General features: G+C 72.0%; 46 protein-coding genes and 2 tRNA genes (1 of these 48 running past the window's edge). 17 read left to right on the top strand and 31 right to left on the bottom strand.

Annotation, left to right across the window (positions count from 1 at the left end):
* From ACFC1F_RS02470 to pknB, 4 genes are all read left to right on the top strand, one after another.
* Positions 1-918 carry the 3' portion of a PP2C family protein-serine/threonine phosphatase gene (locus ACFC1F_RS02470; RefSeq protein ID WP_376155088.1) on the top strand. It extends 723 nt beyond the left edge of the window, so the window shows 918 of its 1,641 coding nt (coding positions 724-1,641); its start codon lies beyond the left edge, outside the window; its stop codon occupies positions 916-918.
* A gap of 141 nt (positions 919-1,059) precedes the next feature.
* On the top strand, positions 1,060-2,544 hold the full coding sequence (locus ACFC1F_RS02465; protein ID WP_148643807.1) for an FtsW/RodA/SpoVE family cell cycle protein: 1,485 nt from the start codon (positions 1,060-1,062) through the stop codon (positions 2,542-2,544).
* On the top strand, positions 2,541-3,998 hold the full coding sequence (locus ACFC1F_RS02460) for a penicillin-binding protein 2 (RefSeq protein ID WP_209415494.1): 1,458 nt from the start codon (positions 2,541-2,543) through the stop codon (positions 3,996-3,998). The genes ACFC1F_RS02465 and ACFC1F_RS02460 overlap by 4 nt, the downstream gene beginning before the upstream one ends.
* A gap of 259 nt (positions 3,999-4,257) precedes the next feature.
* On the top strand, positions 4,258-6,396 hold the full coding sequence (gene pknB, locus ACFC1F_RS02455) for a Stk1 family PASTA domain-containing Ser/Thr kinase (RefSeq protein WP_376155085.1): 2,139 nt from the start codon (positions 4,258-4,260) through the stop codon (positions 6,394-6,396).
* Between the two features lie 139 nt (positions 6,397-6,535).
* Here pknB and ACFC1F_RS02450 read toward each other — a convergent pair whose 3' ends face one another.
* From ACFC1F_RS02450 to ACFC1F_RS02430, 5 genes are all read right to left on the bottom strand, one after another.
* Positions 6,536-7,369 (bottom strand): class E sortase, encoded by an 834-nt coding sequence (locus tag ACFC1F_RS02450; RefSeq protein WP_376155083.1) that lies wholly within the window; start codon positions 7,367-7,369, stop codon positions 6,536-6,538.
* Positions 7,370-7,431: 62 nt separating this feature from the next.
* A complete protein-coding gene (locus ACFC1F_RS02445) occupies positions 7,432-8,721 on the bottom strand; it encodes a class E sortase (RefSeq protein ID WP_376155081.1) in 1,290 nt (429 codons plus the stop codon).
* 5 nt (positions 8,722-8,726) lie between these two features.
* On the bottom strand, positions 8,727-9,389 hold the full coding sequence (locus tag ACFC1F_RS02440; RefSeq protein WP_148643810.1) for an aminodeoxychorismate/anthranilate synthase component II: 663 nt from the start codon (positions 9,387-9,389) through the stop codon (positions 8,727-8,729).
* A gap of 55 nt (positions 9,390-9,444) precedes the next feature.
* Complete coding sequence (locus tag ACFC1F_RS02435) at positions 9,445-9,621, bottom strand: hypothetical protein (protein WP_174315663.1); 177 nt, start codon at positions 9,619-9,621, stop codon at positions 9,445-9,447.
* A 99-nt stretch (positions 9,622-9,720) separates the two neighbouring features.
* Positions 9,721-10,482 carry a DUF881 domain-containing protein gene (locus ACFC1F_RS02430; RefSeq protein WP_374106134.1) on the bottom strand — a complete coding sequence of 254 codons (762 nt, stop codon included), beginning with the start codon at positions 10,480-10,482 and terminating at the stop codon, positions 9,721-9,723.
* A gap of 173 nt (positions 10,483-10,655) precedes the next feature.
* Between ACFC1F_RS02430 and crgA the strand changes: the two genes are divergently transcribed.
* Positions 10,656-10,907: a cell division protein CrgA gene (gene crgA / locus ACFC1F_RS02425; protein WP_209415492.1), complete on the top strand. Its 252-nt coding sequence runs from the start codon at positions 10,656-10,658 to the stop codon at positions 10,905-10,907.
* A gap of 330 nt (positions 10,908-11,237) precedes the next feature.
* On the opposite strand, the gene ACFC1F_RS02420 is transcribed toward crgA, so the two are convergent.
* Entirely contained in the window at positions 11,238-12,137 is a 900-nt protein-coding gene (locus ACFC1F_RS02420) for a rhomboid family intramembrane serine protease (protein WP_376155078.1), read from the bottom strand.
* Positions 12,138-12,413: 276 nt separating this feature from the next.
* Between ACFC1F_RS02420 and ACFC1F_RS02415 the strand changes: the two genes are divergently transcribed.
* Entirely contained in the window at positions 12,414-13,274 is an 861-nt protein-coding gene (locus ACFC1F_RS02415) for a DUF5324 family protein (protein ID WP_376155077.1), read from the top strand.
* An 89-nt stretch (positions 13,275-13,363) separates the two neighbouring features.
* On the opposite strand, the gene ACFC1F_RS02410 is transcribed toward ACFC1F_RS02415, so the two are convergent.
* The 13 genes from ACFC1F_RS02410 to dnaA form a co-directional block, all read right to left on the bottom strand.
* Positions 13,364-13,436, bottom strand: a tRNA-Ala gene (locus ACFC1F_RS02410).
* 191 nt (positions 13,437-13,627) lie between these two features.
* Entirely contained in the window at positions 13,628-13,756 is a 129-nt protein-coding gene (locus ACFC1F_RS02405) for a DLW-39 family protein (RefSeq protein ID WP_014137031.1), read from the bottom strand.
* 316 nt (positions 13,757-14,072) lie between these two features.
* On the bottom strand, positions 14,073-14,387 hold the full coding sequence (locus ACFC1F_RS02400; RefSeq protein WP_376155075.1) for a DUF6191 domain-containing protein: 315 nt from the start codon (positions 14,385-14,387) through the stop codon (positions 14,073-14,075).
* A 126-nt stretch (positions 14,388-14,513) separates the two neighbouring features.
* Positions 14,514-14,590: transfer RNA gene (locus tag ACFC1F_RS02395), tRNA-Ile, on the bottom strand.
* Between the two features lie 16 nt (positions 14,591-14,606).
* On the bottom strand, positions 14,607-15,992 hold the full coding sequence (locus ACFC1F_RS02390; RefSeq protein ID WP_376155074.1) for a class I SAM-dependent methyltransferase: 1,386 nt from the start codon (positions 15,990-15,992) through the stop codon (positions 14,607-14,609).
* Between the two features lie 289 nt (positions 15,993-16,281).
* Complete coding sequence (locus ACFC1F_RS02385) at positions 16,282-17,016, bottom strand: DUF3566 domain-containing protein (protein ID WP_307853369.1); 735 nt, start codon at positions 17,014-17,016, stop codon at positions 16,282-16,284.
* A 150-nt stretch (positions 17,017-17,166) separates the two neighbouring features.
* Positions 17,167-19,773 carry a DNA gyrase subunit A gene (gene gyrA, locus ACFC1F_RS02380; RefSeq protein ID WP_209415487.1) on the bottom strand — a complete coding sequence of 869 codons (2,607 nt, stop codon included), beginning with the start codon at positions 19,771-19,773 and terminating at the stop codon, positions 17,167-17,169.
* Positions 19,774-19,829: 56 nt separating this feature from the next.
* On the bottom strand, positions 19,830-21,851 hold the full coding sequence (gene gyrB, locus ACFC1F_RS02375; protein WP_376155073.1) for a DNA topoisomerase (ATP-hydrolyzing) subunit B: 2,022 nt from the start codon (positions 21,849-21,851) through the stop codon (positions 19,830-19,832).
* Positions 21,852-22,108: 257 nt separating this feature from the next.
* Positions 22,109-22,663: a DciA family protein gene (locus ACFC1F_RS02370; protein WP_209415485.1), complete on the bottom strand. Its 555-nt coding sequence runs from the start codon at positions 22,661-22,663 to the stop codon at positions 22,109-22,111.
* 229 nt (positions 22,664-22,892) lie between these two features.
* Positions 22,893-24,026, bottom strand: coding sequence for a DNA replication/repair protein RecF (recF, locus tag ACFC1F_RS02365; protein ID WP_209415484.1), 1,134 nt, complete (start codon positions 24,024-24,026; stop codon positions 22,893-22,895).
* A 68-nt stretch (positions 24,027-24,094) separates the two neighbouring features.
* Entirely contained in the window at positions 24,095-24,970 is an 876-nt protein-coding gene (gene gnd / locus ACFC1F_RS02360) for a phosphogluconate dehydrogenase (NAD(+)-dependent, decarboxylating) (protein ID WP_209415483.1), read from the bottom strand.
* Positions 24,971-25,141: 171 nt separating this feature from the next.
* Positions 25,142-26,272 (bottom strand): DNA polymerase III subunit beta, encoded by a 1,131-nt coding sequence (gene dnaN, locus ACFC1F_RS02355; RefSeq protein ID WP_148643822.1) that lies wholly within the window; start codon positions 26,270-26,272, stop codon positions 25,142-25,144.
* Between the two features lie 929 nt (positions 26,273-27,201).
* Entirely contained in the window at positions 27,202-29,097 is a 1,896-nt protein-coding gene (gene dnaA, locus ACFC1F_RS02350; RefSeq protein WP_376155070.1) for a chromosomal replication initiator protein DnaA, read from the bottom strand.
* A 475-nt stretch (positions 29,098-29,572) separates the two neighbouring features.
* Here dnaA and rpmH point away from each other — a divergent pair, with 475 nt between their 5' ends.
* From rpmH to ACFC1F_RS02305, 9 genes are all read left to right on the top strand, one after another.
* The gene (rpmH, locus tag ACFC1F_RS02345) at positions 29,573-29,710 is read left to right on the top strand and encodes a 50S ribosomal protein L34 (protein WP_148643823.1); all 138 of its coding nucleotides are present in this window, start codon (positions 29,573-29,575) and stop codon (positions 29,708-29,710) included.
* Positions 29,711-29,728: 18 nt separating this feature from the next.
* Entirely contained in the window at positions 29,729-30,157 is a 429-nt protein-coding gene (rnpA, locus tag ACFC1F_RS02340) for a ribonuclease P protein component (RefSeq protein ID WP_209415481.1), read from the top strand.
* A complete protein-coding gene (gene yidD, locus ACFC1F_RS02335) occupies positions 30,154-30,525 on the top strand; it encodes a membrane protein insertion efficiency factor YidD (RefSeq protein ID WP_209415480.1) in 372 nt (123 codons plus the stop codon). The genes rnpA and yidD overlap by 4 nt, the downstream gene beginning before the upstream one ends.
* On the top strand, positions 30,522-31,691 hold the full coding sequence (gene yidC / locus ACFC1F_RS02330) for a membrane protein insertase YidC (RefSeq protein ID WP_209415479.1): 1,170 nt from the start codon (positions 30,522-30,524) through the stop codon (positions 31,689-31,691). The genes yidD and yidC overlap by 4 nt, the downstream gene beginning before the upstream one ends.
* An 82-nt stretch (positions 31,692-31,773) precedes the next feature.
* A complete protein-coding gene (locus ACFC1F_RS02325; protein WP_209415478.1) occupies positions 31,774-32,307 on the top strand; it encodes a R3H domain-containing nucleic acid-binding protein in 534 nt (177 codons plus the stop codon).
* A 180-nt stretch (positions 32,308-32,487) separates the two neighbouring features.
* Entirely contained in the window at positions 32,488-33,339 is an 852-nt protein-coding gene (gene rsmG, locus ACFC1F_RS02320; protein WP_376155066.1) for a 16S rRNA (guanine(527)-N(7))-methyltransferase RsmG, read from the top strand.
* 223 nt (positions 33,340-33,562) lie between these two features.
* Positions 33,563-34,624 (top strand): ParA family protein, encoded by a 1,062-nt coding sequence (locus ACFC1F_RS02315; protein ID WP_376155223.1) that lies wholly within the window; start codon positions 33,563-33,565, stop codon positions 34,622-34,624.
* Positions 34,621-35,712, top strand: a complete 1,092-nt coding sequence (locus ACFC1F_RS02310; protein ID WP_376155065.1) for a ParB/RepB/Spo0J family partition protein — start codon at positions 34,621-34,623, stop codon at positions 35,710-35,712. Before ACFC1F_RS02315 ends, ACFC1F_RS02310 begins: the two co-directional genes overlap by 4 nt.
* A 122-nt stretch (positions 35,713-35,834) precedes the next feature.
* Positions 35,835-36,452 (top strand): GNAT family N-acetyltransferase, encoded by a 618-nt coding sequence (locus tag ACFC1F_RS02305; RefSeq protein WP_148643830.1) that lies wholly within the window; start codon positions 35,835-35,837, stop codon positions 36,450-36,452.
* 193 nt (positions 36,453-36,645) lie between these two features.
* On the opposite strand, the gene trxA is transcribed toward ACFC1F_RS02305, so the two are convergent.
* From trxA to ACFC1F_RS02270, 7 genes are all read right to left on the bottom strand, one after another.
* Entirely contained in the window at positions 36,646-36,972 is a 327-nt protein-coding gene (gene trxA / locus ACFC1F_RS02300) for a thioredoxin (protein WP_148643831.1), read from the bottom strand.
* Positions 36,973-37,109: 137 nt separating this feature from the next.
* A complete protein-coding gene (gene trxB, locus ACFC1F_RS02295; protein ID WP_376155063.1) occupies positions 37,110-38,075 on the bottom strand; it encodes a thioredoxin-disulfide reductase in 966 nt (321 codons plus the stop codon).
* Positions 38,076-38,248: 173 nt separating this feature from the next.
* Positions 38,249-39,271, bottom strand: a complete 1,023-nt coding sequence (locus tag ACFC1F_RS02290) for a hypothetical protein (protein WP_376155062.1) — start codon at positions 39,269-39,271, stop codon at positions 38,249-38,251.
* On the bottom strand, positions 39,268-40,020 hold the full coding sequence (gene sigM / locus ACFC1F_RS02285) for an RNA polymerase sigma factor SigM (protein WP_376155061.1): 753 nt from the start codon (positions 40,018-40,020) through the stop codon (positions 39,268-39,270). Before sigM ends, ACFC1F_RS02290 begins: the two co-directional genes overlap by 4 nt.
* A gap of 51 nt (positions 40,021-40,071) precedes the next feature.
* Positions 40,072-42,060 carry a serine/threonine protein kinase gene (locus ACFC1F_RS02280; protein ID WP_376155059.1) on the bottom strand — a complete coding sequence of 663 codons (1,989 nt, stop codon included), beginning with the start codon at positions 42,058-42,060 and terminating at the stop codon, positions 40,072-40,074.
* A gap of 308 nt (positions 42,061-42,368) precedes the next feature.
* Positions 42,369-44,957 (bottom strand): murein biosynthesis integral membrane protein MurJ, encoded by a 2,589-nt coding sequence (gene murJ, locus ACFC1F_RS02275; protein WP_376155058.1) that lies wholly within the window; start codon positions 44,955-44,957, stop codon positions 42,369-42,371.
* Positions 44,958-45,015: 58 nt separating this feature from the next.
* Positions 45,016-47,508 (bottom strand): DUF6049 family protein, encoded by a 2,493-nt coding sequence (locus tag ACFC1F_RS02270; RefSeq protein ID WP_376155057.1) that lies wholly within the window; start codon positions 47,506-47,508, stop codon positions 45,016-45,018.
* A 378-nt stretch (positions 47,509-47,886) separates the two neighbouring features.
* Between ACFC1F_RS02270 and ACFC1F_RS02265 the strand changes: the two genes are divergently transcribed.
* Positions 47,887-49,311 (top strand): CCA tRNA nucleotidyltransferase, encoded by a 1,425-nt coding sequence (locus ACFC1F_RS02265; protein ID WP_209415698.1) that lies wholly within the window; start codon positions 47,887-47,889, stop codon positions 49,309-49,311.
* Between the two features lie 90 nt (positions 49,312-49,401).
* On the opposite strand, the gene ACFC1F_RS02260 is transcribed toward ACFC1F_RS02265, so the two are convergent.
* The 5 genes from ACFC1F_RS02260 to ACFC1F_RS02240 all read right to left on the bottom strand — a co-directional run bounded on the left by ACFC1F_RS02260 (position 49,402) and on the right by ACFC1F_RS02240 (position 54,595).
* Positions 49,402-50,430, bottom strand: coding sequence for a hypothetical protein (locus ACFC1F_RS02260; RefSeq protein ID WP_376155055.1), 1,029 nt, complete (start codon positions 50,428-50,430; stop codon positions 49,402-49,404).
* Between the two features lie 52 nt (positions 50,431-50,482).
* Entirely contained in the window at positions 50,483-51,127 is a 645-nt protein-coding gene (locus tag ACFC1F_RS02255) for a hypothetical protein (protein WP_376155052.1), read from the bottom strand.
* A 97-nt stretch (positions 51,128-51,224) separates the two neighbouring features.
* Entirely contained in the window at positions 51,225-52,562 is a 1,338-nt protein-coding gene (locus ACFC1F_RS02250; protein ID WP_376155051.1) for an MFS transporter, read from the bottom strand.
* Between the two features lie 122 nt (positions 52,563-52,684).
* Entirely contained in the window at positions 52,685-53,767 is a 1,083-nt protein-coding gene (locus ACFC1F_RS02245) for an inositol-3-phosphate synthase (protein ID WP_209415680.1), read from the bottom strand.
* A gap of 126 nt (positions 53,768-53,893) precedes the next feature.
* Positions 53,894-54,595, bottom strand: a complete 702-nt coding sequence (locus ACFC1F_RS02240) for a PadR family transcriptional regulator (protein WP_148643841.1) — start codon at positions 54,593-54,595, stop codon at positions 53,894-53,896.
* 353 nt (positions 54,596-54,948) lie between these two features.
* On the opposite strand from ACFC1F_RS02240, the gene ACFC1F_RS02235 reads away from it, so the two are divergent.
* Complete coding sequence (locus ACFC1F_RS02235; RefSeq protein ID WP_376155050.1) at positions 54,949-57,603, top strand: transglycosylase domain-containing protein; 2,655 nt, start codon at positions 54,949-54,951, stop codon at positions 57,601-57,603.
* Positions 57,604-57,671: the final 68 nt, after the last annotated feature.

The raw sequence follows: 57,671 nt of genomic DNA, 5'->3' as shown, positions 1-57,671 counted from the left end.
GTCACGGACACCCTGAGCGGCCAGTTCAACGACGTCCCCGTGGTGGTCGGCGCGGTCGCCGAGACCCCGCCGTCCTCGGCCGCCACCGACCGGTCGATCCGCGACACCCCGGCGGGCCGGGCGGCCGGCCTCGGGCGCTCCCCGCAGGGTGCCTTCGGCCCCGCCGAGGGCTACGACGGCTACGGTGCGGCCCCGGCCGGCTTCGGCCCGGCCGAGGGCTACGGCGCGGGCGAGCCCCCGGTGTACGGCACCGAGGAGTTCGACGACGAGGAGCGGCCGAAGCGCAAGGGCAAGGCGCTCAAGCTCTCGATGGTCGCCCTGGTCACCCTGGGCCTGCTCGGCGGCGCCGGGTTCTTCGGCTACCAGTGGACCCAGGACCAGTACTACGTCGGTGTGGACGGCGACCACGTCGCGGTCTACCAGGGCCTCAACCAGAGCCTGGCCGGCCTCAGCCTGTCCTCGGTGCACACGTCGTACAAGGACGTCGAACTCAAGTACCTGCCGCAGGACCAGCGCACCCACGTCACCAACACCATCTCGGCCAGCAGCTTCGGCGACGCCGACGACAAGGCGAAGAAGCTCGGCGAACAGGCCGCGTTCTGCCACAAGGTCGCCGACATCCGGGCCGGCGCGGCCAACCAGGCCCCCGGCACCCCGACCACCGGGCAGCCGGGCGCCACGCCCGCCGCGGCGGTGGCGCACGTCGGGTTCGTGACGGCCAGCACGCCCAGCCCCTCCGCCACCGTCCGGGGACCGGCGGCCGCGCCCAGCGCGACCTCCACCCCCACCCCGACACCGACCCCGAGCGCGGCTGCCCCCAGCCAGAGCGCCGCCGCTCCGGCCACCGGGCCGCAGAGCGACCTGCCCGGTCTCAGCGACGAGGAGCGGCAGAGGGCCGACTCCTGCCCGAAGCCGTGACGGCCGCGACCCGACATAGGCCCGCCCGGAGCGGGCCTGCCGGCCGTCAGGGAGCGGCCACCAAGTGAGCAAGCGAAGCGAGCGAATCAACGATGGGCGCGTGCGGTCACAGACCCCTGCCGAGCGGATCGGGGTGGGCGCATGAGCACCTCCGACGTGAGCAGCGGCTCGGACAACCGGTCCGGTGACCGCCGGGCCGGGAACGTTCCGGCCGACCGCGCGTCCTCCCGGCGCCGGGGCAACACCACCATCTCCCCCCAGGGCACGCCCAACCGGCGCAACACCGAGCTGGCGATGCTGGCCTTCGCGGTGGTGCTGCCGGTCCTGGCGTACGCCAACGTGGGCCTGGCGATGGACGACTCGCTGCCCGCCGGCATGCTCGGCTACGGCCTCGGCATGGGCGCGCTGGCACTGATCGCCCACCTGCTGATGCGCCGCTTCGCGCCGTACGCGGACCCGCTGATGCTGCCCATCGCCACCCTGCTCAACGGGCTCGGCGTGGTGATGATCTGGCGGCTCGACAAGGCCGGGAAGCTGCTGCACAACAACTACCCCGCGGCCGCCAACCAGCTGATGTGGTCGGGCCTCGGGGTGGCGTTCTTCATCTTCGTGATGATCTTCCTGAAGGACCACCGGGTCCTCCAGCGCTACACCTACATCTCGATGGCGGCTGCCCTGGTGCTGCTCGCGGCGCCGGCCTTCTTCCCGGCCCGCAAGGAGGACTTCGGCGCCAAGATCTGGATCCGGATGGGCGCCTTCTCCATCCAGCCCGGCGAGTTCGCCAAGATCATCCTGACCGTCTTCTTCGCCGGCTACCTGATGGTGAAGCGCGACGCCCTGGCCCTGGCCAGCCGCCGCTTCATGGGCCTCTACCTGCCGCGCGGCCGCGACCTCGGGCCGATCATCGTGATCTGGCTGCTCAGCCTGCTGATCCTGATTTTCGAGAACGACCTCGGCTCGTCCTTCCTGTACTTCGGCCTCTTCGTGGTGATGCTCTACGTCGCCACCGAGCGGACCAGCTGGATCATCTTCGGCCTGCTGATGTCCGTCGGCGGCGCCACCCTGGTCGCCTCCACGGCCAGCCACGTGAAGACCCGCATCGACGCCTGGCTCGACCCGATGGCCGCCTTCTCGCCCAAACCGCCACCGGGCTCGACCGAGCAGATCGGCCAGTCGCTGATGGCGCTGGGCTCCGGCGGGGTGACCGGCTCCGGCCTCGGCCAGGGCCGCTCCTGGCTGATCGACTTCGCCGCCAAGAGCGACTTCATCCTCGGCTCCTTCGGCGAGGAGCTGGGGCTCACCGGCCTGATGGCGATCTTCATGCTCTACGGCCTGCTGGTCCAGCGCGGCCTGCGCACCGCGGTCGCCGCCCGCGACCCGTTCGGGAAGCTGTTCGCCGTCGGCCTCTCCTCGGCCATGGCGCTCCAGGTCTTCGTGGTGGCGGGCGGTGTCACCGGCCTGATCCCGCTGACCGGTATGACCATGCCGTTCCTCGCCCAGGGCGGGTCCTCGGTGGTCGCCAACTGGGCCCTCGTCGCGATCCTGCTGAAGATCAGCGACAGCGCCCGCCGACCCGGGGTGGAACCCGCCCCGACGCCCGAGCTCCAGGGGGGACCCGTCTCGTGAACAAGCCGATCCGCCGGGTCTCGATCTTCTGCCTCGTCCTGATCCTGGCCCTCATGGTGCGCACCAACTGGGTGCAGGGCGTCCAGGCCGACGCCTGGGCCACCAACAAGAACAACAAGCGCCAGGTCTACGACCGGTACGCCCACCCGCGTGGCAACATCATCGTCGGCGGGCAGCCGATCACCCAGTCCGACTTCGTCAACGGCCTGCGCTACAAGTACAAGCGCTCCTGGGTCGACGGCCCGATGTACGCGCCGGTGACCGGGTACTCCTCGCAGTCCTTCGGCTCCAGCCAGCTGGAGCAGCTTTCGGACGGCATCCTCTCCGGCACCGACGACCGGCTGTTCTTCCGCAACACCCTGGACATGCTGACCGGGGAGCAGAAGAAGGGCGGCGACGTCGTCACGACGATCAACGCCAAGGCCCAGAAGGCGGCCTTCGACGGCCTCGGCAACAAGAAGGGCGCGGTGGTCGCCCTCGACCCGCGCACCGGGGCGATCCTGGCGCTGGTCTCGACCCCGTCCTACGACCCCGGGGTCTTCGCCGGCAGCGAGTCGGCCGACTCCAAGGCCTGGACGGACCTCAACGCCGACCCGAACAAGCCGATGCTCAACCGCGCGCTGCGCGAGACGTACCCGCCCGGCTCGACGTTCAAGCTGGTCACCGCGGCGGCGGCGTTCGAGAACGGCGTGTTCCAGAACGTCGACGACCAGACGCAGACCCCGAAGTCGTACCTCCTGCCTGGCACCAAGACCGAGCTGAAGAACGAGAGCGACAACGAGCCCTGCGAGAACGCCACGGTCAAGGTCGCCATGGACTGGTCGTGCAACACCGTGTACGGCAAGATCGGCGCCGAGCTCGGCAAGGAGAAGATGCGGGCGCAGGCCGAGAAGTTCGGCTTCAACAGCACGGTGGACACCCCGGTCCGCTCCGAGAAGAGCGTCTTCCCGACCAACTCCACCCCGGACGGGGTCGCGCTGGACTCGATCGGCCAGCACGACACCCGGGCCACCCCGCTGCAGATGGCCATGGTCTCCGCCGCCATCGCCAACAACGGCTCGCTGATGCAGCCGTACCTGGTCGACCAGGAGCGCTCGGCCTCGCTGACCACCATTTCTAAGCACACCGAGAAGCAGTTCTCGCAGCCGATCAGCCCGGCGACCGCGCAGAAGCTCCAGGACATGATGGTCTCGGTCGTGGAGAACGGCACCGGCAAGAACGCCCGGATCCCGGGCCTGACCGTCGGCGGCAAGACCGGAACCGCGCAGCACGGCGAGGACAACTCCGGACTGCCGTTCGCCTGGTTCACCTCGTACGCCAAGACCGCCGACGGCCAGTCCGTCGCGGTGGCGGTCGTGGTCGAGGACGGCTCCAACAACCGTGACGGCATCAGCGGCGGCCGGCTGGCCGCACCGGTCGCCAAGGCGGTGATGCAGGCCGCACTCGGCAAGTAGGGAGCGGCCGCGACTGAGTGGAATGTCACGATCGGCACCCCCGTCCGGATACCGGTCTGGTATCGGCCGACGGCCGACTCCGGTCCGGCGCGGTCCGGGCGGTAGCGTATCCGCAAGCAGCGGGTGTGCCCGTTGCCGCCCGCGAGGCGTCACAGGGTCCTGATCGCAGAACCACCCGGGGCCGGGCCGGCGTCACTCGGAGCGTGCGGGGACACCTACGTCACAACCTCACCGGCGGGTGAGGGAGAGGGTCGGAACTATGGAAGAGCCTCGCCGCCTAGGCGGCAGGTACGAGCTCGGCGGCGTCCTCGGACGCGGCGGCATGGCCGAGGTGTACCTCGCCCATGACACCCGGCTCGGCCGTTCCGTCGCAGTGAAGACGCTCCGGGCCGACATGGCCCGCGATCCGTCCTTCCAGGCCCGCTTCCGTCGTGAGGCACAGTCGGCGGCGTCGCTGAACCACCCCGCGATCGTCGCCGTGTACGACACCGGCGAGGACTACATCGACGGAATCTCCATCCCGTACATCGTGATGGAGTACGTCGAGGGGTCGACCCTGCGCGAGCTGCTGCACTCCGGCCGCCGGCTGCTGCCGGAGCGCGCGCTGGAGATGACCATCGGCATCCTCCAGGCCCTGGAGTACTCGCACCGGGCCGGCATCGTGCACCGCGACATCAAGCCCGCCAACGTCATGCTGACCCGGCAGGGCAACGTCAAGGTCATGGACTTCGGCATCGCGCGGGCGATGGGCGACGCCGGCATGACCATGACGCAGACATCCGCCGTCATCGGCACCGCCCAGTACCTCTCCCCCGAGCAGGCCAAGGGCGAGCAGGTCGACGCCCGCTCGGACCTCTACTCCACCGGCTGCCTGCTGTACGAGCTGCTGACCGTGCGCCCGCCGTTCGTCGGCGACTCGCCGGTCGCGGTGGCGTACCAGCACGTCCGGGAGGAGGCGCAGCCGCCGTCCGCCTTCGACCCCGAGGTCCGCCCCGAGATCGACGCGATCGTGCTGAAGGCGCTCGCCAAGGACCGCGACTACCGGTACCAGAGCGCCGACGAGATGCGCGACGACATCGAGCGCTTCCTCGACGGCCTGCCGGTGGCCGCCGCCCAGCAGGCCGCCGCGTACGGCATGGGCGCCGGGGCCGGGTACGGCTACGACCAGAACGGCTACCCGCAGCAGCACGACCCGTACGGCCAGACCAACGTGCTGCCGCAGCAGCAGCCCGGCGGCCCCACCACGGTGCTGCCGCAGGCCGGCGGCCAGCCCGGCTACGGCCAGCAGCCCGGCTACCCGGACGACGGCTACGGCCAGACCTACGCCGGCGGGCAGGGCGGCGGCAACGACGGCTACGACGACGGCTACGGCCGCGGCGGCCGGCGCGGCGAGGAGCCGCCGAAGAAGAGCAACACCTCCTGGATCGTTCTGGCGGTCGCCGCCGTGCTGGTCCTGGTCGGCACCTTCTTCGTCGCCCAGGCGATGTTCAGCGACAAGAAGGACGAGAAGAAGGACGCGCCCAAGGTCACGGCGCCGAACCTGGTCGGCAAGAGCCTGGCGGACGCCAAGACCGCGGCCCAGCAGGCCGGTCCCAAGCTGGTGGTGACCGAGGGCGAGAAGATCGCCTGCCCGGACGCCGCCGTCAAGAAGGACCAGGTCTGCACCCAGACCCCGACGGCCGGCAACCAGGTCGCCGAGAGCGCCGTGATCACGGTGCAGCTCTCCTCCGGCCCGGCCAAGGCGAACGTGCCGAACGTGGTCGGCAAGACCAAGGACCAGGCCACCAAGGCGCTCGCCGACGCCGGCTTCACCAACGTCACCACCGAGTACAAGGACGACGACACCGCTCCGCAGGAGACGGTCACCGCCCAGGACCCGGCGGCCAGCGCGCCCGGTGACCCGACCGCTCCGGTCAAGCTCACCGTGTCGCAGGGCAAGACCAAGGTCACCGTGCCCAACGTGGTCGGCCAGCAGAAGGAGGCCGCGCAGGCCACGCTGGAGAGCGCCGGCTTCCAGGTCGACGCCTCGAAGACCGCGACGACCAACGACCCGACCAAGGTCAACACCGTCCTCTCGCAGTCGGTCCCGGCCAACAGCAAGGCCCCGGCCAACGCGAAGATCGTCCTGACCGTCCTCAAGGCGCCGGACAAGGCCACCGTTCCGCCGCTGCAGAACCAGAAGCTCCAGGACGCGATCGAGAAGCTGGGGAAGGCCGGCCTCGGCTACAGCGTCGTCGGCCCGCAGGACCCGAACTCGGTGGTTCTGGGCACCAACCCGCCGGCGGGCACCCAGCTGGACCCGAACACGCAGGTGATCCTGATGACCAAGCCGGCGGAGCCTGCCAAAGGGGACACCCCCACCCCATCCACCACCCTCCCCAAAGGGGGAAACAACTAAGCCCTGGTTCCCCTGGCTCTGAGGCAACGCCCGAGGGCCCGTCGCAGCGATTGCGACGGGCCCTCGGGCGTTCCCACAGGTGCTCGGGAGAGCGGCGCGGCTCCGGCGGGTGCTCAAGTGGCGCGGCTCCGGCGGGCGCTCAGGAGTGGCGCAGCTCCGGCGGGGGTGTCCGCTTGGCGTCCATCTCGTCGACCCGCACCAGGCTGCCCCAGACGGCCATCCGGTAGCGCGAGGTGTAGACCGGCGTGCAGGTCGTCAGCGTGATGTACCGGCCCGGGCCCTGGTAGCCCGAGCCCTTGGGGACGGGCGCCACGATGCCGGTGTCGTACTTGGACGTCTCCGGCAGGGTGTTGTCGACCTTGTAGACGTACCACTTGTCCTTGGTCTCGACCACGATCGCGTCGCCCTTGTGGACGGCGTCCAGGTCGTGGAACTTCGCCCCGTGGCCGTCCCGGTGCGCGGCCAGGGCGAAGTTGCCGGTCTCGTCCCACGGCATCGCCGCGCGGTACGGCTGCTCGTACACCCCGGCGACGCCTTCGGCCAGGGTGTCGGTGTCGGTGCCCATCCGGATCAGCACCTGGTAGTCCCGGCCCATCGCCGGGACGTGCAGGAACCCGACGCCCTCACCCGCGGCGTAGGCCGGGCCCGGCGTTCCCGTGGCGCCGGGGGACGCCGTCGCCCCCGGGGAGGCCGGGACAGGAGCGGCGGGAGTGGTGGGAGCGGCGGTGGGGCCGGCCGCCCAGGAGCTGCGCAGCCGGTCGGCGGCCCGGTCCGCGGAGGCGTCGGCCTGCACGTTGGTCCACCAGAGCGAGTACGCGACGAACAGGCCCAGCACCAGGCCGAGGGTGATCAGCAGCTCGCCGAAGACCCCCAGCGCGGCCAGCGCGCGGCCGCGGGCCCGGCCGCGGGGCGGGGGAGGCGGTGGCGGGAAGGCCTCTTCGGCCACCGGTTGCGCCGTCGCGTCCTGGGTCACTGTGCTCCCCCTCGTCCCTGTCCACCGGTGCGGCGGCCGTCCGCCGCCGCACCGCGCTGCCGCTAGCCGGCCGTGAGCCCGGCCGGCTTGCCCTGGCTCCGCGGCCGTTCCTCGATCATCTTGCCAAAGACGATCAGCCGGGCCTTGGAACTGAACTCCGGCGTGCAGGTGGTCAGCGTGATGTACCGGCCGGGCTGGTTGTACCCGGAGCCGTTGGGCACCGGCTTGATCACGCTCACGTTGGACGGCGGGGTCTCCGGGATGCCGCCGGTGACCTCGTACGTGTAGTACGCGGTCGCGGTCTCCACCACGACCTTGTCGCCCTTGGTGAGCTGGTTGATGTGCCGGAACGGCTCGCCGTGGGTGTTGCGGTGCGCGGCGAGCGCGAAGTTGCCGGTCTTGTCGGCCGGCATCCCGGTACCGGTGTAGTGGCCCACCAGGCCCTTGTCGAGCACCGCCGACTTGGAGGTGCCCTCGGCGATCGGGAACTTCAGGCCCAGCTTCGGCAGGTAGACGATCGCGAAGCCCTTGCCGGGCTCGAAGGTCTCGGGCTTGGCCGGGTCCGGCGCCGGCTGCCCGGACGCGCCGGGCGCCGGCTGGGGGGAGCCGAACTGCTGCTCCAGCTGGTTGCGGGCGCCGTCGGCGGCCGCGTCGGCCTGCACGTTGGTCCACCAGAGCTGGTAGGAGACGAACAGCAGCATCACCAGGCCGAGCGTGATGCAGAGCTCGCCGACGAACCGGGCGGCCACCACGGCCACCGACTCCTTGGGGCGTGCCGCTCCCCCGGCGCCGGCCCGGCCGCTCGCGCGGCGTCGACCGCCGCCCGAACGCACCGCCATCCGGCCCTGCGCGGCCCGCCGACGCTCCGCCCGGCCGCCGGTCGGCGGCCCGGCCGCACCGGCGGAGGCCGGCAGGAGCCGCAGCTGGAGCGTCTGGTCGGCCAGCCAGGGGTACTCGGGCTGACCGGGGCCGTCGGGCCCCCCGGCCGCGTCGGGGCCTCCCGAGCCGTCCTGACGGGGCTCCAGGGGCTCCTGGGGCCGCCCGGGCGGCCCGGCCTGCTCGTAGACGCCCCAGCCGTCCTCGGCCCCGCCCTGGGCGGGCTGCTGCGCCTGGTAGGGGTCGTACTGCTCGTACTGGCCGTCCTGCCGGTACTGGCCCCCCTGTTGGCCGCCCTGCCGGCCCCCCTGCTGGAACTGGCCGTCCTGCTGGTGCTGCCGGTCGGCCCCGGGCCCGCCGTACTGCGGGTTCTCCGGCCCGTACGGGCCGCCGTGGCCCTGGGAGTGGCCGTACCGGCCGCCCTCGTGCGGGCCCGCCCCCGACTGGTAACGCCCCTCCGGACGCACCGCGGTCACGCCGCTCAGCCCCGGCCGATCACCGGGGCGAGCCCGGCCGAACGGCCGACGGCCTGCGGATCGCCGCACTCGGCCAGCCAGTTGGCCAGCATCCGGTGCCCGCCCTCGGTGAGCACCGACTCCGGGTGGAACTGCACTCCCTCGACCGGCAGTTCACGGTGCCGCAGGCCCATGATCACGCCGCTCCCGGTCCGGGCGGTGACCACCAGCTCGTCCGGCACGGTGGCCGGCTCGACCGCCAGCGAGTGGTACCGGGTCGCGGTGAGCGGCGAGGGCAGGCCCTCGAAGACCCCGCCGTCCTCGTGGTCCACCAGCGAGGTCTTGCCGTGCAGCAGCTCGGGCGCCCGGCCGACCACCGCGCCGTACGCGACGGCGATCGACTGCAGGCCCAGGCAGACGCCGAAGACCGGCAGCCCGATGCCCGCGCAGTGGTGCACCATCTCGATGCAGACCCCGGCCTCCTCCGGCGCACCGGGCCCGGGGGAGAGCAGCACCCCGTCGAAGCCCGTCCCGCCGTCGCGGCGCACCGCGTGTTCGACCGTCACCTCGTCGTTGCGCACCACCTCGCAGGTGGCGCCGAGCTGGTAGAGGTACTGGACCAGGTTGAAGACGAAGCTGTCGTAGTTGTCGACGACCAGGATGCGGGGCTGGCTCGGCTGGGTGGTCATTCGCGCGCTATCTCCGTGGGATGCGGGGGCTGGGAGGAGGAGCAGTGCCGCCGGGTCAGCCCGCGGCGCCGTCGCCGCCGTCCACTGTGACGTCGCCGAAGGGGAGCAGCGGTTCCGCCCACGGGAAGACGTACGTGAAGAGGAGGTAGACCAGCCCCAGGACGAGGAGCAGCGAGATGAAGGCCCGGACCAGGGTGTTCCCCGGAAGGTGACGCCAGATCCAGCCGTACATGGTGCTCCCTCGACGTAACAGACTGGGGTCAAGAGTAGACCCGTGATCCGGGGCCGCGGGGCGGGCTTCCCGCACTGGCACCCGAGCGCGGGGCGCGCGCTACTGGCCGCCCGCCGAGCGCAGGTCGGCGGTGCCGGAGTAGCCGGGCACGGTGAGGTCGCCGCTCTCCTGGACCTTCCAGCCCAGCCCGTACGCCTGCACGTACTGCAGGTAGTTGCGGATCGTCGGGTCCGCCTCGACCGCCGTCCGCAGCGCGTCCGTCCTCCCGACGGCCTTCACCACGTAGGGCGGCGAGTAGACGCGGCCCTGCAGCAGCAGGGTGTTGCCGACGCAGCGGACGGCACTGGTGGAGATCAGCCGCTGGTCCATCACCTGCACGCCCTCCGCGCCGCCCCGCCAGAGCGCGTTGACGACCGCCTGGATGTCCTGCTGGTGGATGACCAGGTCGTTGACGCCGGGCTCGGGCACCCCGGGGATGCGCGCGGTGGCGTTCGGCGGGGCGTCGTTGAGGGTCACGGTGAGGCCGGGCCCCTGGAGCGGCTCCAGCGCGGCGCCCTGCCGGAGCGCGTCCTGCCGGGAGACGTCGGCGGGGTTGCCGCCCTGCTGCTCGGTGAGCTCCTGCGAGCGGGCCTGGAGATCGGCGAGCTGCGCCTGGGACTGCTGGTTCTGCGCGCTGCGCTGGCGTATCACGTCGCTGAGGCTGAGCAGCGAGTTGTCGGTGCGCAGGTCGGTCCCGCGGGCGGTCTGCGCGCTGATGTAGAAGAGCAGTCCGGCGAGCGCGAAAACGGCGCAGGTCAGGGCACGGCCGACAATTCGGGTGCCGGAGGAGCGACTACCGGCAGGCCGAGGGGGAATCGACAAATTAGTCACCGTACCCTTATCTCCTTCGGACCCGCCGAGCCACTACGCTAACGGACGCCGGTGGCACGTGCGGGGGCGGTCCCCATAGCGTTCTCCACAACCGCCATCGCCGGCCGCCCGACCCCCGCTGAACCCCTGCGCGGTCTCACAGCGCATCGACAGGAGAGCTCCTCGTGCCGAAGTCTCGACTCCGCAAGAAGTCCGATTACACCCCGCCGACCACGGCCGCCGCGGTGAAGATCAGCACGGGCCGCAGTTGGGTTGCCCCCCTGATGCTGGCCCTGTTCCTGGTCGGACTGGTGTGGATCGTCACCTACTACGTGACCAGTGGCAGCTGGCCGGTCGAGAGCTGGCACAACTGGAACATCCTGGTGGGCTTCGGCTTCATCGCGGCGGGGTTCGGCGTCTCCACCCAGTGGAAGTGACGGGGCTCCAGCCCTGAGCGCGCGAGCGCCGCCCCGGGAGGACTTCCGCCCGGGGCGGCGCTGCGGTGTGCCCGGACGCGGCCGTGCGCCCGGAGTTCCACCATCCGGTTATCCCGCTTATCGCGCTTATCCACATGGTTATCCACACTGGGGAAAAGTCCTCCCGGCCTGTGGATAACCTGCGCCGCGCGCCCTTTCCACACCCCCGCGCGCCGTCCCCCGAATGCCGAATAGGCACAGCAGGACACGCGTAGAACAGCAGTCCACAGGGCACTCGCCCAACTGGCTGTGCACGACTTCCCACCCGCTGTGGACAAACGTCCGGGCGCGTCACCCGCCGTAGCGGGCCATCCCGACCAGGACCATCGCCAGCACCAGGCCCGCCATCGCGGCCACCGTCACCGTCTGGACGGGCAGCCTGCGGGCCTGCGGGGCGTACATCAGGCCGATCGCGGTGAGCGTCCCGGCGATCAGCCCGCCGAGGTGCGCGCGCCAGTCGATGCCGCTCACCGAGAAGGTGACGATCAGGTTGAAGACCAGCAGCGCGACCACCGGGCCGAGCGGCATCCTGGTCCGCTTGTACATCACCACGGTGGCGCCGAGCAGGCCGAAGATGGCGCCGGAGGCACCCAGCGAGTTCATGAACCCGCCGGCCAGCAGGAAGGCGAACGCGCTGCCGGCCAGGCCCGAGACCAGGTAGACCGCCAGGAAGCGGACCCGTCCGAGGGCAGCCTCCAGGGGCGGGCCGATCACCCAGAGCATCACCATGTTGGTGGCGATGTGCCAGGGCTCGACGTGCAGGAAGGTCGCGGTCAGCAGCCGGTACCACTGGTCCGGTCCGGCCGCGACGCCGTACGGGAACCCGGTGATCTGCGGGCCCACGCTGAACAGCGAGAGGTCCTCGGACAGCCACGGCTTGAGCACGTAGGCGGCGAGGACGAAGACCACCAGGTTGACCCCGATCAGGGCCTTGGTGACCAGCGCGCCGTCCGCGGTCAGCTGCCCGCCGAACCGGGTGGTGGCCTGCCGGACCTCGCGGTTGGCGCCCTGGACGCACTCCGGGCAGTGGAAGCCCACCGAGGCGCTCACCATGCACTGCGGGCAGATCGGCCGGCCGCAGCGGGAACAGCCGATGCCCGTCTCCTGCCCGGGGTGCCGGTAGCAGTGCGCCAGGCCTCCCCCGGGCCCCGGGGTCCGGTCCGTCGGCGGCCTGGGCTCGTCCGGGAGCATCAGCGGTTTCCCCTTCTCGCACGCCTGCTACGCAATCCCGGCGGCGCCCCGCCGAACGGGGTACACCGGCATCGCCAGCGTACTGCGACGGGATCGGCCCCGGGCGGCCCCGGCCCCCGTCGCCGTACCGGTCTCCTTCGGCGCCGCCCCCGGCCTCCCTCCGCCCGCACCGCCCCGCGTACGGCCCATCCCGGAGTGCTGCGGGACAAATCACCATGCATGATCAGCATTCAGGTGGATATGTGCATATAGGACGCCACCCAGGAGGAGAGACTCGTGACCCGTTTGGACTCAGCTCGTGAGACGGCCGGAAAGACCCGGGACACCCTCGCGCCCTACGCCGTGACCGCCAAGGTGACCGCGGTGCACCTCGCGGACGGCGCGAAGCAGCGGCTGGGCCCCGCCCTGGACGCGGTCGGGCCGAAGGCCGCCCACGCCGCCCACAGCGCCCGCGTCCAGTACGTCAAGCACGTCGCCCCGCAGCTCGGTCACGCCTTCGCCAGCCTGCCGCCCGAGGCCCAGCAGAACGCCCTCAAGGCCCTGCACCGCGCCCAGGAGGCCGCCCTGGCCGCCCGGCTCTCCGCGGCGCGCGCCACCGACCAGGCCCGGACCACGATCGGCCCCAGGGTCGTCCAGGCCGTCGAGGAGGCCCGCGCCACCGTCGTCCCCGTGGCGGTGGAGGCCCAGACCCGCGGCGCCGCCGCGCTGACCGCCCTGCACGGCAACGTCACCTCCGCCGAGATCAGCGAGCTCGCCGCCCGGAACGCCAGGAGGGAGCACCGCAGCGGCTGGGCCACCGGCCTGGCGGTCGCCGGCGCCCTCGCGATCGGCAGCGGCATCGTGGCCTGGCAGTGGTGGCGCCACCACAGCAACCCCGAGTGGCTGGTCGAGCCCCCGGCCCCCGAGCGGCCCGCGGCCACCGGCGCCACGGCCACCACGTCCCGCAACTCCGGCGCCCACGCCTCGGGCAGCGCCGGCCAGACCGACGCCCAGATGAACGGCTCGGGCGCCGGGTCCGACGCCGCCGGCCCCCACGCGGAGGCGGGCACCACCGCCCCCAAGCCCGGCCCGCCGCCCGGCAAGCCCGCCCCCGACGACGACCGCCCCAAGCCGCACGACCCGCGCAAGCCGCACTGACCGGCCCGCCCCGGGCGTCCCGCACACCCGAAAACGCCGATCGGCCGCTGACCCGGATTCAGGTCGGCGGCCGATCGGCTGTTCCACTGTGGAGCTTAGGAGACTCGAACTCCTGACATCTGCCTTGCAAAGGCAGCGCTCTACCAACTGAGCTAAAGCCCCTCGACGGCACTGTGCGCACCGTCGGGCACTAGCGTACCGGGTTCCGGCGGGAATCCCACGCCCTCCCCGGAACCTCACGCCCCGACGGTGCCGGGAAAGCCGGCCGCCCCGGTCACCCGACCGGGCCGGCCGACCCGGGAGACGCCGTGCGGCGCCTCCGAAGATCGTCGATCGTCAGATCGTCCGGGTCCTCAGCGACCGGCCGGGACCGGGTCGGTGGCCTCGGTCCACAGGTCCTGCTCGGCGCGGTCCGCCTGGACCTGACGGTAGACAAAGAAGCCGCCGAGGGCGACCAGGGCGACCAGGAGAAGCTTCTTCACCGCGGGACCTCGTCCTTCTTGCGTAGCGGACTCAACAGCCGTGCTCCGACCGGATGGCCGGGCCGACGAGTCCATGATTTGTTACGAGCACGAACGGGCTGCCGGGTGCCAGACTGCCCTTGCGGCCGATGATACACACCGGTGTCCCAATCGTGACCAGCCGCCGCTGCCTCCAACCGACCGGTCCGGCCGAAGGATTGACGCCGCACCTTCTGTCGTACGGTCGGCCCGGCCCGAGCCGGGCCCGACGGCGTCCCCGGCCCGCCCCGCACAGGTCGTCCACCGGCCCGCGCAGGCCCGCGCCGGCCCCCGGCGGCTAGCCCCGCGCCGGCGGCACCACCACGGCGGTACCGGCCGCCAGGTCCACCCTGGTCCTCGGCGGCGCCCCCTCGCCCTCCTCGTCGCGCAGCATCAGGGTGCTGCGCCGCTCGTCGAGCTCGTGCTGCTTGCCCGCCGCGAACTGCGCGTGCAGCTGCTCGAACCCGGTCGCCGAGACCTGCCCCTCCCGGCCCGTTCCCCGCCACGGGATCCAGCGCGACTTCCGCGCCCACAGTGCCGTCTGGTCGACGAAGGCCAGCACGACCAGCGCGCAGACCAGCCCGGGAATGCTCATCGCCCAGAACAACGCCATGCCGTCACCGCCCGCCGTGCCCGTCCGCCCCCACAACCGGAGAACTCCCGGGCACGGCACGCAGTTCCTCCGGGACCCCGGGAACGCCGAAGGGCCCGGAGCGAGATCGCTCCGGGCCCTTCGCGGTGGTGGGCCTAACAGGACTTGAACCTGTGGCCTCTTCCTTATCAGGGAAGCGCTCTAACCGTCTGAGCTATAGGCCCTTGCCGCACTGAAAGATTAGCGGACCGACGGCCGATCTCCAAAATCCGGTCCGGCGGGGCTCGCGGCAGGGGTCTGCTGGTGAGGGGCGGTGGCGGGGCGGAGCAGCCACTCCTCGCGGGTGGCGGGGAGACGGGCGGCGCCCTCGGGGCCGGTGCGGACGGCGAGGATCTGGTTCACGCCGATCCGGTTCTCCTCGAAGGCGAGCGCGGAGGCCGCCATGTAGAGCCGCCAGACCCGGGCCCGGCCGCGGCCGACCAGCCGGACGGCCTCCGTCCAGCGCACCTCCAGGTTGGCCACCCACTCGCGCAGGGTCAGCCCGTAGTGCTCGCGCAGCGACTCGACGTCGCGCACCTCGAAGCCGGCCTCCTCCAGCCGGGCCACCGTGGAACCGACGGGGGAGAGCTCGCCGTCAGGGAAGACGTAACGGTCGATGAACGGGCTGGGGCGGTACGGCTCACCGGGGTGGTTGGGACGGCGGGCGATCTGGTGGTTGAGCAGGCGGCCCCCGGGCACCAGCAGCCGGTACAGACCCGCGGCGTAGACCCGGTACTGCTCGGTGCCGACGTGCTCGGCCATGCCGACGCTGGAGATCGCGTCGAACGGGCCGTCCGGGACCTCCCGGTAGTCCTGGAGGCGGATCTCCACCCGGTCGGCGAGGCCGGCCTCCTCGACCCGCCGGCGGGCCAGCGCCACCTGCTCCTCGGAGATGGAGACGCCGACCGCCGTGACGCCGTAGTGCGCGGCCGCGTGCAGCACCAGCGAGCCCCAGCCGCAGCCGACGTCCAGGAGCCGCATCCCCGGCCGCAGGCCGAGCTTGCGGCAGATGAGGTCGAGCTTGGCCTCCTGCGCCGCCTCCAGGCTCTTCGCGGCGGGCGCCCAGTACGCGCAGGAGTACACCATCGACGGGCCCAGGACGAGGCCGTAGAAGTCGTTCCCGACGTCGTAGTGGTGGCTGATGGCCGCGCGGTCCCGGCTGCGGCTGTGCAGCCGCCCCTGGACCGCCCCGGCCTCCTCCGGCGGCGGGGTGGGCTGCGGGCCCAGCGCACCGGCCCGCAGCAGGGCCCGCAGCACCGCGCGGCCCTTGGGGCCGAGCACGTCGGCCGGGCCCAGCCGGAGCAGCCGGATCTCGGGGCGCTCGGAGAAGTGCGCGACCGCCGTCAGCACCTCGTAGAGGTCGGTCCCGGGCGCGACCTCCAGGTCGCCCGAGACGTAGGCCCGGGCCAGGCCCAGCTCACCCGGCTGCCAGAGCAGGCGGCGCAGCGCGCGGCGGTTGCGCAGCACGACGGTGGGCGCCCCCGGCGGCCCGGCCGTGCTGCCGTCCCAGACCTGCACCCGCAGTGGCACCGGGACCCCCAGGAGCCCTTCCAGGGCCTCGACCAGTTGCCTTGCGAGCTGAGCCATCGCGCGCCTCCGTCCAGCCGTACCTGCACAGCCGTGCCCTCCCCGGCCGTTCGGACCGGGGGGCGGCCTGCGGCACTCGGAAACTCGACACGAGCGCACCCAGCAAATCCCACCGTGGCGGACGCCGATCCGGGCGGCACGCCGCGGGGGTCGGCTGTCACCCGAACGCCGACGGGCCCCGCAGGCTGGAACAGCCTGCGGGGCCCGCTCATTCCGTACACCGGGGAATTCCTGACCGGGGGTCAGCCACCGGCCACGGTGGCCGGAAACGGCTCCTCCCGGCCGGAGGTCAGTCCTCCTCGGCCAGGGTCAGCTCGATGCCGCCGGTGAAGCCGGCCGCGGCGTTGTAGATGAACGCCGAGAGCGTGGAGAGCGCGGTCAGCAGCACCACGTCGACCACGGCGATCAGCGAGGTGAAGGTCATCACCTTGCCGAACCCGACGTAGTCCATCAGGTTGATGCCGCTGTTGGGGGCCTCGCCGGCGGTGACCTCCTTGAGGGTCTTGGTCAGCGAGTCGAAGACCCCGAGCGAGTCCAGCGTCATCCACAGCACGGCGGCCGCCACGATGATGATGATCCCGACCGCCACCGACAGCAGGAAGCTGACCTTCATGACCGACCACGGGTCGGCCTTGGTGATCCGCAGCCGGGCCTTGCGGGTCCGGCCCAGGCCCGGCCCGGCCGCGGCCGGCGCGGCGGCCGGACGGCGCGGGGCACCGCCGGGGACCGGCGTGCCGCCGGGCGGGGTGTTACCGCTCACCCGGGTACCCCGGGGCGGCGTCGGCTGCCCCTTGGCGTACGTGGTCGGCTGCGAGAACCCGCCCGCCGACGGCGGGGGCGTGGCCGGCTGGCCGCCGTACGTCGCCCCGCCGCCCTGACCCGCCGCACCGACCGGTGGCATCAGCGAGGTGGACGAAGCCGGGTGCTCGGCCGGCGGCTGCGGCACCCCGTAGCCCCCGCCGCCCTGTGCTGCGCCCGGACGGCCGCCGGTGGCTCCTCCCGCAGCACCCGTGGCTCCACTCACTGGTCCTCCCGCACTTCCCACCAGGACGGCAACACCGTCCTGCGTCGTCACTCGTCATCCAGCGCCCGGCGGGATTGCCCGGAACTGGTCGGCGGCCGGTGCCGCCGCGCCCATCCTTCTCGACGCTGCGACACCGGCCCACGGTTCGGCTCAGGCCTGGGCGTCCTCGCCGCCGGCGACCGTCTCCGTACCCTCGGCCACCTCGGGGGACTCGGTGCCTGCGACCTCGTCCTCCAGCGACTCCTCGTCCTCGGCCTCCGCGTTGCGGGCCATGCCCACGACCGCGTCGCGCTTTCCGAGGTTGATCAGTTGGACGCCCATGGTGTCACGTCCGGTTTCACGAACCTCGGAAACCCTCGTGCGGATCACCCCACCCGACAGGGTGATCGCCATGATCTCGTCGGTGTCGTCGACCACCAGCGCGCCGACCAGCGAGCCCCGGCCCTCGACGATCTTCGCCGCCTTGGTGCCGTAGCCGCCGCGTCCCTGGACACGGTACTCGTCCACCCCGGTGCGCTTGGCGTAGCCGCCGTCGGTGGCGGTGAAGACGAACGTGCCCGGACGGACGACGTTCATCGAGAGCAGCTCGTCGTCCTCGCGGAAGGACATGCCCTTGACGCCGGAGGTGGCGCGGCCGGTGGGCCGCAGCGCGTCGTCGGTCGCGGTGAACCGGATCGACTGGGCCTTCCGGGAGACCAGCAGCAGGTCGTCCTCGGCGGAGACCAGCTCGGCACCGATCAGCTCGTCGTCCCGGCCGTGCTCGTCCTGGCGCAGGTTGATCGCGATCAGGCCGCCGGAGCGCGGGGAGTCGTAGTCCTTCAGGGCGGACTTCTTCACCAGGCCGGCCCGGGTGGCGAGGACGAGGTACGGCTTGTCCTCGTAGGTGCGCACCGCCATCACCTGGGTGATGTGCTCCTCCGGCTGGAAGGCCAGCAGGTTGGCCACGTGCTGGCCGCGGGCGTCGCGCCCGGCGTCCGGCAGCTCGTAGCCCTTGGCGCGGTAGACCCGGCCCTTGTTGGTGAAGAACAGGATCCAGTTGTGCGTCGTCGTCACGAAGAAGTGGTCGACGATGTCGTCCTGCTTCAGCTGGGCGCCGCGCACGCCCTTGCCGCCGCGCTTCTGCGAGCGGTAGAGGTCGGAGCGGGTCCGCTTGACGTAGCCGCCACGGGTGATCGTGACGACGATGTCCTCCTCGGCGATGAGGTCCTCGATGGAGAGGTCGCCGTCGGAGGGGATGAGGGTGGAGCGCCGCTCGTCGCCGTACTTCTCGACGATCGCGGTGAGCTCCTCGGAGATGATCTCCCGCTGGCGGACCGGGGAGGCGAGGATCGCGTTGTACTCGTCGATCTTGCGCTGCAGCTCGTCGTGCTCGTCCATGATCCGCTGGCGCTCCAGGGCGGCCAGCCGGCGCAGCTGCATCTCCAGGATCGCGTTGGCCTGGATCTCGTCGATGGTGAGCAGGTTCATCAGGCCGCTGCGGGCCGCGTCGGCCGACTCGGAGGCCCGGATCAGCGCGATGACCTCGTCGATCATGTCCAGCGCCTTGAGCAGGGCGCGCAGGATGTGCGCGCGCTCCTCGGCCTTGCGCAGCCGGAACCGGGTGCGCCGGACGATGACCTCGACCTGGTGGTTGACCCAGTGCCGGATGAAGGCGTCCAGCGCGAGCGTGCGCGGCACGCCGTCGACCAGGGCCAGCATGTTGGCGCCGAAGTTGGTCTGCAGGTCGGTGTGCTTGTAGAGGTTGTTCAGCACGACCTTGGCGACGGCGTCGCGCTTGAGCACGATGACCAGGCGCTGGCCGGTGCGCGAGGAGGACTCGTCGCGGACGTCGGCGATGCCGGCGATCTTGCCGTCCTTGACCAGGTCGGCGATCTTCAGGGCGAGGTTGTCCGGGTTGACCTGGTAGGGCAGCTCGGTGATCACCAGGCACTGGCGGCCCTGGATCTCCTCGACCTCGACCACCGCGCGCATGGTGATCGAGCCGCGCCCGGTCCGGTACGCCTCCTCGATCCCGCGGCGGCCGACGATCAGGGCGCCGGTCGGGAAGTCCGGGCCCTTGATCCGCTCGATCAGGGCCTCCAGCAGCTCCTCGTTGGAGGCGTCCGGGTGCTCCAGCGCCCAGAGCGCACCGGAGGCGACCTCGCGGAGGTTGTGCGGCGGGATGTTGGTGGCCATGCCGACCGCGATGCCGGTGGCACCGTTGATCAGCAGGTTGGGGATGCGCGCGGGCAGGACGGTGGGCTCCTGCGAGCGGCCGTCGTAGTTGGCGGCGAAGTCGACGGTCTCCTCGTCGATGTCGCGCATCATCTCCATGGCCAGCGGCATCATCTTGCACTCGGTGTAGCGCATGGCCGCCGCCGGGTCGTTGCCCGGGGAGCCGAAGTTGCCGTTGCCGTCCACCAGCGGCATCCGCAGCGACCACGGCTGGGCCAGGCGGACCACGGTGTCGTAGATCGAGGTGTCACCGTGCGGGTGGTAGTTGCCCATGACGTCGCCGACGACGCGGGCGCACTTGTAGTAGCCCTTCTCGGGGCGGTACCCGCCGTCGTACATCGCGTAGAGCACGCGCCGGTGCACCGGCTTGAGGCCGTCGCGGACCTCGGGCAGCGCGCGGCTCACGATCACGCTCATCGCGTAGTCGAGGTAGGAGCGCTGCATCTCGGTCTCGAGCTCGATCGGCTCGACCCGGGAGACGAAGGTGTCCGTGGTGGTGCCGGCGTCCGGCTGCTCGCCGTCGGGACGGTTGTCGTCGACCACTGGTGGTCAGTTTCCTTTCACGCGTGACTGGACTGTGCTGACGGGGGCGGACCCCGTCACACGTCCAGGAAGCGGACGTCCTTGGCGTTGCGCTGGATGAAGGACCGGCGGGCCTCGACGTCCTCGCCCATCAGGACGGAGAAGAGGTCGTCGGCGCGGGCCGCGTCCTCCAGGGTGACCTGCATGAGCAGACGGTGGGCCTGGTCCATGGTGGTGACGCGCAGCTCCTCGGCGTTCATCTCGCCGAGACCCTTGAAGCGCTGGATCGCGTCGTCCTTCGGCAGCCGGCGCCCGGCCGCCACGCCCGCCGCGATGGTGGCGTCGCGCTCGCGGTCGGAGTAGACGTAGTCGAAGTCGTCCTTGCCCCACTTGATCTTGTACAGCGGCGGCATCGCCAGGTACACGTACCCGGCCTCGACCAGCGGCCGCATGAAGCGGAACAGCAGGGTGAGCAGCAGGGTGCGGATGTGCTGCCCGTCGACGTCGGCGTCCGCCATCAGGACGATCTTGTGATAGCGGAGCTTGGACTCGTCGTAGTCCTCCTGGATGCCGCAGCCGAAGGCCGAGATCAGCGCCTGGACCTCGGTGTTCTGCAGGACCTTGTCGATCCGGGCCTTCTCGACGTTCAGGATCTTGCCGCGGATCGGCAGGATGGCCTGGATCCGCGGGTCGCGGCCCTGCTTGGCGGAGCCGCCGGCGGAGTCACCCTCGACGATGAAGATCTCGCACTCGGCCGGGTCCTTGGACTGGCAGTCGCTCAGCTTGCCCGGCAGCGAGGCGGATTCCAGCAGGCCCTTGCGGCGCGTCAGGTCGCGCGCCTTGCGGGCGGCGACGCGCGCGGTGGCGGCCTGGATGGACTTGCGGATGATGTCCGCGGCCTCGTTGGGGTTGCGGTCCAGCCAGTCGTTCAGCTGCTCGTGGACGACCCGCTGGACGAAGGTCTTCGCCTCGGTGTTGCCCAGCTTGTCCTTGGTCTGGCCCTCGAACTGCGGCTCGCCGAGCTTGACCGAGATGATCGCGGTCAGACCCTCGCGGATGTCCTCGCCGGAGAGGTTGTCGTCCTTCTCGCGGAGCAGCTTCTTGTCCCGCGCGTAGCGGTTGACCAGACCGGTGAGCGCGGCGCGGAAGCCCTCCTCGTGGGTACCGCCGCCGTGCGTGTGGATGGTGTTGGCGAAGCTGTAGACACCCTCGGTGTAGGAGGAGTTCCACTGCATCGCGACCTCGACCGAGATCGACTTCTCCTTGTCCTCCGCCTCGAAGTCGATCACCGAGGGGTGGATCACCTCGCCCTTGCGGGAGTTGAGGTGGGTGACGAAGTCCGCGATGCCGCCGTCGTACTTGTACGTGACCGAGAGCGGCTTGCCGTCCTCGTCCGCGTGCTCGGGGCGCTCGTCGGTCAGCGAGATGCTCAGGCCCTTGTTGAGGAAGGCCATCTCCTGGAAGCGCCGGGAGAGCGTCTCGAAGGAGTAGACCGTCGTCTCGAAGATGTCCGGGTCGGCCCAGAAGGTGACGCTGGTGCCGTTGCGGTCGGTGGCCTCGCCCTTGACCAGGGCGGCGGTCGGCGCGCCCATCTTGTAGTCCTGGGTCCAGCGGTGGCCCTCGGTGTGGATCTCCACCGCGAGCCGGGTGGAGAGCGCGTTCACCACCGAGACGCCGACGCCGTGCAGACCGCCGGAGACCGCGTACCCGCCGCCGCCGAACTTGCCGCCCGCGTGCAGCACGGTGAGCACGACCTCGACGGCCGGCTTCTCCTGCCCGGGGACGATGCCGACCGGGATGCCACGGCCGTTGTCGACCACCCGCACGCCGCCGTCCGGCAGGATCGTGACGTCGATGGTGTCCGCGTGCCCGGCCATGGCCTCGTCGACGGAGTTGTCCACAACCTCCTGCACCAGGTGGTGCAGCCCACGCTCACCGGTGGAACCGATGTACATGCCGGGACGCTTGCGGACGGCGTCGAGGCCCTCCAGCACCTGGATGTTGCTGGCGTTGTAGGACTTCTCGCCCTGGTCGGTCTGGTCTGGGGTCTGGCTGGGGTTGCCGGAATCGGCCACGAAGCGCCCTCTCTGGCACAGCACGGGCCGCATCCCCGCCCCGTGTGGGCGGGCGTGCGACCACGGCGTTTCGACTCGGTTGCCACTAGCAACAGTGTTTGGCTCTCAGTCTACCGGTACGACTGACAGAGATGGGCGTTTGGCAGCCTCTGAGGGCAGATACGCCGCCCTGAATCCCCTCTGCACATGTCCCGATACTCGCCCCGGGGGCTCAGAGCGCCTGGAAGGGCCGTCAGGGGTTCCGGAAGATCCCGGTCCGCTCGGCACCGGGCGGGCCCCGGTCAGCCCCAGGTGTCGCCCGGCCCCTTGCTGCCCGGCGCCCGCAGCCGGCCGTAGCCGCGGACCGGCGCGGCCGGCCCGAGCACCTTGATGGTCTTGACCGTGCCGTGCCCCAGCTCGTGGTTCAGGCGTGCCACCAATTGCCTTGCCAGCCAGCGGAGTTGGGTGGCCCAGGCGGTGGAGTCGCACTGCACGACGAGCACCGCGGCCGCGTCGTCGTAGGAGGTGGGGGCGCAGTGCGCGGCGATGTCCGGGCCGACGATCTGCGGCCAGCGGCCCATCACGCCGCCGACCGCGGCCGAGGACTCCCACCCGCGCTCGGTCAGCAGCCGGTTGAGCGCCGCACCCAGCGGTACCGGGTCGCGGCCGTCCGAACGCGCACCGCTGCGCAGGCCGTGGCGCTTCGCCTCGCGCTTCTCCCTGACCTGCTCGCCGCGCTGCTTGGCCTGCGCCCGCGCCGCCCGCAGCGCCGAGCGGGCCAGATCGGCGCCGGTCGGTCCGGCGGCGTCCGGACCGGCGCCGGCCGGCTGCGGGGGGTTCTCGGCCGGCTCGCTCACGGCGATCTCCTATCCCCAGGCTGTGGACAACGGTGAGCCGTCCAGCGTACGGGAGCGGAGGGCGGCGGGCCGCCGGTGCACCGGTCGGGCACGGGCGGAAAGTGTGAGGGTGTGAAGGGGACCGCTCCTGCGCGGGGCGGGGGGAGCCCGGCGGCGGGGGCGCCGCCCGGCCCGGACGTCGGCGCGGGCCTCGGGTCCGGACGTCGGGTACGGCTGCCGGCCCCGGGCGTCAGGCGTCGACCCGGCGCACCGCGCCGTCGGCCACCGCGTACCGGGCCCCGGCCAGCGCCTTCGGCACGTCCTCCGCGACGGCCGCGGTGACCAGCACCTGCTCCCCGCCGGCGACCAGCTCGGCCAGCCGGTCCCGCCGGGTGGCGTCCAGCTCGGCGAAGACGTCGTCCAGGATCAGCACCGGCTCCCCGCCGTCGGCGCGCAGCAGCTCGTACGAGGCCAGCCGCAGGGCGAGGGCGAACGACCAGGACTCACCGTGGCTCGCGTAGCCCTTGGCGGGCAGCGGGCCGAGCCGGAGCACCAGCTCGTCGCGGTGCGGGCCGACCAGCGTCAGCCCGCGCTCGACCTCCTGCTTGCGGACCGCCTGGAGGGCCTGCAGCAGCTGCTCCTCCGCCTGCTCGCGGCTGGAGGGCAGCTCGCCCTCGAAGGAGCTGCGGTACTCCAGCACGGTCTCCCCGCCCGCGGGCGCGAGCTGCCCGTACGCGGCCGACACCAGCGGCTGGAGAGCGGCCACCAGCTGGATCCTGAAGGCGGTCAGCTCCGCTCCGGCGCGCGCCAGATGGCCGTCCCAGACCTCCAGGGTGGAGAGGTCCGCGCCCTTGCCGCCACCGGCCCGGCGGGCCATCGCGGCGGTCTTCAGCAGGGCGTTGCGCTGCTTGAGCACCCGTTCGTAGTCCTGCCGCACCCCTGCCAGCCGGGGGGCGCGGGCGGTCAGCAGCTCGTCGAGGAAGCGCCGGCGCTCGCCCGGGTCGCCCTTGACCAGGGCGAGGTCCTCGGGGGCGAACAGCACGGTCCGCAGCAGGCCCAGCACGTCGCGCGGCCGGACGTTGTCCGAGCGGTTGATCCGGGCCCGGTTGGCCTTGCCCGGGGTGATCTCCAGCTCCACCAGCGTGGTGCGGGAGCCGGCCACCACCGAGGCGCGGACCACCGCCCGCTCGGCGCCCAGCCGGATCAGCGGCGCGTCGGTGGCGACCCGGTGGCTGCCCAGGGTGGCGACGTAGCCGATCGCCTCGACCAGGTTGGTCTTCCCCTGGCCGTTCGGTCCGACGAAGGCGGTCACGCCCGGGTCGAGGGGTACCTCGGCCCGGGCGTACGACCGGAAGTCGGCGAGCGACAGATGCGCGACGTGCATGGCTGTGGACTGCGCTCGCCTTCTGTGACTGTGCTCGCCCGGGGGCAGGCCCCCGGGCAGTGACGGGACTACTTCGACTCGACCGCGTGGCCGCCGAACTGGTTGCGCAGCGCGGCGATCATCTTCATCTGCGGCGAGTCCTCCTGGCGGGAGGCGAAGCGGGCGAAGAGCGAGGCGGTGATCGCCGGCAGCGGCACGGCGTGGTCGATCGCGGCCTCGACGGTCCAGCGGCCCTCGCCGGAGTCGGCGGCCCAGCCCTTGAGCTTGGCCAGGTGCTCGTCGTCGTCCAGGGCGCGGACGGCCAGGTCGAGCAGCCACGAGCGGATGACGGTGCCCTCCTGCCAGCTGCGGAAGACCTCGCGCACGTCGGTGACCTCGGGGGCGGCCTCCAGCAGCTCCCAGCCCTCGGCGAAGGCCTGCATCATCGCGTACTCGATGCCGTTGTGGACCATCTTGGCGAAGTGGCCGGCGCCGACCGCACCCGCGTGCACGGAGCCGAAGTCGCCCTCCGGCTTCAGCGCGTCGAAGACCGGCTTGGCCTTGGCGACGTGCTCGGCCGCGCCGCCGTACATCAGGGCGTAGCCGTTCTCCAGGCCCCAGACGCCGCCGGAGACGCCGCAGTCGACGAAGCCGATGCCCTTGGCGGCCAGCGCCTCGGCGTGCTTGACGTCGTCGGTCCAGCGGGAGTTGCCGCCGTCGACGACCACGTCACCGGGGGAGAGCAGCTCGGCGAGCTCGTCCACGGTCGCCTGGGTGGCGGCGCCGGCCGGGACCATGACCCAGACCACGCGCGGGCCCTGGAGCTTGGTGACGAGCTCCTGGAGGCTCTCGACGTCGGAGATGTCCTGGTTGCGGTCGTAACCGATGACGGTGTGGCCGGCGCGGCGGATCCGCTCGCGCATGTTGCCGCCCATCTTGCCGAGACCGATGAGGCCGAGCTCCATGACCAAGTCCTTACCTGTGGTGACATGCCTGCCGGCGGCGCCGTTGCCGCGCCCTCTGAGCCTACGCGCTGAAGCGCAAGGGCCTCCCCGCGGTCGGGCCGACCGGGGGAGGCCTTCCACAGGCTGTGCACAGCCTGTGGGTAACGCGTCGGGACGCCGGGGCGAACCGGATCAGCCGGAAAGGCGGACCGGCATGATCAGGTACTGGTAGGCCTCGTCCGCCTCGGTGTCGACCGAGGCCTTGCCGCTGAGCAGGGCCGGCTTGGTCGGCGTGGTGAAGCTCAGCTGGGCGTAGGCGGAGTCGATGGCCTTGAGGCCCTCCTCCAGGTAGCCCGGGTTGAAGGCGATCGAGATGGCGTCGCCCTCCAGGGAGGCGTCGATCCGCTCGGTGGCCTGGGCGTCGTCGCCCGAACCGGCCTCCAGCGTCAGCACGCCCTCCTCGAAGTTCAGCCGGACCGGGGTGTTGCGCTCGGCGACCAGCGAGACGCGCTTGAGCGCCTCCAGGAAGGGCTGCGTCTGGATCGCGGCGATCGCGTTGAACTCGGTCGGGAAGAGGCTGCGGAACTTGGGGAACTCGCCCTCCAGCAGCCGGGTGGTCGTCCGGCGGCCGGCGCCCTCGAAACCGATCAGGCCCTCGCCCGCGCCGCCCGAGGACAGGGCGATCGAGACGTTGTCGCCGCTGCCCAGGGACTTGGCGATGTCCTGGAGGGTCTTGGCGGGCACCAGGGCGACCGCGGAGATGTCCGGCTGCTCGGGCTTCCACAGCAGCTCGCGGACGGCGAAGCGGTAGCGGTCGGTGGCGGCCAGGGTGATCCGGTCGCCCTCGATCTCGACCCGGACACCGGTGAGCACCGGGAGGGTGTCGTCGCGGCCCGCGGCCACCGCGGCCTGGCTGACCGCCGAGGCGAAGACGTCGCCCGGGACGGTGCCGGTGGCGGTCGGCATCTGGGGCAGGGCCGGGTACTCGTCCACCGGGAGGGTGGGGAGGGTGAACCGGGAACTGCCGCAGACCACGCTGACCCGCTGGCCGTCGGTGGAGATCTCCACAGGCCTGTTGGGAAGGTTGCGCGAGATGTCGTTCAGCAGCCGGCCGGAGACCAGCACGGTGCCGGGCTCCTCGATGTCGGCCTCCAGCTCGACCCGGGCCGAGACCTCGTAGTCGAAGCCGGACAGCGCCAGGCTGCCGTCCTGTGCCGTCAGCAGCAGGCCGGCCAGCACCGGCACCGGCGGCCGTGCCGGGAGGCTGCGGGCAGCCCAGGCCACCGCCTCCGCGAGGACGTCACGCTCCACCCGGAACTTCACCGGTAACCGCCTCCTGGATCGAGCGCTCCCGCTCGCACGTCTGGTTCTTCTGATCTTGGTCTTCGGTGCGGCTGACCGCCGAGCTCTGCCACTCCGCTTCCAGTCGCCGAGGACAGTCTGACGTACTCCACCGACAGACGGGGCAGACGGGCGGAAGCAAGCCGAACAGATGTCGGGGTCCGGTTGTCCACAGATTTCGAGCCCACCCGCTTTTGAACGAGTCGACTGGTCTATAGGTGTAGCAGTAGTAGTAGGGCCTGTGGAAACCGTGGATAACCCCGTTTCGGCAGGTCAGGCCCGGTTTTTTGTCCACAGGAGGTGTGGACGGCAGCTGTGGACGGACACGGCCCGCTGTGGACAGCGGAGCGTTACCCACAGGCGACGGTGGGTATCCACAGGTTATCCCCAGCGCTGTCCCCAGATCCGGGCCCGGTTATCCACGGGGCCCGGTCAACATTACGTGACGCCTTTCACACCAGGGCATGAACGCCACCACAAGGTTGTCGAACTGTGGACGCCGCTGTGGACAACCTGGGGATAACCCGGACGGCCCTGGGGACAACCGGTGGATAACCCGGACGGCCCTCTGACGGCCCGCCAATTGTCCACACCCTGTGGATAACCGTTGTGCACAAGTCCACAGGCACCTGACCTGCGCGGAAGAGCGTAGCGGCGGCGGGCCTGTGGAGGAATTCTGGATAACTCGGGGCTCACCGGCCTGTGGACGGTGGAGAAGCGGCTCCGGCTGTGGACAACGGCCGTTCGCGCCCGGCGGGTTCGAATCCCCGGTCAGATGTTCGACGCCGCCTGCGCAGTGGCGCGGCGTCCGTCACCCGCAACCCTGCCCGGCGAATCGGCCGCGCACACCTGTGGATATGCCGAAAGGGCGTCAGGATGGCTCCTGACGCCCTTCAACGGCTGTGGACGGACTAGCTCTTGATGCGGTTGGTCAGCTCGGTGACCTGGTTGTAGATCGAGCGGCGCTCGGCCATCAGGGACCGGATCTTGCGGTCGGCGTGCATCACCGTGGTGTGGTCGCGGCCGCCGAACTGGGCGCCGATCTTCGGCAGTGAGAGGTCGGTCAGCTCCCGGCAGAGGTACATGGCGATCTGCCGGGCCGTCACCAGCACGCGGCTGCGCGAGGAGCCGCAGAGGTCGTCCACGCCCAGCCCGAAGTACGCGGCGGTCTGCTGCATGATGACCTGCGCGGTGATCTCCGGCCCGGCGTCCTCGTCCCCGCCCGGGATCAGGTCCTTGAGGACGATGCCGGCCAACTCCAGGTCCACCGGCGCCCGGTTGAGGTTGGCGAAGGCGGTGACCCGGATCAGGGCGCCCTCCAACTCCCGGATGTTGCGGGTGATCCGGGAGGCGATGAACTCCAACACGTCCGCGGGGGCGTTCAGTTGCTCCTGGATCGCCTTCTTGCGCAGGATCGCGATCCGGGTCTCCAGCTCCGGCGGGGTGACGTCGGTGATCAGCCCCCACTCGAAGCGGTTGCGGAGCCGGTCCTCCAGCGTGATCAGCTGCTTGGGCGGCCGGTCGGACGAGAGGACGATCTGCTTGTTGGCGTTGTGCAGGGTGTTGAAGGTGTGGAAGAACTCCTCCTGCGTGGACTCCTTGCTCGCCAGGAACTGCACGTCGTCCACGAGCAGGATGTCCATGTCCCGGTAGCGCTTGCGGAACGCGTCCGCCTTGCCGTCCCGGATCGAGTTGATGAACTCGTTGGTGAACTCCTCCGAGGACACGTAGCGCACCCGGGTCCCCGGGAAGAGGCTGCGCGAGTAGTGCCCGATGGCGTGCAGCAGGTGGGTCTTGCCCAGCCCGGACTCGCCGTAGATGAAGAGCGGGTTGTACGCCTTGGCCGGGGCCTCGGCGACCGCCACCGCCGCCGCGTGCGCGAAGCGGTTGCTCGCGCCGATGACGAAGGTGTCGAAGAGGTACTTGGGGTTCAGCCGGGCGGCCGGCTCGTCCTTGCGGGAGCCGCCGGCCGGAGGGGCGCCGGGCGGGGCCGGGACGCCGGGCACGGCCGGGCGGTCGGTGGCGCGCTCGGCCGGGGCCTTGTCCGAGGGGCGGCCGGGGGCCGGGCGCGCCGCGGGGGAGCGGCGGCCCGCGGCGGTCCGCGGGTGCTCGCCGGGACCGGGGCCGTAGGCGCCGCCGAACAGGTCGCCCTGGGTGGTCGCGGGCGGACCGGGGACCGGACGGGGAGCCGGACGCGAGGTCGGCGGCTCGGGCTCGGGATAGCCGGGGGACTGCTCCGGGTACCCCTGGTGGCTCTCCCACGGCGGCTGCTGGGCCGGCCCGCCGTAGGGCGAGGGCTGGCCGCCGTACGCGGGGGCCTGGTGCTCCTGGTAGCCGCCCGCCCCGTACTGGTCCTGCTCGTACTCGGACTCGTACGGCCGCTCGTACTGGTGGCCGGGGTGGCCGGGGTGGCCCGGGTGGGGCTGACGGGCCTGGTGGGCCTGGTGGCCGTACTCGCCGCCGCCCTCGGAGCGCGTCCACGGCTCGCCGGCCTGCTGCTCGGCGGCCGGCGGTTCGGCCGGGGCCGGCGCGGTGGGCACGGCGTTGGCGTCGACCATCACGGCGATCCGGACGGGACGGCTGAGCTCGCGGCTGAGGGCCTCGGTCAGCTGCGGCAGCAGCCGGCCCTCCAGCACCTGCTTGGCCCGCTCGTTGGGGGTCGCCAGCAGGGCGGTGTCGTGCATCATCCACATCGGCTGGGTGCGTTGCACCCACTGCTTGTCCATCTCCCCGACATCCGGGTCGCCGACCAGCCGCTCGACGACTCTCGCCCAGACCGGGACGAGGTCGCTGTTGACATCAGCCACTGGTGCACGCTTTCTCGGGTCCCCGCGGCTCCAGCAGGGGTAGTGGATCAAGAGACTGTGGAGCTGTGGTCCGTTGGCGTCCGACGACGCAGAACAAACCAGACAAGTCCTGCAACGGTAGTCAGCGAACAGAGCCGGATCAAGTCGTTGTCCACAGGCTGTGGGCGACGGGGTCGGTGGGTGGGACGGCCGAGGGCCGTCCGGCGGGTCCGGGCCCGCCCGACGCGAACGGCTGGTTTGACCCTCGTGCCCCGTCCCGCGTACCGTAACCAGGTCGAGTTGTCGATGGCCGCTGCCGCATGTCCGCGGGTCCACCCGCTCCATAAGGCGCGCAGCACGGGCGCCGTGGATTGCCTCAAACCCCAGCCGAACTGGGGCGATGGGCCGGATTTCCGTATCAGGGGAGATCACGCGGACGCACGGTGACGGCCAAGCGACATCCCGTCATCCTACGATTCACCTCAGGAGCCCCCGAGTGAGCAAGCGCACCTTCCAGCCGAACAACCGTCGCCGCGCGAAGACCCACGGCTTCCGGCTGCGTATGCGTACCCGCGCCGGCCGCGCCATCCTGGCCGCCCGCCGTGGCAAGGGCCGCAGCGCCATCTCCGCCTGATCCGCGCCAGAGTCTGTTGTGCTGCCCACCGAGAATCGGCTGCGGCGGCGCCAGGACTTCGCGACCGCGGTGAAACGCGGTCGCCGGGCCGGCCGGCCCCTACTGGTCGTCCATCTCAGCAGAGACGGTGACCCGAAGGGGCAGGCCGACCGGACCAGCGACTCCCGCCCGCACGTCGCCGAGGGGACTCCTTCGGCGCGTGCGGGTTTCGTCGTGAGCAAGGCCGTCGGCCCGGCCGTCGTCCGGAACCTGGTCAAGCGCCGGCTTCGCCATCTCGTTCGTGATCGTCTGTCCAGGCTGCCCGCCGGTAGCCTGATAGTGGTGCGTGCGCTGCCCCAGGCCGCGTCCGCCTCGTACCAGGACCTGGAACGCGATCTGGACGCGGCGCTCAAGCGGTTGCTGAAGGCGGAGCCCGCCGTGACGGCGCCGACGGGAGCAGGGCGATGAAGTACCTGCTGATGGGTCTGATCCGGGTCTACCAGTGGACCATCAGCCCACTGCTCGGTCCGGTGTGCCGTTACTACCCCTCCTGTTCGCACTACGGCTTCGAGGCCGTGAAGGTGCACGGGGCGGTCAAGGGCGGCGGCCTGACCGCCTGGCGCATCCTGCGCTGCAATCCGTGGACGCCCGGCGGGGTCGATCATGTCCCGCCGCGCAAGCACCCGGTGTGGCACCGCCGACTGCGAGACCTGCTGAACAGCCGGTCCGCCGCCGGACAGCCGGTGACCACGCCCCCCGCCGGTCCGGACCCCGAGGGCCCGGCGACCATTGGTCCCTTGGGGCCGATCCCAATGTCCAAGGAGCCTGACCGGTGACCTTCTCCTTCCTGAACCCCCTGTACACAGCGGTGTCCTGGATCATCGTCCAGTTCCACTCGCTGTACAGCCACATCTTCGACCCGGACGGTGGCTGGGCCTGGGGTCTGGCCATCGCCTCCATGGTGGTCGTGATCCGGATCTGCCTGATCCCGCTCTTCGTGAAGCAGATCAAGGCGACCCGGGCCATGCAGGCGATCCAGCCGAAGATGAAGGCCATCCAGGAGCGCTACAAGAACGACAAGCAGCGCCAGTCCGAAGAGATGATGAAGCTGTACAAGGAGGCGGGTACCAACCCGTTCTCCAGCTGCCTTCCCATCCTCGTGCAGGCGCCGTTCTTCACCGCCCTCTACGGCGTGCTGGCCTCGGTCGCCAAGGGCAAGCCGATCGGTGTCATCCACGGCGACCTGCTGGTGAGCGCCGGCAAGGCGCACATCTTCGGTGCCCCGCTCTCCGCGACCTTCGTCGGCAGCACCGAGACCAGCGTCAAGATCGTCACCGCGGTGATGATCATCCTGATGTCGCTGTCGCAGTTCATCACGCAGCGCCAGCTGATGACCAAGAACGTGGACCTCACGGTCAAGACGCCGTTCATGCAGCAGCAGAAGATGCTGATGTACGTCTTCCCGATCATGTTCGCCGTGATGGGCATCAACTTCCCCGTCGGTGTGCTGGTCTACTGGCTGACCACCAACGTCTGGTCCATGGGCCAGCAGCTGATCGTCATCCGCAACAACCCGACTCCGGGCAGCAAGGCCTGGGACGAGCGCCAGGCCCGACTGAAGAAGCAGGGCCGGCTCAACCCGGACGGCTCGGTGATCAAGGGCGCGCTCTGGGGCATCCTGCCGCCGAAGAAGACGGCGACGACCTCCGCGGAGGCCGTGGTCGAGGACGCCGTGCAGGTGCGCCGCCAGCAGCCGCGGAAGCAGACCAAGGCCCAGCGCCAGCACAGCGGCGGCGCCCAGACCGCCAGCCTGACCAAGGACGACGCGGCCCCGGCCGAGGAGCCCGTGGAGTCCGCGGGAACCGTTCAGGCCGACTCCGGCAGCGCCAAGCCGGCGGCGAGCCGGCCCGGTGGGGCCAAGTCGGGCCCGGCCCGGCAGGGCGGCCGGCAGCAGCCGAGGCGCGGTGGGCAGGGCGGCCAGAGGCCGAAGAAGAAGTCCTGACCGGACCGTCCGGCCCCGCCCGGCGGCCCCCGAACCTCGTTCCCGGCCCACCAACCGGGCCCATCCTTGAAGGAGTCCATCAGTGACGGAAGGCACCACCACCTCCGCCGTCGAGGTCGAGGACGCTGCCAGCGCCGACGAGAGCCTCGTCTCGCGTCTGGAGCAGGAGGGCGACATCGCGGCGGACTACCTGGAGGGTCTGCTCGACATCGCCGACCTCGACGGTGACATCGACATGGACGTGGAGGGCGACCGCGCCCTGGTGTCCATCGTCAGCGACGGCAACGACCGTGCGCTGCAGCGCCTGGTGGGCCAGGACGGCGAGGTGCTGGAGGCGCTGCAGGAGCTGACCCGGTTGGCTGTCCACCGGGAGACCGGCGAGCGCAGCCGCCTCATGCTGGACATTGCCGGCTTCCGGGCCCGCAAGCGGTCCGAGCTGGCCGCGCTCGGGGCCGAGGCCGCGGAGCAGGCCAAGAGCACGGGGGAGCAGGTCAAGCTGCGGCCGATGACGCCGTTCGAGCGCAAGGTCGTCCACGACGCGGTGGCCGCGGCCGGACTGCGCAGCGAGTCGGAGGGCGAGGAGCCCCAGCGGTGCGTGGTCGTGCTGCCGGCCTGAGCCAGGGGAAGTCGATGACCGGCCGCGCAGGCGACCGGTGACCGTCAGAGGACTCGACCCCGTCCGCCTCGTGCGGGCGGGGTCGTCGTCCCTTCGCGGGGTGTTGCTGCCCGCGAGAGATGTTTCACGTGAAACGGTGCGGAGAACGGGTCGGTGGATCCGGGGAGCAGAGAGGTCGAGATGGACACGGAGAGCGCGGCTGCCGGAGGACCGGTGGCGGGTGCCGGCGGTTCCGAGGCCGAGGGTCCGGCGGGTCCGGGCACCGATGGCGCGGCCGACACGGCCGCCGAGGGGCTGACCGCGGCCCCGGCCGTGGCCCGGGAGGTCTTCGGTGACCGCTTCGACGCCGCGGTCCGCTACACCGAGCTGCTGGCCACCGCGGGCGTCCAGCGCGGGCTGATCGGCCCCCGCGAGGTGCCCCGGCTCTGGGACCGCCACGTGCTGAACTGCGCGGTGCTGGCCGAGCTGCTGCCGCCCGGATCCACCCTGTGCGACGTCGGCTCCGGAGCCGGGCTGCCCGGCATCCCGGTGGCGCTGGCCCGTCCGGACGTCTCGGTGACGCTGCTGGAGCCGCTGCTGCGGCGGACCACCTTCCTGGAGGAGGTCGTCCGGGAGCTGGGGCTGGAGAACGTCACGGTGCTGCGCGGCCGGGCCGAGGAGATGGTCGGCAAGCTCGCGGTGGACGTGGTGACGGCCCGCGCGGTCGCGCCGCTGGAGCGGCTGGCCGGCTGGGGCCTGCCGCTGCTCCGCCCGCACGGGCAGATGCTGGCGCTCAAGGGTGACAGTGCCGAACAGGAGCTCGCGGAGTCGCGGGCCGGCCTGGCCAAGCTGGGCGCGGTCGAGTGGACGGTGATCTCGGTCGGCGAGGGCACCCTGGAGACCTCGACCCGGGTGGTCCAGGTCAAGGCGGGGGAGAGCCCCGGCGGCGTGAAGGCGGCCACCCGGCGGGCCAAGGCGGCCCGGGCCGGGCGCAACGCCGGTGCGGTGCGCGGCGCAGGGACCGGCCGCGGCGGGCGGCGCCGCAGCCGCTGAGGCCGCTGCGAGACGGTGTTTCACCCCGGGCGGGTGGTCCTCGGACCACCCGCCCGTCGGCTTTCGAGGGCTTCCCGGATCGTGGGCGACGGCCGGGGGACGGGCGGGGGACGGGCGGGGGCCGTCCGGGTGACGGAATCCCATCGGAGTGTCGCACCGTCAGATTTCCGACATTGCGGGCATGGTGTTTCACGTGAAACGTCGCTCTCTCCTCTCGGACACTTTGGATCTGCGGCTCCGCCGCGGGCTCGGTCTCTTCCGGGCGGCGACTGTTGCCGCTCCGGTTTCACGTGAAACACTGACCTCCATGCAGGACTCGGAGACCATCGACCAGATCGATGACACGCCCATCGCGCGTGCTGCCCAGGCTGCGGTCCAGGCGATCGGCCGAGCGGGCGAAGGGCTGCCCCGGCCCGCCGCCACCCGCGTGATCGTGGTGGCCAACCAGAAGGGCGGGGTGGGGAAGACCACCTCGACCGTCAACATGGCCGCCGCGCTCGCCATGCACGGACTGCGCGTCCTGGTGGTGGACCTCGACCCGCAGGGCAACGCCTCCACCGCACTCGGCATCGACCACCACGCCGACGTGCCGTCCATCTACGACGTCCTGGTCGAGGGAAAGCCGCTGGCCGACGTGGTGCAGCCGGTGGTGGACGTCGAGGGCCTGTTCTGCGTCCCCGCCACCATCGACCTGGCCGGTGCGGAGATCGAGCTGGTCTCCCTGGTGGCCCGGGAGAGCAGGCTCCAGCGCGCCATCGCCGCGTACGAGCAGCCGCTGGACTACATCCTGATCGACTGCCCGCCCTCGCTCGGCCTGCTGACGGTCAACGCGCTGGTCGCCGGCCAGGAGGTGCTGATCCCGATCCAGTGCGAGTACTACGCGCTGGAGGGCCTCGGACAGCTGCTGCGCAACGTCGAGCTGGTCAGGGCGCACCTCAACCCCACGCTGCACGTCTCCACCATCCTGCTCACGATGTACGACGCCCGCACCCGGCTGGCCGCCCAGGTCGCCGAGGAGGTCCGGACGCACTTCCAGCAGGAGGTGCTGCACACCGCGATCCCGCGCTCGGTCCGGATCTCGGAGGCGCCGAGCTACGGTCAGACGGTGCTCACCTACGATCCGGGCTCGACCGGTGCGCTCTCCTACCTGGAGGCGGCCCGGGAGCTGGCGATGCGGGCGGTGCCCGCAGGAGGCGGCGGCTCGTTGGTGGGGCAGCAGCGGGACGGCGAGCCGGGGCAGAGCGCCCCGATGGCACAGCACGGTACGACGGAGGGCAATCGGTGAGTGGTCGCAGCAGGGGTCTGGGTCGGGGGCTCAACGCACTGATCCCGGCCGGAACGCCGACGGCGGGCGCGACGGCGGCACAGCCCGCTGCGGCCGCGGTGGTGGCGACCGGCACGGTGTCGCCGACGGCGGTGCCGGTGCTGCCGAACGGCCGGGGCACGGTGGCGGCCCGGGCGGCCGCGGAGACCCTGCGCGAGCAGGCGGAGCAGGACGGTGCGGTCGCCGCGGCGGAGCCGGAGCAGGCGGTCACGGCCTTCTTCGCCGAGCTGCCGCTGGACTCGATCACGCCGAACCCGCGCCAGCCGCGGGACGTCTTCGACGAGGACAAGCTGGCCGAGCTGGTCGCCTCGATCAGGGAGGTGGGCCTGCTCCAGCCGGTCGTGGTGCGCCAGGTCGCGCCGGAGCGCTTCGAGCTCATCATGGGCGAGCGCCGCTGGCGGGCCTCCCGGGAGGCCGGGCTGGAGCAGATCCCGGCGATCGTCCGGGCCACCGAGGACGACAAGCTGCTGCTGGACGCCCTGCTGGAGAACCTGCACCGGGCGGAGCTGAACCCGCTGGAGGAGGCCGCCGCCTACGACCAGCTGTTGCGGGACTTCTCCTGCACCCATGACGAGCTGGCCGACCGGGTCGGCCGCTCGCGTCCGCACGTGACCAACACCCTGCGGCTGCTGAAGCTCTCGCCGTCCGTGCAGCGCCGGGTCGCCGCCGGGGTGCTGACCGCGGGCCACGCCAAGGCCCTGGTCGGCGTGCCGGACGCGGAGCGGCAGGAGGAGCTGGCGAAGCGGATCGTCGCGGAGGGTCTCTCGGTGCGGACCACCGAGGAGATCGTGAAGCTGATGGACCCCGAGCCGCAGCAGCAGCGCCCGGCCGGGCCGAAGGCCGGCAAGCTGCTCTCCCCGGCCTTCAACGACCTGGCGAGCCGCCTCTCCGACCGCTTCGACACCCGGGTCAAGGTCGAGGTCTCGCAGCGCGGCGGCAAGCTGGGCAAGGGCAAGGTCGTGCTGGAGTTCGGCTCGGTGGAGGACCTCAACCGGATCCTGGACAGCCTGGCCCCGGGCGAGGACGGGCTGCGGCTGTCGCAGGGCTGATCAGGCCGAGGCGACGACCCGATGGGTGCATGTTCCACGTGAGCGGTGTTTCACGTGAAACATGCACCCATCGCCGTTCGGGGGGAATGCTCGACTGTGGAGTGGACGAGGAGGTGCGGGGAATGGGACGCCGGATCGCTCCGCTGACGCTGGACAACCTCGCGGATCTGCCGACCACCTGCCGCTCCTGCGTGTTCTGGGAGCTGGACCCGGTGAGCGGCCGCGCGGCGGTGGAGGCCGGGAAGCCGGAGCTGGAGAAGGAGGGGTGGATCTCCGCGGTGCTGCTGGAGTGGGGCTCGTGCGGCCGGATCGTCTACGTGGACGACAACCCCGTCGGCTTCGTGCTCTACGCCCCGCCCGCGTACGTCCCGCGGTCGCAGTCGTTCCCGACCAGTCCGGTCTCGCCCGACGCCGTTCAGCTGATGATCAGCCGGGTGCTGCCGGGCTACCAGCGGCAGGGGCTGGGCCGGGTGCTGGTGCAGACGGTGGCCAAGGACCTGCTGGGGCGGGGGGTGAAGGCGATCGAGGCGTTCGGCGCCGTCGGACGGCAGCCGCCGAGCTGTGTCCTGCCCGCCGACCACCTGCTCGCGGTCGGCTTCAAGACCGTCCGCCCGCACCAGCGCTACCCGCGGCTCCGGCTGGAGGCCCGCACCACGCTCTCCTGGCGCGGGGACGTGGAGGTGGCGCTGGAGCGGCTGCTGGGCGGTGGGCGCAAGGAGCCGGCCCTGAGGCCGTTCTAGCCCCGGAGCGGAGACGACGCGAGCCGGCAGGACGCGGGCCGGCAGGGCGCGGGCCGGGCGCGTCGGGGCCGGCAGGACGCGGGCCGGCAGGACGGGGCCGGGCGACCACGGGCCGGGGCGCGGACCGCGGATACGACGAGGGCGGGGCTCCCGATGGGGAGCCCCGCCCTCGTGGCGTCGCGGTGGGCCGGACCTAGATGAACTCGGCCAGCTCGCGCAGCAGCGCGGCCTTCGGACGGGCACCGGTGATCGACTTCACCGGCTCGCCGCCCTTGTAGACGATCAGGGTCGGGATGGAGATCACGTTGTACGCCGCAGCGGTCTGCTGGTTGGCGTCGACGTCGAGCTTGGCGATGGTCAGCTTGTCGGCGTGCTCGGACGCGATCTCTTCGAGGATCGGGGCGACCTGGCGGCACGGGCCGCACCAGGTGGCCCAGAAGTCGACCAGGACGGGCTTCTCGCTGTCCAGGACATCGGCCTTGAACGTCGCGTCGGTGACGGTGGTGGTGGCGCCGGCCACGGGGACTCCTCGGGGTCAAACGGAGAGGGCTGCTGCCAGGAGAACAACGGGCGGGCCCGTTCTGTTTCCTTCCTGGGCGGGGCGGGGGTGTTCCACGTGGAACACCCCCGTGGGGGTCGGTCGGGTCGTGCGGGGGCTCAGACCGCGACGGTGGCGGCCTGGGCCTCCAGGTCGTCCAGCGCGGCCAGGTAGCGCTCGGCGTCCAGCGCGGAGGAGCAGCCGGTGCCGGAGGCGGTGATGGCCTGGCGGTAGGTGTGGTCGACGACGTCGCCGGCGCCGAAGACACCCGGGACGTTGGTCCGGGTCGAGGGGGCCTCGACCTTGAGGTAGCCCTCGGCGTCGAGGTCCAGCTGGCCCTTGAACAGCTCGGTGCGCGGGTCGTGGCCGATGGCGATGAACAGGCCGGTGACGGCCAGCTCGCGGGTCTCGCCGGTGGTGGTGTCGCGCAGGGTGACGCCGGTCAGCTTCGGGTCGCCGTGGATCGCCTCGACCGCGCTGTCCCACTCGAAGCGGATCTTCGGGTCGGCGAACGCGCGCTCCTGCATCGCCTTGGAGGCGCGCAGGGTGTCCCGGCGGTGGATGATCGTGACGCTGCGGGCGAAGCGGGAGAGGAAGGTCGCCTCCTCCAGCGCGGTGTCGCCGCCGCCGACCACCGCGATGTCCTGGTCGCGGAAGAAGAAGCCGTCGCAGGTGGCGCACCAGGAGACGCCGCGCCCGGAGAGCTTGTCCTCGTTCGGCAGGCCCAGCTTGCGGTGCTGCGAGCCGGTGGTGACGATCACGGCGCGGGCCTTGTGGACGTTGCCCTCGGAGTCGGTGACGGTCTTGACGTCGCCGGTGAGGTCGACCGCGACGATGTCGTCCGGGATCAGCTCGGCGCCGAACCGCTCGGCCTGGGCCCGCATGTTGTCCATCAGCTCGGGGCCCATGATGCCGTCGCGGAAGCCGGGGAAGTTCTCCACCTCGGTGGTGTTCATCAGCGCGCCACCGGCGGTGACGGCGCCCTCGAAGACCAGCGGCTTGAGGGAGGCACGGGCGGTGTAGAGCGCAGCCGTGTAGCCGGCCGGGCCGGAACCGATGATGATCACGTTACGGACGTCGCTCACTGCATCTCCTGGTTCGCATCGCGACCCGCGTTAGGTGCGGGGAGGGCGGTCCTGCTCCGCCGCCCGGGACAACGACTAACCAGTCTCTCGCATTCCCAGGCGGATCCGTACCAGGTGCCCGCACTGTGGGAGCGTCGGACGGCCCCGGGCGTGGATCGCACGGGAACGGCCGTTCAGCGGGCCGGGACGGTGCGGTGGAGCAGGACCGGCCCGCAGCCGGGGGAGCGGAGGTAGACGTCCAGCTTCTGCGGCTGGTCCGGGACGGCGTACACCAGGACCTCGGCCGGGGCGCCGGAGTAGCTGCCCGTGTCGGTGGCGAGCAGCGGTCCGTCGGCGGGCGCCGGGCAGGCCGCGGCGCCGGGGCCCCCGGCGATGCCCTGCTGCGCGTCGGTGGGCGGTGCCTCGGACTTGCCGGTGGACGGCCCGGAGGCCTGCCCGGACGCCTGGGCGGAGCCGTCGGGCGTGACGCCGGCCCGGGCGAGCAGCTGCTGGACCTGGGCCGCCAGCTGGTCGTCCCGGTAGACGGTGCCGCCGTTGGCGTGTTCCGCCCGGGCGCTCTTGGGCGTGCCGCTCGGCATGGCCCCGGCGGTGGGGGCGGCGGCGGAGACCGCTGTGGTGTCCGAGGCCTGCCGGTCGGCAGGGGAGAACAGCAGGGAGCCGCCGAGGCCCGCCGCGAGCAGGGCGGCCGCGGTGCCGAGCAGCAGGGCGGTCCGGCGCCGCCGTGAGCGGGAGCGGCCGGGCCCGGTGCCCGCCGCCGGGGTGGCGGGCCGCCCGGGTGGCCCGAGGGGGGCCGGGGAGGGGGCAGGGGCGGGCCCGGACGGGCGGGCCGGGGCACCGGCCGGTCCGGCCGGTGCGGAGGCCTGCCGGGGGGCGCCGGGGCCTTCCGCGGGAGTGTCGCGCTCGTCGGCCGCCGCGGTCAGGGCGGCGTCCAGCCGGGCGGCGACGTCGGCGGGCATGGCCGGTGGCTCGGCGGAGCCGAGCAGGGCCTGCACCTCGGCGAGCGCCTCGGCGGTCTCGCGGCACTCGGCGCAGTCGGCCAGGTGGCTCCTGAGCGCCTCCGCGTCGTCGGCGGACCCGACCAGACCCTCGGCGAGGTCGGCCAGCTCGTCGACGGAGGGGTGCGGTCCGGCGGCGTGCGGTTCGGCGGCGTGCGGCTCCACCGGGTCGTTGTCGGGGGAGGAGAGGGGTGCGGTCATCGCTTGCTCGCATCTCCTTCCAGAATCGGCCGGCCGGTGTCGGGGCCCGTCCTTGTGACGGTGCGCGCCCCGGACGGGTTCCCGGGCGGTGGGGCCGAGCCCCGCGGGGCTCGGGCCGCTCCCTCCGTTCCACGTGGAACGGAGGGACCCGGCGCGGCGTCCGGCGTCGTGCCGTCCTCGCGCAGGTGGCGGACCAGCGGCAGCAGCCGGGCCCGGCCGCGGGCGCAGCGGCTCTTCACCGTGCCGACCGGGACGCCCAGCACCTCGGCGGCCTCGGCGACCGGGTAGCCCTGCATGTCGACCAGGACCAGTGCGGCCCGCTGCTCGGCCGGCAGCTCGGCGAGCGCCGCCGCCAGCTCCCGGTGCACCTCGGCGCGGACCACCGGGGAGTCGGCCGGCTCGGCCTGTCCGACCAGGGCGTCGAGGCGCTGCGGGTCGTCGTCGAGCGGCTTGGTGCGGCGGGAGGCGGTGCGCCGGGCGCGGTCCAGGCAGGCGTTGACGACGATCCGGTGCAGCCAGGTGGTGACGGCCGACCGGCCCTGGAAGGTGTGGGCGGCGCGGAAGGCGGAGACCAGGGCGTCCTGGAGCGCGTCGGCGGCCTCCTCGCGGTCGCCGAGGGTGCGCAGGGCGACCGCCCAGAGCCGGTCGCGGTGGCGGTCGACCAGCACGCCGAAGGCGTCCCGGTCACCGGCGACGTGCCGGGCGAGCAGCGTGGCGTCGTCGTCCGCCGGGACCGTTCCGTCCGCCACTGCCACCCCTCGTCGTGCCTGCCGTGCCCGTGCCACCGCAGCGGCCCCGCGTCAGCCGAAGACCTTCACCTCGGCGATCTGGCCGCGGTACTCGCCCTTATCCTTCGGCAGGCTGGTCAGCCAGAGCAAGAGGTAGCGCGTGGTGACCGGGCTGTCGACGCTGTAGTCGACCGTGGTGCCGGACTTCTTCCCGAGGACGGTGAAGTCGCTCGGCCGGGCCCCCAGCGGGTCGGCGGCGGCCGAGGCGCCCGGCACCCGCAGTTCGGCGGTGGTGGTGCCGACGAACTGGACGTTCACCGAGCTGACCGCCTGCGGCGAGCCGAGGTCGATCAGCAGGCCGGTGCCCTCCTTGAGCGGCTTGGTGGGGCCGAACGGGTCCTGGTACCCGAAGGTGGTCCAGGCGGTGGAGGTGTCCCCGTCGAAGGCCTTGGAGAGGGAGAAGGTGCCCTCGGGGCCCTGGGTGCCCAGCGGGTTGTACGACTGGGCCTCCTTGACGGGGATCGCCACGGGGGCGTGCGTGGCGGTGTGCGCGGTGGGGGTGGCGGAGCTGACCGTGGGGTTGGGGGCGGCCGAGACGGTCGACCCGTTGTTGCGCAGGTTGTCCACCAGCTGCCAGGAGGCGACGCCGATCGCGCCGAGCGCGACCGTCCAGGCCGTCATCTTGGCGACCCGGCGCAGCCGCCGCCGGGTCCGCCGGACCGGAGCCGTCCGGGCCGGGGCGGGCGCCGTGGCGGCGCCGGGGGCGGCGATCACCCGGGTCGGGTTGGGCGCGGTGGGCAGCGCGTGGGTGTTGTGCCGCGGCGGGGCGGTGAAGGCGGGCAGCTCCGGCTCGGGCTGGCGGATGCGCGGCATCAGCGCGATCGCCTTGGCGAGCTGCTCGGGGGTGGTGATCGGCTCGGCGTGGTGCGGCGGGTGGTCGAACAGGGCGCGCGCGGCCAGCTCGGAGAGGCCCTTGTGGACCCCGGCCCGGACCTGGTCCGGCGGCACGTCGCGGAGGTTCTTCGGCAGGCCCTTGAGGTCGTAGCGGTCCTCGGGGAACGGCCAGCGGTGGGTGAGCGCGGCGAACAGCAGGGCGCCGATGGCGCGGGTGTCGGTGCGCTCGGCGTCCTCGCCGCCCCCGTCGGGCAGGCCGCGCAGGGCGGCGTCGACCGCGATGCCGTTGATCCGGTACTGGCCGCTGTCGGTGCGCAGCACGCAGCGCGGCGTCAGGCGCAGGTGGGCCTGGCCGCGCCGGTGGGCGGCGGCGACCGCGTCGGTGACCTGGCGGACCATCTGGTAGGCGTCGTGCGGCTCCATCGGGCCGTCGGCGAGCAGCTTGGCGAGGTCGGAGGCGTGCGGCAGCCACTCCCGCACGACGTAGACCAGCTCGCCCTCCTGGACGGCGTCCAGCACCTGGACGAAGCGCGGGTCGCCGAGCAGCGCGGCGGACTTCGCGGCGGCCAGGACCTTGCGGGCCCGCTGGTGGCCGGAGGCCATCAGGTGCACGCCGACGGCCCGGCGGAGCTTCTCGTCGACGGCGCGCCAGCTGCTGAAGGTCTCGGTGTGGGAGATGCACTCCTCCAGCCGGTACCGGTGGCCGATCTTGTCGCCGCTGTGCCGCAGCGGGGCCGGCAGGGTCTTCGGCAGGGTGCCCGTCGCGCGCGGGTCGTGGGTGGGCTGCGGGTCCTGCGGCGGCCGGCCGGGGCGGTGGGCCGGCGTGGCGTTCGCCGCGGCGGCGGCCTTGCGCGCGGCGCCCGCGGCCAGTTCGGCGCGGATCTCGTCGGCCGAGAGCGGCGCGGTGATCTCCGAGGTCTCCTCGCTGACGGAGGTCGCGGTGGACGGCTCGTCGTCGCCGCGGTCGTCAGCCGCGTCGGTGCCGGCGTCACCCGTGTCGGTGTCGGCGTCGGACGCGCCGGTCCGGCCGGTGTCGGTGCTCGTGCCGGCCGTGGTGGCCCGGGCCGTCCCGTCGGCGAGCTCGTCGATCGCCGCGGCCAGTGCGGCCTCGTCCGCCGCCCCGTCAGCTGCTGACGTGTCGACGACCGCCTTGGTGCCATCAGCCACCGTGGTCCTGCCTCCCCTTGTGTCGCCCCGGCCTGAGAGAGTCGTTGGAGCGCATCGGGCCGAAGCCCTGTGCTCCAGGACAATTGTGCCCACTCTTCTCCACCGGGTACGACCGCTGAAAGGTCCGCGTGGTTGCGCGATGGTGGAGAGATGTGGTGCAGATCCGGCACTGGGCCGCCGCTCCGGGCCCGGGAGGACCCGGGGTGCGGAGGGCGGCCCAGCACCAGCCCCGATGGGGCGGAGAACCCGGTCCGTCCGGTTGACGCCCGGTCAGGGCGATGTCCGGGGCGGCCGGTTGGTGCGGCGGGTCAGCGGCCCAGTCGGCCGCGGACCATGCCCAGCATGGCGTTCAGCTCCTCGATCCGCAGCTTCTTCGCGATCAGCACGAAGACGGCGAGCTGGAGGCCGCCGGCCAGGACGATGGTGAGCACGCTTCCCAGCCAGCCGCCGAGGACCTGCTGGACCGCCAGGCTGACGCCGACGCCGACCAGCGCGGCCGGTACGCAGGCGGCGATCAGCCGGGCGTAGGTCTTGCCGATCCGCTTGGTGTCCAGCCCGCCGATCTTCTTCTTCAGCTTGGGCACCGCCACCGTCACTCCGACGGCGTACGCGAGACCGTAGCCGAAGGCCATTCCGACCACCGTCCACTCGGCGGGCAGCAGGAACCAGCAGGCGAGCGAGAAGACGGCCTGGCAGGCCGCCACCCAGACGGTGTTGGAGAACGGCGTCCGGGTGTCCTCGTAGGCGTAGAAGCCGCGCAGCATCACGTACTGCGCCGAGTACGGGATCAGGCCCAGGGCGAAGGCCGAGAGCATCAGACCCACGTTGGTCGCGCTGTCGAGGGCCGTCTCGCTGCCGCCCACCGCGTAGATGGCACGGCCGATCGCCGGCCCGAGGGACAGGAACAGGAAGGCGCCCGGGACGACCGCCACCGCCGTGGTCCGCAGCCCGTACGAGATGTCGTCGCGCACCGCGCCGGCGTCGTCGTCGGCGGCGGCCCGGGAGAGCCGGGGGAGCACCGCGCTCATCAGGGAGACGACGATGACGGCCTGCGGGAGCTGCCAGATCAGCAGGGCGTTGGAGAAGGCGGCCAGGCCGACGCCGTTGTGGCCGCCCTTCTCCGCGGCGCTGCCGGCCGCGGTCGCCAGCTGGGTGATGACCAGGTACCCGGCCTGGTTGGCGAGGACGAAGAAGAACGTCCACTTGGCGAGCCGGGCGGCCTTGCCCAGGCCGTGGCCGCGCCAGTCGAAGCGCGGCCGGAAGTGGAAGTCGGCGGCCCGCAGGTACGGGATCATCGCGAGCGCCTGGACGACGAGGCCGACCAGGGTGCCGATGCCGAGCAGCCGGACGCCCTCGGGGCTGATGCCCTCCGGGGTGACGTGGGTTTCGCCGAAGCCGCCGTAGACCCAGATGTAGGCGCCGAAGGTGAAGATCACCACGATGTTGTTGAGGACCGGCGTCCACATCATCGCGCCGAACCGGCCCCGGGCGTTGAGGATCTGGCCCATCACCACGTGGATGCCCATGAAGAAGATGGTCGGCAGGCAGTACCGGGCCAGCGCCACGGTGGTGTCCGCCCGGGCCGGGTTCGCCATCATCGGGTGCGAGATCAGCTGCACCAGCAGCGGGGCCCCGGCGACGGCCAGCAGCACCACGACGCCGAGGCCGACCATCACCAGGGTGAGCAGCCGGTTGGCGTAGGCGGTGCCGCCGTCCGCGTCGTTCTTCATGCTGCGGACCAGCTGCGGCACGAACACCGCGTTCAGGGCGCCGCCGCCGATCAGGATGTAGAGCAGGGTCGGCAGGGTGCCCGCGGCGTTGTAGGAGTCACCCATGATGCCGACGCCGATCGCGGCCGTGATCACCATGGTCCGGACGAAGCCGGTGCCGCGGGAGACCAGGGTGCCGGCCGCCATGATGGCGCTGGAGTTGAGCAGGCTGGCGACCTTGCCGCCGCCGGCCGCCGGAGCGGGCGCCGCGGGGGCGTGCTCCTCGGCCGCCAGGTCCTCCAGGGGCTCCACCGCGGGCGGGATCTGTACCGCCGCCACCTGCATGGTGGCCTCCTCCTCCGAGAGCGGCGGGTCGAACTCGATCGGCGGGACGAAGACGGGCGGGCGCTGCCCGTCCTGGCCGTTCGGGCCGCCCTGGTGACCGCCGTGACCGCCCGGACCTCCCGGCCCGCCCCGGTACGCGTCGGCCGGGGGGAACGGCGCGGACGAGGGGTGCGGCGCGGGGGCGACGGGCGGCTGGGCGAGCAGGGGCTGGACCTGCGGCTGCTGGACCGGGGGCTGCTGGGCGGGCGGCCGGACCTCGGCGGCCGGGTCGGCGAGGCCGGTCCGTCCGCCGCCGAACAGCGCGTCGACGCCCACGTACTCGGTGGACTCGGAGTCCCAGGCCGAGTGCGCGGGGCCCGGCTGCCACTGCTGGTGCCCGTGCTGCTGCTGCCCGTGCTGCTGGCCCTGCTGCTGGCCCTGCTGCGGTCCGGCCCACTGGCCGCCGACCGGTGCGGGCCGCTCCCAGGCGGCAGGGGCGTCCGGCCAGTCCGCCGCCGGCTCCTGCGGCCGGGCCGCGGCCTGCTGCGGCGGGGTGTCCCAGCCGGGCTGCACCGGCGGGACGGGCGGGGCGAACGACGCCGGCGGCACCGGCGTGGGGTAGCCGCCGCCCTGCGGCGGAAGCTGCGGCGGCACGTCGTACGCGGCGGCCTGCTGCTGCGGCGCGGCGGGCCGGGCGGCCCGCAGGCCGTACGGGTCCGGGCCGTCCTCGGGGCCCTGGTACGCATCGGCCGCGTACGGGTCCTGGGCGTAGGTGTCGGCCACGTACCAGTCGCCGGACGGCGACTCGGCGCCCGGCCGGCCCTCACCACGGCCCGGCGGCCGCTCCTCGCTGCGCCCGGTCATGTCACCTCTTCGCTGTTGTGGGGGAGGCCGACCCGGCATCGGGCGGGTGTCGGCGGTATCAAGGACCAACCTTCTCATTGCCGACGGCCCGATCCCGGCCATCTGCGGTGCTGGCGCGCGGTGTCTGGCCGTCGCCGTCGGGTTCCCCTCCCCCGGCGGGGCCGGTGCCCCGCCCCCCGGTCTCCGTGGCGCCTCCCCCGGCGCCGTCCCGGTCCCCGGTCCCGGCGTCGGTCCCGGCGTCGTCCGCCGGGTCGTCGGCCGGGTCGTCGACGAGCGGGGCGTCGCCGATCGGCTCGCCGTCGTCGCCGTTCTCCGCGCGGCGCTTGCGCTGGCGGAAGAAGCGCAGTGCCGCGAGCAGGAGCAGCACCAGGCCGCCCCCGAAGACGTAGAGCACGCCGTTGGTCACCGAGGTGACCTCCACCGTGAACGTCTGCGCCGTGCCGTACAGCTGCGGGTTCGGCCCGGTGGTCCAGAGCTCGGCCGTCACGGTCACCGGACCGTTGTTCTGCGCCTCGGCGGGGAAGCGCAGGGTGACGCTCTGCGAGGCGGGCAGCACCAGCTCCTCGGCCGGGTGGATCTTGAGCCGGTTGGCCTGGGTCGGGCGCAGCACCAGCTTGAGGTTGGTGACCGGCTGGGTCAGGTCGTTGCGGACGCTGACCTGGAGCACGCCGGTGTCGCCGGCGAAGGTGATCGAGGTCTTCTGCGGTACGTTCACCGCCTTGATCAGCTCGTCGAGGTAGGCGTCGACCCCCTGCCGGTAGAGGGCGCCGGCCGGGGCCTCGGTCCGCCACTCGGTCGACATCGACCGGACCATGGCGGCGCTGAACGGGCCGCGCACCCGCTGCGGGAGGGTCAGGACGCGCATCAGCATGTCCAGCTTGGACTGGATGCCGGTGGTGTCGGTCAGCGCCGAGGACGGCAGCTCCGAGGCCCGGGCCTGCGCCGGGTAGTCGGTGGCGGCCGGGACGCTGCCGTTGGCCTTCGGGTCGGCGGGGCCCTGGGCGAGCACGTCCAGCTTGACCGGCTCCACCCACTTGCCGGCCTGCGCCGCCTGCACGGCGGTGGCCAGCACCTTGGCGGTCTCGGCGGTGAGCGCGCGCGGCGGCATCACCATCAGGCCGCGCGGGTTCTGCGGCTCCTGCCGGGAGATCACGAAGGTCTCGGCGAGGAAGCGCTGCACCGCCAGGGTCTGGGCCTGCGGGGTGTTGAGGTCACCGGCGAACAGGGCCGAGACCTCCTCGTCGGCCACCACCGCGGTCTGCCCGTTCCCGATCGGCCGGACCGCGGTCGGGGTGTACTTCAGCGAGTCGGGCTCCGGCAGGCTCGCGCCGTTCACCAGCAGCAGCCCGCTGCCGACGCGCTGGGCCATGCCCGCGATCTGCTGGTCCAGGTAGCCCTGGTAGGGCCAGGCGACGTCCGAGCGGGTGTCCACCGAGAGCCGGCCCTCGACGGTCAGCCGGCCGGCCGTGGCCGCCTTGCCGAGCGCGGTGTCCACCCCCTGCAGCTCGGCGGCGTTGTGCGCGATCGAGGCGAGGTCCGGGTCGGCGTACGGCAGCGCGACCACCTGGCTGCCGTTCTTGGCCACCGCGGCCCGCAGCTTCTCCAGCCAGGCCGTGGCGGCGGCCGAGCCGGTGCCGTCGACGGTGTTCTCCTCCTTCGCCGCCTTCTTCTTGCTGTCGGCGATGCCGGGCTTCTGCACCCGGTACCGCTTGGTCATCGCCAACGCGGTGTCCAGCAGGTCGGGGTCGATCACCCAGGTCAGGCCGTTCAGCGACGAGCCGGTCTCGACCAGCTCGTACAGCCGGCCGCCCGGCGCGAACTCGGCCGCCAGGCTGTCGTCGCGCAGCACCGGGATGGTCAGGTCGTTGTCGGACATGGTCTGCGCGACCAGCACCGGCGCGTGCACCAGCGGCCAGAGGGTGGTGACCTTGGACGGCTGGGCCTCGGTCGGCGTCGGGTCGTACGGCAGGAAGGTCCGGGCGATGCCCAGTGCCCGGTCGCGCTGGTTGTCCGCGGTCGAGCCCGAGACGTCCACCGCCAGCTCGTAGACGCCCTCACCGGAGAGCTGGAGGTCGCTCACGGCGACGCTCAGGGTGTACGGCTGGCTCTGCCCCGGGCCGAGCTCGTTGAGCGCGTACTGCGGGCTCTCCAGGGCGACGCCGTCCCAGCTGGACGGGTTGGTCCGGCCGGCGACCGAGGCCAGCTCGCTGCGCGTGGTCAGCGGCTTGCCCCCGGCCGGCTTGCGGACCGCCGCATGGGCGGACTTGAGGACGGACCTGCCGCCGTTGGTGATGTGCCCGGAGATCGTCACGGTGCCGTTCTGGACGGCCACCGGCTTGTTCACCGACTCGATGGTCATCGCCACCGGGTACTCCGCGGAGACCCCGGAGTCGGCGGCCGGGCGTGAGCCCCCGGCGGGCAGCGCGGCGGCCGGCAGCGCCGGGAGCAGCACCAGCGCGGCACCCAGCGCGGCGGCGAACCGCCGTACGGTCCGCGCCGTGCGGCGCCCGGGCAGGCGTTCGTCCCCGGCTCGCTCGCTACGCCCGCTCATGCGCTACGCCCTCGCTCATGGGCTTCGCCCTCGCCGTTCTCGATCGCTTGCTGCTCGATGCTGTGATGCCGCGGACTCCCCGCCCGCCGGGAGGGCCGGCCGGGTGGATCAGCGGTGGAGAAACGCGACCGGGCATGGCCCGGCCGACCGTACTGGCACGCGGCACCGCAGCCCCTCGTCGGTGCCCGCGACCCGCTCCACCGGCATGGTAACGATGCAGCCGGGGGTGCAGTGTTGCGGGCCTTGGGGTGAGCACCGGAAAACGCGCGGGCGGCGCGGCCGCCGGGGCACGTACCCTTGTGAGCCGTGTCCACTGCCAATGAGCCCCACGAGTCCGGCGTCCATCATTCCAGCACCGCCACCCAGGTCGTCCCAGGCCTGAGCGAGGCGCAGACCCTGGGTCTGCAGGAGCTGCTGCGGGTGTCCCCGGTCGCCGACGAGATCGCCCGCCGCTTCCAGGCGGCCGGTCACCGGCTCGCGCTGGTCGGGGGCTCGGTCCGGGACGCACTGCTCGGCCGGCTCGGCAACGACCTGGACTTCACCACCGACGCCCGCCCGCAGCAGATCCTCAAGCTGGTCAAGGGCTGGGCGGACGCCGTCTGGGACGTCGGCATCGCCTTCGGCACGGTGGGCGCGCGCAAGGACACCCCGGAGGGGTCCTTCCTGATCGAGATCACCACGTACCGCTCCGAGGCGTACGACCGCAGCTCGCGCAAGCCCGAGGTGACCTACGGCGACACCATCGAGCAGGACCTCGTCCGGCGCGACTTCACCGTCAACGCGATGGCCGTCGACCTGCCCGGCCGGGGCTTCGTCGACCCGCACCGCGGCCTTGAGGACCTGGAGGCCCGGGTGCTGCGCACCCCCGCCACCCCCGAGGAGTCCTTCTCCGACGACCCGCTGCGGATGATGCGGGCCGCCCGCTTCGCCGCCCAGCTGGACTTCGAGCCGGCCCCCGAGGTCGTCGCCGCGATGACCGCGATGGCCGAGCGGATCACCATCGTCTCGGCGGAGCGGGTCCAGGCCGAGCTGAACAAGCTGCTGCTGGCCGCCCACCCGGTGAAGGGCCTGCGGCTGCTGGTCGAGACCGGGCTGGCCGGCCACGTGCTGCCCGAGCTGCCGGCGCTCCAGCTGGAGCGGGACGAGCACCACCGGCACAAGGACGTCTACGAGCACTCGCTGACCGTCCTGGAGCAGGCCATCGACCTGGAGCAGGACGGCCCCGACCTCACCCTGCGGCTGGCGGCGCTGCTGCACGACATCGGCAAGCCGCGCACCCGCCGCTTCGAGTCGGACGGCCGGGTGTCCTTCCACCACCACGAGGTGGTCGGCGCCAAGATGACCCGCAAGCGGATGCGCGAGCTGAAGTACTCGAAGGAGCTGACCGAGGACGTCTCGCGCCTGGTCGAGCTGCACCTGCGCTTCCACGGCTACGGCGGCGGCGAGTGGACGGACTCGGCGGTGCGCCGCTACGTCACCGACGCCGGGCCGCTGCTGGAGCGCCTGCACAAGCTGACCCGCTCCGACTGCACCACCCGCAACCGGAAGAAGGCGGCCGCGCTCTCCCGCACCTACGACGGGCTGGAGGAGCGGATCACCGAGCTGAAGGCGAAGGAGGAGCTGGACGCCGTGCGCCCGGCGCTGGACGGCAACCAGATCATGGAGCTGCTGGAGCTCAAGCCGGGCCCGCAGGTCGGCAGGGCGTACAAGCACATGCTGGAGCTGCGCCTGGAGCACGGCCCGATGGAGCACGACGAGGCCGTCACCGCGCTGCGCGCCTGGTGGGCCGCCCAGCAGGGCTGATCGCCGACGCATGCGGAAGGGGTGGCTCCGGAATCCCGGGGCCACCCCTTCCGCATGCGTCGCGGCCGGGTCGTCGGCCGTTGACGCCCCTCAGGTGCCGTTGATCCCCTTCAGGCAGAGCACGTAGCTCAGCGCGGCGGAGGACGAGGTGCGCGTGTAGCTGCTGTCCGAGTCGGGCACGTTGTCACAGGCCTTGTCGTCGCTGGTGGCGAGCAGCTTGCGGAGCACCTTGTACTGGGCGCGCGAGTCGCTGCAGGGCAGCATGGTGATCCGCGGGTTGGGGTCGTGGGTCGCGGAGGTGCCGTTCTCGTTGCGCAGGCAGTCGCCGACCTTGGCGCTGTCGATGTCGTCCGCCACCTTGCTCGGCGCGGCCGGGGTGGAGGGCTTCGCAGCGCCCGGGGTGGTGATCTCCGGGATCGGCGGCATCGAGAACGACGGCATGGGCGGCATGGTCACCGCGCTCGGCGTGGGCACCACGATCGGGTGGTACGGCCTGGAGCCGTTGTCGTGGGTGTCGTTCAGCAGGGCGCCGGTGGCGACCAGCACGATGAGCGAGATGATCCAGAGGACCGGCAGCAGCAGCATCAGCGCGTGCGGCCGCCTCATCAGCGGGGCGCCCGGGTCGAGCTGGGGGCCGTGCGTGCCGGGGGCCGGCGGCGGCAGGTCCTTGATCTTGTTGTGCGCGGCGAGGTTCCGCAGCAGGGTGGCCAGCGTGAAGATCGAGCCCAGGTAGCTCCACCAGCCCTGGACCATCGTGCGGGCCGACATGTCGCGGACCATCGCGGTGCCGCAGGTGCGGCAGTACGGTCCCGGCTGCTTCAGGAACCGCATGATGATGATGATGCCCTGGTGCCCGCGGACGGTGGTGTCCACGGCCGGGAAGCCGCCGCAGAACCGGCAGACCGGTCCGCCGTGCGGGGCCTGCGGGGCGTAGCCGGCCTGCTGGGGCGCGGCGGGGTAGCCGTAGCCGGGCGGGGCGGCCTGCGGCGGCACGCCGTACCCGGGCGCGGCCGGCTGGGGTGCGGCCGGGTAGCCGTAGCCGGGCTGCTGGGCGCCGTACGGGTTCCCGGCGGCGTACGGGTTGCTGTTGTCGGCGGGCGGAGGCGCGCCGTACGGCATCTGGGGCGGTGGAACGGACAAAGGGTCCCCCGGGGAAGGTGGGTCGAACGGGTCAGGACTTCTTGGCCGGCGGTACGCCGGGCGACAGCGGGCCGAGGCAGAGGACGTACCGCTTCTTGTTCCAGCGGCGGCCGCTCTTGCCGGAGACCGTGCTGGTGGTTCCGGCGGTCTGCTTGCAGCGGTTGGTGTCGGTGGTGCCGGAGAACGTCGTCAGCACCTTGTAGTTCGCCTTGGCGTCGGTGCACTTGACGATCTCGACGTCACGCGAGCCGCTGGCCTTGACGCAGTCGCCGGCCTTGGCGCTGCTGACGCTCGGACCGCTGACGAAGTAGCCGACGATCAGTGCGATGCCACCGAGCACACCACCGACGATCTTCAGCTTGGCCTTGCCGCTGGTCTTCTTCGCGGGTCCGGCCGGCATCGGCGCCGTCGGTTGCTGCCCGTACGGCGCCTGCTGCCCGTACGGGGGTTGCCCGTAGGGCGGCTGCCCCCCGGGCGGCGGGCCGTACGGGGGCTGCTGCCCGTACGGGGGCGCGGCCGGCTGGCCGTACGCCGGGGGCTGTCCGTAGCCGGCCGGGGCCTGCTGGGGCCCGCCGTACTGCGGCGGCGGAGCACCGTACGCCTGGGGAGCCGGCGGCGGCGCCTGCGGGTAGCCGTACTGGGGCGGCGGCCCGTAGGGGCCGGGCGGTGTGCTCATCAGGTTGTCCCCCGAGACAGAGTGCTGTCGCTGCGACAGATCTGACGTACCTTAGCGACTCGCGCGGACGTCGCCGGTTTCGAGGGGTCGCAGCCTCTCAGACCGCCTGGTCACCGGGGAGCGGGCCGGTGCGCCGCGCCGCCCGCAGGTAGAGGACGGCGGCGAGCGCGTACACCAGGGCCACGCCGCCGACCACCACCACCGATCGGCCGGAGAGCGGCAGCACCAGGGCCGTCACCAGGGCGGCCGCCACGAAGGCGACGTTGAACAGCACGTCGTAGATGGCGAAGACGCGTCCGCGGTAGTCGTCCTCGACCGACTCCTGGACCACGGTGTCGGCGCAGATCTTGGTGCCCTGGGTGACCACGCCGAGCAGCAGTGCCGCGATCAGGCACGGCACCAGCGAGAAGCCCAGGCCGAGCGCGGGCACGAAGACGACCGGCGCCACCAGGCAGAGCGTCATCCAGCCGGCCAGCCCGAGCCGCCGCGTGCACCAGGGGCTGATCACCGCCGCCACGAAGAAGCCGGTCGCGGAGAGGCCGACCGCCTGGCCCAGGGTGGCCAGCCCGGCCGCGCTGTCGGCGGGGTCGTTGAAGGTGTAGCGGGCGAGCATCACCACCATGACGATCAGCACGCCGTAGCAGAACCGGGCGGCGGTGACGGCGGCCAGCGCGTGGACGGCGGGCCGGCAGTCCCGCACCAGGTGGGTGACGGCCGCGCCCAGGTCGCGGGCGGCCCGGGCCAGTGCCTGGCGGAGCGCGGGGCGGTCCGGGTGGTGCTCGGGGCCGAGGAGGTCCCGGTGCATCCGGCGGGCCGCCAGCGCCGCCGAGAGGTAGAGGACGGCGGCGACCGTGACCAGCGCCGCGTCGGCCCTCGGCCCGGGGGGCATCACCTGGTGCAGGACGAAGCCCAGGCCGCCGCCGACGGCCGCGGCGACCGTCCCCAGGGTGGGGGAGAGCGCGTTGGCGGTGACCAGCTGCCGCTGGCGCACCACCCGGGGCAGGGCTGCGGAGAGGCCGGCCAGGATGAACCGGTTGAGCGCGGTGACCAGCAGCGCGGAGGCGAAGAAGAGCCAGGTCGGCGCCTCGGCCAGGAGCAGCGCCCCGGTGACCAGGCCGAGCCCGAACCGGGCCAGGTTGCCGTAGAACAGCACCTGGCGGCGGCGCCAGCGGTCCAGCAGCACCCCGGCGAACGGGCCGATCACCGAGAACGGCAGCAGCATCACGGCCAGCACCGAGGCGATGTCGGCGGGGGAGGACTGCTTCTCGGGGGAGAAGACCACGTAGGCGGCGAGCGAGACCTGGAAGACGCCGTCGGAGAGCTGGGAGAGCACCCGCGCGGTCAGCAGCCGGCGGAAGTCACGCCCGCGGAGCAGGTCGAGGAGCGTGGCGCGCTGCGCGGTCTGGTGGGTGTTGCCGTTCTCCGTGATCGCCACCCGCCCAGACTGCCATGGAACCGGCCTGTGTTTCACGTGAAACATTCGGCGGGAAAAGGTGAACGGGCCCACGGTCGATGACCGTGGGCCCGTTCAGGCCGTACGAGCGATCAGCCCGTGGCTCAGCGCTCGACCTCGCCGCGGATGAACTTCTCGACGTTCTCCTTGGCCTCGTCGTCGAAGTACTGGACCGGCGGGGACTTCATGAAGTACGAGGACGCCGACAGGATCGGGCCACCGATGCCGCGGTCCTTGGCGATCTTCGCGGCGCGTACGGCGTCGATGATGACACCGGCGGAGTTCGGGGAGTCCCAGACCTCGAGCTTGTACTCCAGGTTCAGCGGGACGTCGCCGAAGGCACGACCCTCGAGGCGGACGTACGCCCACTTGCGGTCGTCCAGCCACGCCACGTAGTCCGACGGGCCGATGTGGACGTTGTTGGCGCCCAGCTCGCGGTCGCGGATCTGCGAGGTGACGGCCTGCGTCTTGGAGATCTTCTTGGACTCCAGGCGCTCGCGCTCGAGCATGTTCTTGAAGTCCATGTTGCCGCCGACGTTCAGCTGCATGGTGCGCTCGAGGATGACACCGCGGTCCTCGAACAGCTTGGCCATCACGCGGTGCGTGATGGTGGCGCCGACCTGGGACTTGATGTCGTCACCGACGATCGGCACGCCGGCCTCGGTGAACTTGTCCGCCCACTCCTTGGTGCCCGCGATGAACACCGGCAGGGCGTTCACGAAGCCGACCTTGGCGTCGATGGCGCACTGGGCGTAGAACTTGGCCGCGGCCTCGGAGCCTACGGGCAGGTAGCAGACCAGGACGTCGACCTTCTGGTCCTTGAGGACCTGGACGACGTCGACCGGGGCCTCGTCGGACTCCTCGATGGTCTCCAGGTAGTACTTGCCCAGGCCGTCGAGGGTGTGGCCGCGCTGGACGGTGACGCCGGTCGGCGGCACGTCGCAGATCTTGATGGTGTTGTTCTCGCTGTTGCCGATGGCGTCGGCCAGGTCGAAGCCGACCTTCTTGGCGTCGACGTCGAAGGCGGCGACGAACTCCACGTCACGGACGTGGTAGTCACCGAACTGGACGTGCATCAGCCCGGGGACCTTGCCGGCCGGGTCGGCGTCCTTGTAGTACTCGACACCCTGCACCAGCGACGAGGCGCAGTTGCCCACGCCCACGATGGCTACGCGAACCGAACCCATTCCGGTTGCTCCCTGTGATCTCATGAGGGCCGCCGGGGCTCGGCGGCACTCGTCCTGCTTCTTCGATGACTGCTTGACGGGCGCGAGGCGCCCACTCCTGCCGCGCGGCACAGGGCTTGCGCGGTGTCAGCGCTCCTGGGCGGAGCGCCCCGGGCGGTCGTACGGTGGCCCGGGCGGATCCGGGGATCCGGCCTCCTGGCCACGGCCGTCCGAAGTCTTGTCGGGTCCTGCGGTGTCCGGGCCGCCGGTGGACGGCCCGGTGCGGCCGGTGCGGTTGGCCCGCTCGGTCTCGATCAGCTCGTTGAGCCACCGGACCTCGCGCTCGACCGACTCCAGGCCGTGCCGCTGCAGCTCGACGGTGTAGTCGTCGAACCGCTCGCGCGCCCTGGCGAGCGAGTTGCGCATCCGCTCCAGTCGCTCCTCCAGCCGGCTGCGGCGCCCCTCCAGGACGCGCATCCGCACGGCCCGGTCGGTCTGGCCGAAGAACGCGAAGTGGACGCCGAAGTGCTCGTCCTCCCACGCGTCGGGGCCGGAGTCGGCGAGCAGTTCCTCGAACCGCTGCTTGCCCTCGGGCGAGAGCCGGTAGACGATCTTGGACCGCTTGCCGTTCAGCGCGGTGGCCGGGACGTACTCGACGTCCGGGTTGTCCTCGACCAGGAAACCCTGGGCCACCAGGCTCTTCAGACACGGGTAGAGCGTTCCGTAGGAGAACGCGCGGAACGAGCCGAGCAGGACGTTGAGCCGCTTCCGCAGCTCGTACCCGTGCATCGGTGCGTCGTGGAGCAGTCCGAGAACGGCGAACTCCAGCACTCCTGAGCGCCTGCCCAATGCCGTCGTCCTCCTTCCCCTCGACCGGTCCGTGACCCGCCGTCTCCGGCGGTATGCCGCTCCGATGTATCGGCTCGATATATCGAGAACAGTAAACCGGGGTCCCCGGCTGGGCAAGGGGGGCACGCGTGAATGTGATCACAAGGCGACGCGCGGGTGTGGTTGGCAACGGGCGTGTAATGATCTGCCGCCGTTTTGCGGTCATTGGCACTTGATGCCCGATTAGTTGCGATTCTCGGCTGCGTACGCTGTCGCGTGTGCACGAGGACCACCTCCGGGGTTAGGGCGGTTACGGGCATTCGGACGTGAACCCTGCCTTCAGGCTCGACGGCCTGGCGAGGAGTAGCTGGAACATGAGCGAACGACGGCGCAGGTCGCCCAACGACGGGCAGCCCCCGGGCGACAGTGGCCGGCCGGGCGGAGCCGGGGGCGACGAGCTCAGCTCGGGCGGACTCGGCCGCAGGCGCCCCCCGGGCGTCCGCGAGACCGCCCAGCAGCCCCGGATGGGCCGCGCCGAGATGCGCAAGGCGGGCCAGAAGGGCGGCAAGCGCGGCGGCGCCGAGGGTGCCCGTGCGGGCGGCGGCGAGGGCGGCAGCCCCGGCAAGAAGCGGTTCATCGACTACCCGCGCTTCGGCAAGGAGGGCGTCCGCCGCTGGCTGCCGTCCTGGCGGCAGTGGCTGACCGCGTTCCTGGTCGTCTTCGCGGCGTGCGTCGGCACGGTCTACTTCGTCTACCAGAGCACCACGATCCCGCCGCTGAAGGATCTGGTGAAGGACCAGAACAACATCTACTACTGGGCCGACGGCACGGAGATGACCCGCAAGGGCGAGACCAACCGGCAGATCGTCGAACTCTCGGACATCAGCCCCAACCTGCAGAACGCGGTCATCGCGGCGGAGAACGAGACCTTCCGCACCGACAGCGGCATCGACCCCAAGGGCATGGCGCGGGCGCTCTACAACATGGCCAAGGGCGGCGAGACGCAGGGCGCCTCGACCATCACCCAGCAGTACGTGAAGAACGCCTACCTCAGCCAGGAGCAGACGCTCGACCGCAAGGTGAAGGAGTTCTTCATCACCCTGAAGCTCAATCAGGAGTACGAGAAGCCCGAGATCCTGAAGGGGTATCTCAACACCAGCTGGTTCGGTCGCGGAACGGGCGCGCAGGCCGCCGCCCAGGCGTACTACGGCGTCAACGCCAAGGACCTGGACCTCTGCCAGAGCGCGATGCTGGCCGGCCTGCTCAAGGGCGCCAACCTGTACGACCCGAGCATCAAGGGCAACCACGAGCGCGCCGAAGAGCGGTGGAAGTGGATCCTCAACCGGATGGTGGAGACCAAGAATGCCACCGCCGAGGAGCGTGCCAAGTGCACGACCTTCCCCGAGCCGATCAAGAAGGTCCCGCCGTCCAACATGAACGGCCAGATCAGCTACCTGGTCGACATCGCCAACCGGTACGTCACGTCGAAGGACCCGACGATCAACCAGCAGGCGCTCGACAAGGGCGGCTACAAGATCTACACCACCTTCGAGAAGGACAAGGTCGACGCCCTCAAGAAGGCCGTGGACGACGTCAAGGGCGAGACGCTCAACGTGCAGAAGCGCCCGGACAACGACAACTTCGTCCAGTTCGCCGCGGCCAGCATCCGCCCCGGTGACGGCGCGCTCGTCGCGATCTACGGCGGCGACGGCGTCGAGAACCAGCACTTCGACAACAACGCCGACGCCCAGGGCGTCCAGGTCGGCTCGACCTTCAAGCCCTTCGTGCTCGCCGCGGCGATGCAGACCGGCGTGCAGACCGCGACCGAGAACGGCAAGCCCAAGCGGATCAACGCCGACAGCCGCTACCTGGCCGACGACCTCTCCGAGATCCACAAGCCCGACGGCTCGTTGGTGATGGGCGACGACGGCAAGCCGTACCGGCAGAAGAACGAGGACAAGCGCAAGCCCGGCTACGTCTCACTGCGCCAGGCCATGCAGTGGTCGTACAACGTGCCGTTCGTCCAGCTCAACCAGGACGTCGGCGGCCAGCAGGTGGCCGACATCGCCGAGGCGATGGGCGTGCGCAAGGAGAGCTTCGTCGACACGAAGACCGCGACCTTCCCGCTCGGCACCTCCGGCATCAGCCCGATCCGGATGGCCGACGCCTACGCCACCCTCGCGGCCAGCGGCAAGCAGACCGACCCCTACTCGGTGACCAAGGTCGAGTGGCAGGGCGCCGCCCGCCCCGGCTTCACCAAGCCGGCGGCGAAGCAGGCGCTGGAGGCGGTCGTCGCGGACAACGTCACCGACGTGCTGGTGAACGTGGCGAAGAACGGTACCGGTAAGAACAGCAACGCGCTGGGCCGCCCGGTGGCCGGCAAGACCGGTACCACCGACCAGAACAAGTCGGCCTGGTGGGTCGGCTACACCCCGCAGCTGGCCACCAGCGTCGCGATGTGGCGCGAGGACCCGACCAAGCACGAGCGGCTCTCGCTGAACGGCACCGGCGGCAAGGACTCGGTCCACGGTGGTGACACCCCGACCGACATCTTCACCCGGTACATGAAGGCGGCGCTGGCCAACGAGAAGAAGATGGACTTCCCGACCCCGCAGCCGGTCGGCAGCCAGGTCGACTCCTCCGGCGCCCCGAGCACGGCGAGCCCCACCAGCTCGCCCTCGGCCACCGAGACCATGGCGACCACCCCCCCGGACGCCGGCGCGCCCCAGCCCCCGGCGCCGACCACCCAGGCCCCGTCCTGCGTCCCCGGCGTGGACTGCCCGGGCACGGTGCCCACCCCGTCCGCGACCAAGACCAACCCGGGCGGTGGCGGCGGCAACGGCGGCGGCAACGGTGGCGGCGGCGGTGGTGGCGGCGGCTCCTCGCCGACCTGCCTCATCCCCGGGCTGTGCGGCTCGACCCAGCCGTCGCCGTCCTCGTCCTCGGCCAGCCCCTCCAGCAGCAAGCCGGGCAAGCCGACCACGTCGTCCTCGGCGACCCCGGGCGGCGGCGGGCAGGCGGCACCCTGACGCACCGGGAGGCGCTCGGACGCGCCGACTCGTGGTGAACGGCGGTGGGGGGGGGGGTGGGGGGGGGG

Origin of the sequence: Kitasatospora sp. NPDC056181 (genome assembly GCF_042266225.1) — a bacterium.
Taxonomy (GTDB): domain Bacteria; phylum Actinomycetota; class Actinomycetes; order Streptomycetales; family Streptomycetaceae; genus Kitasatospora.
Note: the sequence above shows the minus strand (reverse complement) of the source record. Positions and strands in the feature narration are given on the sequence as shown.

What these genes read in the sequence shown, in the direction of transcription:
- ACFC1F_RS02465 (WP_148643807.1), top strand. Translation starts at nt 1,060, where the DNA reads ATGAGCACCTCCGACGTGAGCAGCGGCTCGGACAACCGGTCCGGTGAC.
- pknB (WP_376155085.1), top strand. Translation starts at nt 4,258, where the DNA reads ATGGAAGAGCCTCGCCGCCTAGGCGGCAGGTACGAGCTCGGCGGCGTC.
- ACFC1F_RS02440 (WP_148643810.1), bottom strand. Translation starts at nt 9,389, where the DNA reads ATGACCACCCAGCCGAGCCAGCCCCGCATCCTGGTCGTCGACAACTAC.
- ACFC1F_RS02435 (WP_174315663.1), bottom strand. Translation starts at nt 9,621, where the DNA reads ATGTACGGCTGGATCTGGCGTCACCTTCCGGGGAACACCCTGGTCCGG.
- ACFC1F_RS02420 (WP_376155078.1), bottom strand. Translation starts at nt 12,137, where the DNA reads ATGCTCCCGGACGAGCCCAGGCCGCCGACGGACCGGACCCCGGGGCCC.
- ACFC1F_RS02400 (WP_376155075.1), bottom strand. Translation starts at nt 14,387, where the DNA reads ATGGCGTTGTTCTGGGCGATGAGCATTCCCGGGCTGGTCTGCGCGCTG.
- ACFC1F_RS02390 (WP_376155074.1), bottom strand. Translation starts at nt 15,992, where the DNA reads ATGGCTCAGCTCGCAAGGCAACTGGTCGAGGCCCTGGAAGGGCTCCTG.
- recF (WP_209415484.1), bottom strand. Translation starts at nt 24,026, where the DNA reads ATGCACGTCGCGCATCTGTCGCTCGCCGACTTCCGGTCGTACGCCCGG.
- gnd (WP_209415483.1), bottom strand. Translation starts at nt 24,970, where the DNA reads ATGGAGCTCGGCCTCATCGGTCTCGGCAAGATGGGCGGCAACATGCGC.
- yidD (WP_209415480.1), top strand. Translation starts at nt 30,154, where the DNA reads ATGAAGTACCTGCTGATGGGTCTGATCCGGGTCTACCAGTGGACCATC.
- rsmG (WP_376155066.1), top strand. Translation starts at nt 32,488, where the DNA reads ATGGACACGGAGAGCGCGGCTGCCGGAGGACCGGTGGCGGGTGCCGGC.
- ACFC1F_RS02305 (WP_148643830.1), top strand. Translation starts at nt 35,835, where the DNA reads ATGGGACGCCGGATCGCTCCGCTGACGCTGGACAACCTCGCGGATCTG.
- ACFC1F_RS02290 (WP_376155062.1), bottom strand. Translation starts at nt 39,271, where the DNA reads ATGACCGCACCCCTCTCCTCCCCCGACAACGACCCGGTGGAGCCGCAC.
- murJ (WP_376155058.1), bottom strand. Translation starts at nt 44,957, where the DNA reads ATGACCGGGCGCAGCGAGGAGCGGCCGCCGGGCCGTGGTGAGGGCCGG.
- ACFC1F_RS02270 (WP_376155057.1), bottom strand. Translation starts at nt 47,508, where the DNA reads ATGAGCGGGCGTAGCGAGCGAGCCGGGGACGAACGCCTGCCCGGGCGC.
- ACFC1F_RS02260 (WP_376155055.1), bottom strand. Translation starts at nt 50,430, where the DNA reads ATGCCGTACGGCGCGCCTCCGCCCGCCGACAACAGCAACCCGTACGCC.
- ACFC1F_RS02255 (WP_376155052.1), bottom strand. Translation starts at nt 51,127, where the DNA reads ATGAGCACACCGCCCGGCCCCTACGGGCCGCCGCCCCAGTACGGCTAC.
- ACFC1F_RS02245 (WP_209415680.1), bottom strand. Translation starts at nt 53,767, where the DNA reads ATGGGTTCGGTTCGCGTAGCCATCGTGGGCGTGGGCAACTGCGCCTCG.
- ACFC1F_RS02235 (WP_376155050.1), top strand. Translation starts at nt 54,949, where the DNA reads ATGAGCGAACGACGGCGCAGGTCGCCCAACGACGGGCAGCCCCCGGGC.